The following is a 46,580-nucleotide window of genomic DNA, read 5'->3' on the forward strand; positions in this document are numbered from 1 at the left end:
GCGGCACCGCAGATCAGCTGACCCTGAAGCGGTTGAAAAAGCAGAAACTGATGCTCAAGGACAAGATCGCGATGATCGAGGATCGTTTGACCCCCGACATCATTGCCTAGCGCCTGGATGCCGCTATAGTGCGCGCTCTTTTGCAAGCAGGGGCACGCGATGGCGGATATCAAAGTGGGCATCATCATGGGCAGCCAGTCGGACTGGGCGACCATGAAACAAGCCGCCGACATTCTCGACGAACTGGGCGTCGCCTACGAGAAACGCATCGTCTCGGCGCATCGCACACCGGACCGGCTGTGGGACTATGGCAAGACGGCCGTCGATCGTGGCCTTCAGGCGATCATCGCCGGGGCCGGCGGTGCCGCGCATCTGCCGGGCATGATGGCCTCCAAGACGCGGGTTCCGGTGATCGGTGTGCCGGTCCAGACGCGGGCTTTGTCCGGGGTCGATTCGCTCTATTCCATCGTGCAGATGCCGCGCGGCTTTCCGGTTGCCACCATGGCCATAGGTGCAGCCGGCGCGGCCAATGCCGGGCTGATGGCCGCCGGCATTCTGGCGTTGCAGGACGCCGGTCTGGCGACCCGGCTGGAAGACTGGCGCGCCGCCCTGTCGGCCTCGATCCCCGAGGAACCCCAGGATGACTGAACCGCTGCCCCCCGGTGCCGTGATCGGCATTCTGGGCGGCGGCCAGTTGGGCCGCATGCTGTCGGTCGCGGCAGCCCGTCTGGGCTTTCGCAGCCATGTTTTTGAGCCCGGCGCCCATCCACCCGCTGCGCAGGTGGCCGAGCGGCTGACCACCGCCGCCTATGACGACGCCGGGGCGCTGGCCGCCTTTGCCGAGTCCGTCGATGTCATCACCTATGAATTCGAGAACATCCCGACCGCGGCGCTGGACCTGCTCGAGGCAAGGCGCCCGATCCGCCCGGGCCGCGAAGCCCTGCGAATCAGCCAGGACCGGTTGACGGAAAAGACCTTCCTGCGCGGTCTCGGGCTGCGCACCGCGCCCTTTGCCGATGTCGCGGACCCGGCTGCCCTGGCGGCCGCGATCGACGAAATCGGCACCCCGGCGATCCTCAAGACCCGGCGCTTTGGCTATGACGGCAAAGGCCAGGCACGATTGACCGGTCCCGCTGATGCTGAACGTGCGCTGGCCGATATGGCCGGCGCCCCGGCGCTGCTCGAAGGGTTTGTCGAATTCAGCCACGAGGTTTCGGTCATCGCCGCGCGCGGCCTGACCGGCGAGGTCGCCTGTTTCGATCCCGGCGAAAACGAGCACCGGGACGGTATCCTGCACACCACCACGGTACCCGCGCGCCTATCGGCGGCACAGCGCACCGATGCGGTGCTGCTGGCGGCCAACATACTGAACGCGCTGGATTATGTCGGTGTTCTAGGAGTCGAACTCTTTGTCACGCCAGGCGGGCTGGTGGTCAACGAAATCGCACCACGGGTGCATAATTCCGGCCATTGGACCCAGAATGGCTGTGCCGTGGATCAGTTTGAACAGCATATACGCGCCATCGCCGGCTGGCCGCTGGGAAACGGACAGCGATATGCGGATGTGGTGATGGAAAACCTGATCGGCGACGACATGAACCGGCTGCCCGGTCTGGCGATCCAGCCCGACACCGCGCTGCACCTCTATGGCAAGGCCCAGGTCAAACCCGGGCGCAAGATGGGCCACGTCAACCGGATCACGCGCAAGCCCTGACATCGCGCCGGCGCGATCCCGTCAGGGTCGCGCGCGCGGCGCCGACGGCTCGCCGAGCCCGAGGCGCCGCGCCCCTGCCCCGCCTTGACCATCGCGCTGGCCCAGAAAACGGGCGGCGATGTCGCCGTTCATATGGCTGATGCGCCCGCCGGACAGGGTCGCCGCGACGCGATGTGTCCGCTCGTGCAGAATCACCAGATCGGCGCGCTGCCCAGCGACCAGCATGCCGCGATCCCGCAGGCCCAGCATGCGCGCCGGTCCCGCCGAGACCAACCCCCAGGCGACGGCCAGATCGCAGACACCGCTTTGCGCCAGCATCAACGCCGCCCGGCGCGGGCTGGGATAGTGATAATCCGAGGCCAGCGCGTCGCACAATCCCATGGCGATCAGATCGATGGCGCTGGCATTGCCCTTGTGCGACCCGCCCCGCACCACGTTCGGCGCCCCCAGGATCACCCGGTCGCCACCGGCCCGGGCGGCCTCGGCCGCGGCCAGAGTTTCGGGAAACTCGGCGATGCGCACCCCGCGGCGGCGCCAGGCGGCGCGCATCTCGGGGGTGGCGTCGTCATGGCTGCCCATCCGTACCCCGGCCCGCGCCAACCGGGCGGTCAGGCGGTCCAGCGCCGCCGGCACCTGATCGCCCGCGGCATGCAGGGCCTGCAACATCTCGAGGTGCCGTTCGGGATTGCGCCCGGCTTTCAGGGCCTGCCCGGTCAGGCGCGGCGGCCGCTTTCCCGCCGCCAGACGATCATGCGGCAGATGATCGTTGAACACCACATAGGGCACGCCCCATTCGGCAATGCGCGCAGGCAGCGCGGCGTAGTCCGGCAGCATATGCGTCTCAAACCGAAGCTGCGGGATCACCTCGGTCACCAGATCGGCGCGCACGTCCCGGATCGCGGCAAAGACCTGCGCCGCGAATTCCGGCCCGCGCAATCCGCCCTCCCAGCTGTAGAACTGCGCCAGGACCGCCGTGGTGATGCCGTTGGCCGCCAGTTCCGCCTCGGCGGCAATCACCCCTTCGGTCACCTGTTTCATCGCCCCGCGCCGCGGCGCCAGGTGTCGTTCGAACCCGTCGCCATGGGGATCGACGATCCCCGGCAGCACCAGAAATCCGTCCAGATCGACCGGACGGCCCACCGGATCGGCACGGATCACCCCGTCGGACAGCGACAGGCACCGGCGTGTCAGCCCCTCGGGCAACAGCACCTGCGCCCCTCTCAGGTCCAACGCAAGGCCGCTCATCGCAGCGGCTCTTGCGGCGCGACCCCGGCGCACGCGCTGTCGATGCAGACGCTGTCGATGGTGCCGAAAACCGCGTCCAGCCATGAAATCTCGGGATCGAAACGTCCGAATTCGATGAAATGCAGCGCCTCGGCGATGACCCGGGGATTGTTCATCATGAACGTGTGCGTCGCTGGCAGCTGGATATGATCGGCCATGCCCTCGACCATGGTCGAGCGCACCGAAACCTTTCCATCATCCGGCCCGTCGATCATCGACGAGAACAGCGGGTTCAGCGTGTGAGTACCGGCGATCACCCCCAGCGGAAAATCCACGGGTGGCAAGCGCCGCGGCAGGCTGTCGGCTCCGGTTCCCAGCTGCATGCCCGCAGGACCGTGCAGCAGCCCGAACACCTCGAGATCGCCCAGCTCGTCGACCAGTTGGCTGCCCTGGTTCGGCGGCCCCAGCATCACCACACGGCCCAACAGGTCGGGACGCGCGCGGCGGAACCAATAGCGGATCAGGATACCGCCCATGGAATGAGCGACGAAATGCACCGGCTGATCGCCGCAGGCGGCCACTGCCGGTGGCAGCGTCTGTTCGGCCAGCGCCGGGATCGGCAGGTCGGTCGAGGGATAGCCGGGGCGCACAACGTCATAGCCGCGCGCCAGCAGAACCTGTTCCATGATCGCAAAGGACGCCTCGCTGCGCGCCAGCCCGTGCAAAAGCACGACGCAATCGGCCCGGGCCGGCGCCGACCAGATCAGGAACAGAAATACCACCAGTCGCATGGGCGCCGCATACGCCGGATTCGCGCGCATGAAAAGTCACTTGCGGGCGGTGCGCCCGCCGCCCCTGCGCGATGCCAGAGCGATTCCGCCCAGCACCAGCCCGCCCCCCAGCACCAGACGCAGGCTGAGCTGCTCGCCCAGCAGCGCCACGCCGGCCACCAGCGCGATGATCGGTGCCGCCAGTTGCACGATGGCGGCCATTGACGGCGTGAACCGCCCGACCACCGAATACCACAGCGCATAGCCCAGCCCCGACGTCCCGGCCCCGGACAGAACGGCAAGTCCCAACCCGGTCAGGCTGACCGACATGGCACCGCCCAGAATCAACGGCGCGACCAGGACCATCGGCAGCGCAACACAGAAATTCGCCGCGGTGCCGGCCAGTGCGTCGGGCTCGCGGCGCCCGGCCAGGGTGTAAATTGCCCAGCCCACCCCCGCGGCGACCATGAACATCACCCCGACCGGATCGGCCCGCACCGCACCGGCCGGCCACAGCACCCAGGTCAGCCCGGAAAAGGCAATCGCCGCACCCAGCGCCTGGCGCGGCAGCGGCGGCGCGCCGCGCAGCGCCGCGATCGCAAAGATCGTGACCTGCACCACGGCAAACAGCACCAGGGCCCCCAGCCCGGCATCCAGCGTCAGGTAGGCAGCGGAAAACCCGATCATGTACAGGGTCAGCGACCCCGCCCCGACAAGGCGGCGCCGGGCGCGCAACTCCAGCGTGCCGCCGCGCAGCAGCACCAGCGCCGTCAGAACCACGGCCCCGGACAGGACCCGCAGGATGGCGAAACTGGCCGGATCGATCGCGCCGCTGTCCACGGCCAACCGGTTCAGGATCGAATTGGCCGCAAAGGCGGTCATGGTGAGTGCGGTCAGAAGGAACAGGCGCATAGGACCGGCATAACGCCGATTTCAAGCCGCGAACACCGGCGATCTGCTGATGTACCGGTGCGGAACCAGAAGATCAGGCAGCCCGGTCCGGTGCCGGGCCACGCTGCAACAATTCCCGACCGGAATGCAGCAGGCCGTCGCGGATATCACCTTCGATGGCCGCGCTCAGGGCCTGGGCGTCGCGCTGCCGCAGCGCCTCCAGAATCTCCTTGTGCCGGTCGATCAGATAGAATTCCGCGACCTTCTTGATCACCTGCCGCTGGAACGGGCCCAGTTGCAACCAGACGCTCTCGATCACCGGCATCGATGCCTGATGCGCGTTGGCGGCATACAGAATACGGTGAAATTCCTGATTTCGCAGGGTCAGCGCATCCAGATCCCTGGCCTCGACCAACCGGTCCATCTCGTCATCCAGCCCGGTCAGTTCCTCGATCAGAATGTCGGAAACATAAGGTAGAGACCGTACTGCGGCATGTACCTCGAGCGTGACACGCAGCGCCACCAGTTCTTCGAATTTTCCCGGCGTCATCTCGGGGATTATCATGCGGCGGTTGCCCATGACCTCGACCGCATGTTCCGAACTGAGCCGGCGCAGCGCCTCGCGCACCGGGGTCGGGCTGAGATCGAGATGCTCGGCCAGCCCACGCATGGTCAGCGACGTGCCCGGTTCGATCGCACCCAGCATGATCGCATTGCGCAGACGCCGATAGACATGGTCCTGCGTTGTCGAACCGGATCCCGTTTCGATTTCGGGGATGTTCAGATTCAGCGTCTTGTTCATGCCCGCCCCGATACCGCCTTTGATGATTTGTGATCATACGCCAAAAAAGTATTGACTCAAGTCGATAATGCAATCACAAGAATTTAAATGATATCACATTTAGTCCAAAGATATCGGAATGGGAGTCAAGCATGCCGGATCAGAACGTCACAACCTGGTTGAACGAGCGGCCAGAGATCGAATCGATCTTTGCCTGTGTCTGCGATCTGAACGGAACCATGCGCGGCAAGCGCGTACCCGTCGAGCAGGCGGCCAAGATGGCCGATGGTGCATTGCGCATGCCGTTGTCGATCGTCAGCATGGACGTCTGGGGCGAGGATATCGAGAACAGCGAACTGGTGTTCGAGACCGGCGATTCCGACGGTCTGTGCGATTTCACCGGCCGTCCTTTGATGCCGATCACCTGGACCAGCCGGCCGACCGCGCTGGCGATGCTGTGGATGCGGCAAGAGGACGGCACGCCGTTTCAGGGCGACCCGCGCCGCGCGCTGGCCAATATCGCCGACCGGTATCAGGCCATGGGTCTGACCCCGGTGGTCGCGACCGAACTGGAATTCTATCTGTGCGATCCGACCGACGACCGCCCGCAGGCACCGCGCTCGCCGGTGACCGGCAAACGGCTGGATTCGGACGGGGCGCTGTCGCTGGACGAGTTGCAGCATTTCGACACCTTTTTGAACGATGTCTACGATGCCTGCGCCGCGCAGGGCATTCCCGCCGATTCCGCGATCTCGGAGAACGGTGCCGGACAGTTCGAGATCAACATGATGCATGTCGCCGATCCGCTGCGCGCCGCCGATGACGCGGTGCTGTTCAAGCGGCTGGTGCGCGGCATCGCCCGCAAGCACGGATTTGTCGCCACCTTCATGGCCAAACCCTATGGCGACCGCGCCGGCAGCGGCTTTCACGTGCATTTTTCGCTGATCGACGAAAATGGCGTGAACGTCTTTGACAATGGCGGCGAAGAAGGCACCGAACTGATGTTGCAGGCGGTGGCCGGGCTGTTGGCGACGATGCAGGAAAACACCCTGACCTTTGCCCCGCACGAGAATTCGTACCGGCGCATGCTGCCCGGCGCCCACGCCCCGACCAGCGTCGCCTGGGGATACGAGAACCGCACCGCCGCCATCCGCATTCCCGGCGGCAGCCCCAAGGCGCGCCGGATCGAACACCGCGTCGCCGGTGCCGATGCCAACCCCTATCTGGTCCTGACCAGCATCCTGGGCGGCGCGCTGACGGGAATCGAGGCAAAGATGCAGCCGGCCAGGCCGATCACCGGCGACGCCTATACGATGAAGCTGCCGCATCTGCCGCTGGACTGGGCCACCGCCATCGACGCCTTTCGCAACGGTGACCATGTCCAGAACGTGTTCTCAAAGCGGCTGCAGACCATGCTGGTCGAATGCAAGACGCAGGAACTGAAAAAGTTCGCGCGTCATGTCACCGATTTCGAATATCACTCTTACCTGGAGGTCGTCTGATGAACGCCATGTCACATCCATATGCGGGCGATGGAACCCATACCAAAAGCTACTATGCCGCGTCTGCGAACCCGGCCCCCGAGCGGCCCGAACTGTCCGGCAATGGCGAAATCGATGTCTGCATCATCGGGGCCGGTTACAGCGGATTGTCGACCGGCCTGCATCTGGTCGAAAAGGGCTACAAGGTCGCCATCATCGAAGGCGCCCGCGTGGGTTGGGGCGCATCGGGCCGCAATGGCGGTCAGATCGTCAACGGTCTGAATGCCAGCCTGCAGACCATCAAGAAACGCTATGGCCAGGACACCGCCACCTTTGTCGCCGGTCTGGTTCAGGAAGGCGGCGAGATCATCCGCGAGCGGGTCAAGACCTATGACATCCAGTGCGACCTGAAGGACAAGAACATCTTTACCGGTCTGACCAAGGCGCATATGCGCGAACTGGAAGAGCGGATGAACCTGTGGGCCAGCTACGGCATCAAGAACCAGGAGATGCTGGACAAGGATCAGCTGCGCGCACATATCAATTCCGATCTCTACGAGGGCGGCCTGATCGATCACAGCGGCGGTCACATGCACCCGCTGAACCTGGCTTTGGGCGAGGCCGCGGCCTTTGAAAAGCTGGGCGGCACGATCTACGAGATGTCGCCGGTCATCGATGTGGATACCGAGGCCGCGCGTCCGGTCGTCAGGACCGCCAAGGGGCAGATGACCTGCAAGACCCTGGTCCTGTGCGGCAACGCCTATCTGGGCCATGTCGTGCCGACCCTGACCTGGCGGGTGATGCCGGTTTCGACCCAGGTCATGGCCACCGAGCCGCTGGGCGAAGAGCGCGCGCATGCGCTGATCCCGCAGGATGCCTGCGTCGAGGATATCCGCTATATCCTGGACTACTATCGCCTGTCCGGCGACAAGCGTCTGCTGTTCGGCGGCGGCACCGTCTATGGCGGCGCCGACCCCAGCGACATCGAGTCCAAACTGCGCCGCAACATGGACAAGGTGTTTCCCCAGCTCAAGGGTGTCCGTGTCGACTATGCCTGGAGCGGCAATTTCGCCCTGTCCTTCAGCCGCGTGCCGCAGATGGGCCGCATCGGGGCCAACACCTATTTCGCCCATGGCTATTCCGGCCACGGCGTGACCGGCTCACACACGTTCGGGCGCATTTTGTCCGAGGCGATCGATGGCGATTTGACACGGTTCGACGTGTTCGAAAATGTGCCTTGGTATCCGTTCCCGGGCGGGCGCATGTTCCGCGTGCCCTATTCTATGGTCGGATCGTGGTGGTACGCGCTGCGTGACAAATTCGGCGTCTAGAACTGACTTAATCTCATATTTCCCAGGGAGGAACCCATGAAGAAACTCACAACCCTGTCCTCGGTACTGGCGCTGTGCGCCGGTGCCGCGGCGGCCGACGGCATCCTGAACGTTTATAACTGGTCCGACTACATCGCCGAGGACACGATCGCGAAATTCGAGGCCGAGACCGGCATCAGCGTGAATTATGACGTCTTTGACAGCAACGAGGTTCTCGAGGCCAAGATGCTGACCGGCGCCAGCGGCTATGACGTGGTCGTGCCGTCGATCGAATTCATGGCCCGCCAGGCGCAGGCCGGCGTGTTCGCCGAGATCGACAAGGCCGCGCTGTCCAATTACGGCAATCTCGATCAGGGCATCCTGGACATCATCGCGGTCAACGACCCGGGCAACACCCATGGTGTACCCTACATGATGTTCACCACCGGCATCGGTTACAACGTCAAGGACGTGGCGGCGCGGATCGACGCCGACAAGATCGGCAGCTGGGACATGATCTTTGATCCCGAAACCGTGGCCAAGCTGGCCGATTGCGGCGTGGCGGTTCTGGACAGCCCCTCCGAAATCATGGCACCGGCGCTGAACTATCTGGGGCTGGACCCGAATTCCGAAGACAAGGGCGATCTGCAAAAGGCGACCGACCTCTTGATGTCGGTGCGCGCGCATATCCGGTATTTCCATTCCTCGCAGTACATCAACGACCTGGCCAATGGCGATATCTGCGTCGCCGTCGGCTATTCCGGCGACGTTCTGCAGGCGCGCGACCGGGCCGCCGAAGCCGGACAGGGCGTCGAAGTCGCCTATGCCATCCCGAAAGAGGGCGGACAGGTCGGTTTCGACATGCTGGCCGTGCCGGATGACGCTCCCAACCCCGAGAACGCGCTGAAGTTCATCAACTTCATTCTGCAGCCGCAAATCGCGGCGGACATCACCAACTATGTCTATTACGCCAACCCCAACACCGCCGCGACCGAGTTTGTCGTGCCCGAAGTGGCCGGTGATCCGGGCATCTACCCGCCCGCAGATGTTGCAGCGAAACTGTTTTCGCTGAAACCGCATTCGCCGCGTTTTGACCGGTCGCTGACCCGGGCGTGGACGGCGATCAAGACAGGCCAATAGTCCGGTCCGGCCGGCCCCGCGCCATGGGGCCGGCTGCCGTTATTTCAGAACGACAGGTGGCGAAAATGTCAGACGACCAGACCGCAACGAACGCACAGCCTTGGAACGATCCCAACGCCGAACCGTTCCTGCAGATCAAGAGCATTACCAAGAAATTCGGCGCATTCACCGCGGTGAACAACGTCTCTCTGGATATCTACAAGGGCGAGATATTCTGCCTGCTGGGCGGATCCGGCTGCGGAAAATCAACGCTGCTGCGGATGCTGTCCGGGTTCGAAAATCCGACATCGGGGCAGATCATCATCGATGGCCAGGACCAGGCCGGCGTTGCGCCCTATGCACGCGAAACCAACATGATGTTCCAGTCCTATGCGCTGTTCCCCCACATGACGGTGGAAAAGAACATCGCCTACGGGCTCAAGCGCGACGGCATCCCCAAGGCCGAAATCGCCACCCGCGTGACCGACATGCTGTCGCTGGTTCAGCTGGACCAGTTCGCCACCCGCAAGCCGCATCAGCTGTCCGGCGGCCAGCGCCAGCGCGTCGCGCTGGCCCGGTCGCTGATCAAGAAACCCAAACTGCTGATGCTGGACGAACCTCTGGGCGCGCTGGACAAGAAGCTGCGCGAGGAAACCCAGTTCGAACTGATGAAGATCCAGGAAAGCCTGGGGGTCACCTTTGTCGTCGTGACCCACGATCAGGAAGAGGCGATGACCCTGTCCAGCCGGATCGGCGTCATGACCGCCGGCGAGATCGTGCAGGTCGGCACCCCGCACGAGATCTACGAGTTTCCGCAGAACCGTTTCGTGGCCGATTTTATCGGGTCGGTGAACATTTTCGAGGGCCGCATCAGCGAAGACGGCACCGATCACGTCGTGGTCAAATCGCAGGATACCGGAACCGACATCTATGTCCCGCACGGGATCAGCGGCGTCGAAGGCCAGAAGGTCGCCGTGGCCGTGCGCCCGGAAAAGATACTGATCAGCCGTACCCCGCAGAACGACATGCGCAATGCCGTCACCGGTGTCGTGGACGAAATCGCCTATATGGGCAATGCCACGGTCTTTCAGGTCCTTCTGGACAGTGGCAAGCGGGTGCGGGTGTCGCAATCGAACCGGACGCGTTCTGATGACGGGGCGCTGACCTGGGACGACCGGGTGCATATCGGCTGGGCCGGGGCCGCCGGAATTCTGGTGACGTCATGAGCCGCGCGTCCGACATCGACAGCAGACTGCCAGGCGGCCGCCTGATCGGATCGCTGCTGAACCGGCTGGGGCTGGGCGGTCGCGGGCTGGTGATCGCCATCCCGACCTTGTGGCTGTTCCTGTTCTTTCTCGTGCCGTTCCTGGTGGTGGCCAAGATCTCGCTATCCGAAGCCGCCATCGCCCGCCCGCCCTATCTGCCGATCTGGGAATGGGCCGACGGCATTCTCAACCTCAATCTGAATTTCGGCAACTACCTGTTCCTGCTGGACGATCCGCTATACATGTCGGCCTATGCCGAATCCGTCAAGATCGCCGGCATCGCCACGATCATCACCCTGCTGATCGGCTATCCGATGGCCTATCTGATCGCCCGTTCGCCGGCAAACCAGCGCAACATCCTGCTGATGCTGGTGGTGCTGCCGTTCTGGACCTCGTTCCTGCTGCGGGTCTATGCGTGGATCGGTTTTCTCAAGGGCAATGGTCTGATCAACAACTTTCTGCTGTCGCTGGGTCTGATTGATGAACCGCTGATCATGTTGCAGACCGATTTCGCTGTCTATATCGGCATCGTCTATACCTATCTGCCCTTCATGATCCTGCCGCTCTACGCCAATCTGGTCAAGCTGGACGAAGCCTATCTGGAAGCCTCGGCCGATCTGGGCGCCCGGCCCGCGACCACCTTTTTCACCGTGACGCTGCCGCTGTCCTATAGCGGAATCATCGCCGGCTGCATGCTGGTGTTCATTCCGGCCGTCGGTGAATTCGTGATCCCGGCACTGCTGGGCGGGCCGGACACGCTGATGATCGGCCGGGTGCTGTGGAACGAGTTCTTCTCGAACCGCGACTGGCCCATCGCATCGGCCGTGGCAATCGTGATGCTGTTCGTCCTGGTGATCCCGATCATGCTGCTGCGCAAGGCTCAGGCCGCCGAAGAAGGAGCGAACCAATGAAACGCAAGTCGCTTTTCCTGATGATCACCGGCATTCTGGGGTTCGTCTTTCTCTATGCGCCGATCGTATCGCTGGTGATCTTCAGCTTCAACGAAAGCAAGCTGGTCACCGTGTGGGGCGGGTTCTCGACCAAATGGTACGGCGAGCTTTTCCGCGATCCGCAGATTCTCGAAGCCGCCTGGGTCAGCATCAAGATCGCCTTTCTCAGCGCAACCATTGCCGTGGTGATCGGCACCGTGGGCTCCTTTGTGCTGATCCGGTTCCAGCGATTCCGGACCAAGGCGCTCTTGAGCATGATGATCACCGCACCGCTGGTCATGCCCGAGGTCATCATCGGTCTGTCGCTGCTGTTGCTGTTCGTGGCCATGGAAGGGCTGATCGGGTGGCCCGGCGGGCGCGGCATGCTGACGATCATCATCGCGCATGCGACCTTTGGCGCGGCCTATGCCGCGGTGGTGATCCAGTCCCGCCTGGTCGATCAGGATCTCTCGATCGAAGAGGCGGCACAGGATTTGGGCGCAAAACCCGTCCGGGTCTTCTTTGACGTGACCCTGCCCGCTATCGCCCCGGCGCTGGTCTCGGGATGGCTGCTGGCCTTTACCCTCAGCCTGGACGATCTGGTGATTGCCAGCTTTGTGTCAGGTCCGGGTGCCTCGACCCTGCCGATGGTGATCTTTTCCAAGGTCCGGCTGGGGGTCAGCCCCGATGTCAACGCGCTGGCCACGATCATCATCGGCATCGTGTCGCTGGGGATCATCGCGGCGGCGCTGCAGATGAACCGCCGCAAAAAGGAATATTAAGGCGCACAGTCCAAAGTAACGGAATACGGCCAAGGGCGGCGCGGCGAGACCGCGCCGCCTTTTTTGCGGGCTGCAGATGGAGGCGTGCGTGTCGTCCGGCTGCCGGGAAAGGGACCAGCGGCCGTCAGCGGCGCAGGCGCGTCGCGATCTGTCGGGAAAGGGTCAGCATCGCGGCTCCGGTGGCTTGCGCCACCGCGCCGGGTGTTGCGTCGGTCACGGGCTGCTGGATGTCGAATCGGTTGATCGACTCGCGCACGGCGCGCTCGGGCGCGGCGATGGCATACTGACCGGTCATGCGAAACTGCCCGTCCGACTGCGCCACCATGCGTTCGATCCGCACGTCGATGCGCACATCCGCCGGCCGTTCCAGCGGCCAGGGTTCGGCTGCCGCGGTAGCGGTGGTTCCGTCATCCAGGTTGCGCGCCAGCGCCAGGGTCAGGGCGCGCACCGGATCGTCCGCCCAAACCGCACCCGCCGCCGGGCGCAACGATCCGTCCGCGCCCTGCAACAGGATTTCGGAGGCCCCGGCATAGGCTGGCAGCGTTACTTCGCGGATTTCGATGGTCGACACCGCGACCCGCGCACGCTGCTCGGCAGAGGGCGCGTCCAGCAGATAGCGCGCCGAGTTGCCGCCGCACGCGGTCAGTGTCAGCGGCAGGGCCATCATCAGACAGGCACGAAAAAAGGCGGTCATGGCGTCACTTTCCGAACAGGATCGAATTGGGGTTGCGTTCCAGCGCCCGGGTCAGCGCGGCGACCGAACGGGCCGCAGTACGGATTTCGCGCAACATGGCCAGGGATTCGCTGTTGAAATCCGAGCGGTCGCCATAGGCTGCGATCAATTCCTCGCTGCGGGTCACCAGCCGGTCCAGCCGCGCCGATAGCGCCGGCAGGTCGGCCGTGGCCCGTTCCAGAGAATCCGCTGCCGCGCGGGCTGAATCCAACGCCGCATTGGCGTTTTGTGCCACCCCGCCGGCGCGCAATTCTGACACCAGTTCGCGGGTTTCGTCCAACGCCGTCGTCAGCGCTGCCGGCAGCGCCCGGGCATCGTCGGTGCCAATCAGCGCATCGGCGCTGTCCAGCAGGGCGGTGGCCGAGGCGATCAGCTCATCGGCCTTGAGATCGCGGGCCTTGGCCGCCACGGCGCGCAGATCGTCGATCAGCGCCGGAACTTCTTCCGAAGCCAAGGACAGGTTGGCCACGGCGGCATCGGCGTTTTCCAGGGTCGAGACCAGCCGCTCGACGACGCCCTGCGTGTTGATGCGCTCGACGGTGCTGCGCAGATCGGCCACTGCCTGGCGCAGCTCGCCGGGCAGCGCGCGCATGTCCGCGCTCTCGACCAGGTCGCGGCTGCGGTCCAGCAGCCCGACCAGCGCCTCGGGCGCGGCGCGGGTGTTCTGATCGGTGGCGATGGCTTCGATGCTGGCCATCAGGCTGATCGCCTGCTGGATCATTTCCTCGATCTGCAACCCGTTGACCCGCTTCATCACGCCTTCAAGCGTGGCGTTGATGTCCGGCAGATCGGACTCGACACTGGGAATCAGCGCATAGGGCGTGGCCTCGCGCTGCAGTTCGGCTGGTTTCGCGTTTTCTATTTCTACCAGTTCGACGATCAGCGACGTACCGAGCAGGTTGGCCTTGTTCAACCGCGCCCGGGTCCCGGTCCTTACCGCGGCCTCGAGAAAATCCAGCACCTCCTCCAGCGTCGCCCGGGCGGGCAGGCCGATCAGCTTGGGATCGACCAGCAGAGTGACCTGCTGATGCACCTCGGGGCTGTCCTCGTCGCCGGCCACAAAGGCCGAGATGGTTACGACCTCGCCGATCTTGATGCCGCGAAAGAACAGGCCGCTGCCGGCTGACAGGCCGGACACGCCGTCGCGGAACACGGTGGCCAGGGTGACGGTGTTGGACGAAACGCGCGAAAAAGCATTCTCGCGGGCTGTCGCTTCGTCGGCGTGCAAATCATAGACCCTGCCCGGCTTGACCGGTCTGCCGCCGGAAAAGAAGGTGTTGAACGCGACACCGCCGCTGATCAGGGCCGCGAAACTGCCGACATCCAGCTTGAGCCCGCCGGCCCCAAAGGACAGTGAAAAGCCCGACGTGTCCCAGAACCTGGTCGCCGTGGTCAGCAGCCGGTCATGCGGCGCCTCGACAAAGGCGTCGACCAGCACCACCGAACCCGTCTCGTCCAGCCGGGGTGCCTCGGTGCGCCCGACCTTGACACCGCGGTAAAACACCGGCGAGCCAGCGGCCATCACCCGACCCTCGCCCGCGCGCAGCACGATGCGCGTGCCCTTTTCGTTCAGATCGATCAAAGGGCGTTGTTCCAGCCCGGTGAAACGCTGCAGCGGCGGGCCGCGCGTGGTGTCCCAGGCACCCTCGATATAGACCCCGGATAGCACCGTCGACAGGCCCGACACGCCTTCGGCGGACACTTCGGGACGGACCACCCAGAACTGGGCGCTGGCATCCAGAAACGGCGCAATCGGCCGATCCACCCGCACCGACAACCGGACCTGTTTCAGATCGTCGGAAAAGCCGACCTTTTCCACCAATCCGATCACCACATCGCGATAGCGCACCGTGGTTTCGCCGGCCGTCACCCCGGCGGCGTTCTCGAACAGGATTTCGATCAGTACGCCGCGCTCGGAATAGCTGCGCCAAGCCACGGCCAGCGACACCGCCAGCGCCAGCACCGGCACCAGCCAGACGATCGAGATGTTGCGCCAGGGCGAGCGTCTGGGCGCTTGCACCTGCATCTCTGCCGGGGTGGCCTCCTCGGTCATGTTTGGCCTGCCTCATCCGCGTCCCAGATCATTCTGGAGTCAAAGCTTTGGGCGGAAAGCATGGTAAATGCAACCGACAAGGCGAAGGACACCGCAGCGATGCCCGGATGAATGGTCGCGACGAATTTGAACTGCACCAGCGCCGACAGGATCGCCACGACAAACACGTCGATCATCGACCAGCGGCCGATGAACTCGACGGCCTCGAACAGGTGCAGGCGGCTGTGCTGGGCCAGCGTCGACCGAGTGCGCACGCTGAGCGCCAGATAGGCGATCGCGAGGAACTTGCCGATCGGAATGACGATCGACGCCACGAAAACGATCAGCGCCACGCCATAGGCATGGTGGGCGACCAGTTCCACGACCCCCTCGATAATCGTGCTGCTGCGGTCCTGACCCAGGGTTGAAGTGCGCAGCATCGGATAGATATTGGCCGGCAGATAGCAGATCAGCCCGGCAAACCACCAGGCCCAGACACGCTGCAGGCTGCCGGCATCCCGGCTGGACAACGCCGCACCGCAGCGGACGCAATGCGGCGTCCCGCCGCGATGCACCCGCCCACAGCCGGTGCAGGCCACCAGACCGGCCTGACGGGCGGTCAGGAATTCCGGCGGGCTTCCAGCGTTTTCCATATCGTCAACTTGCACATGAACGTGTCCTTCAGAGTAGTCACCAGAACCAGGGCCACAAAGGCCCAAAAGGCCGGCCCCATCGAAATCGTCGCCAGGCCGGCGACCTTGACCAGCGCTACCGCCACGCCGACGATAAAGACCTCGGCCATCGCCCAGGGCCGCAACGCGCTGGCCAGGCGAAACGCCCGGGTCGCCTGCGGCAGCGGCGCGTGGCCGATCATCATCGGCGCGATAGTGTAGAGAAGCGCCGCCAGCCGCACCGCCGGCAGCACCACGATCAGCGCCGCCACCGCAAAGGACAGGGGCAGCAACAGACCGTCGGAAAAGGCCAGGATTGCATCAAAGACCGAGCTGCGCTGCTGAAACGTGCCGGCCCGCAATTCGAGAAACGGAAAGAACACCGCCGCCACCATCAGGATCAGCGCCGTCGCCGCCAGCATCACGATCTGCGTCATCGCCCCGGCGCGGGGCGCCATCAGAACCGCGTGACAGCGCCGGCACCGCGCCCGGGCGCCGTTGGGAATGTCGGCCTGACGGTGCAGGACATCGCAGACCGGACAGGCTATCAGCCCGGCCGGATCGGTGTCGTCGTTCCTGGTCTCAGCCGTGGTCATCTCGTTTCTGTTCCCGCGTCGCGCCGGCCCGATCGGCCCCTGCAGCCTGACCGGCCCGCGCGGACCGACCTGGCGCGCCAAGAGTGGCGGTTTCGCGCCCGTCCCGCAAGCGCTGGCATCGCCCGTCCCGGCCCGAAAACCCGGCAGGCGCCCGGGTCGACCATCCCCCTGCCCCGCCGAAAGGGCCATCGTCGCGCGCAAAATTCTGTCGCTGCCAGAATATGTGGCCCGGTCAGTTCGCATTTCCCAGCGGCCCCAGCGATGCCAGCTCTTTTACCGCCTGCATCGCGACATAGGTCGAGGTGCCGGACACATGCGGCAGGGTGGATATCTTTTCTGCCAGAACAACGCGGTACTCGGCCATCGACCGGGTCCGGATTTTCATCAGGTAGTCGAACTTTCCGGCAATCAGATGCACCTGCTCGATCTCGCCGATCCTGGCCACTGCCGCGTTAAAAGCCGCCAGCGCCGCCTCGCGCGTGTCGTTCAGGCGCACCTCGACAAAGGCCACATGGTCCAGCCCCAGCCGGATCGGATCGATCAGCGCGCGATAGCCGATGATCACACCGTCTGCCTCGAGCCGTCGCAACCGCGCCTGCGTCGGCGACTTGCTCAATCCGATGCGCCGCGCCAGATCGGCAATGCTGATCCGGCCTTCCTCAGCCAGAACGCCCAGTATCTTACGGTCGAATCCATCCAGATCGCTCCAGTCGCTTTGCATCGTACTACCTCCGATCTTCGGACCACTGTCCTGCAATTTTCATGCAATCGGGACAATCGACCGATTGAACACCTCTATACTGCGCAGACACACTGGAGGCCAGACATGACCCAATTCCAAGACCTACGCACTCGGATCGACACCCACAAGTTCGCCGACGAAGAAGCCGTCATCGCGCGCCTGATCGCAGAGTCAGAGTTGAGCGATGCGGATCGCGCCGCGATCTGCGCCTCTGGCGCGGACCTGGTGCGCAACATCCGTTCGGCCACCGCACCAGGCCTGATGGAGGTGTTCCTGGCCGAATACGGCCTGTCCACCGACGAGGGCATCGCCCTGATGTGCCTGGCCGAAGCGCTGCTGCGCGTGCCCGATGCCGACACGATCGACGCGCTGATCGAGGACAAGATCGCCCCGTCGAACTGGAGCCGCCACCTGGGCCATTCCTCCAGCCCGCTCGTCAATGCCTCGACCTGGGCGCTGATGCTGACCGGCAAGGTGCTGGACGACGAGGGCGCCAGTCCGGTGCGGGCGCTGCGCAGTGCCGTCAAGCGACTGGGCGAACCGGTGATCCGCACCGCCGTCGGCCGCGCCATGAAGGAAATGGGCCGCCAGTTCGTACTGGGCGAAACCATCACCGCGGCAATGAAACGCGCCGCCGGGATGGAGGAGAAAGGCTATACCTACAGCTATGACATGCTGGGGGAAGCCGCGCGCACCGATGCCGATGCGCGCCGGTACCACCTGTCCTATTCCCGCGCCATCAGCGCCATCGCCCAGGCCTGCACCTCGGACGACATCCGCGCCAATCCCGGCATCTCGGTCAAGCTGTCGGCGCTGCACCCGCGCTATGAAGTCGCTCAGGAGGCGCGCGTCATGGCCGATCTGGTGCCGCGCCTGCGCTCGCTGGCACTGCTGGCGAAATCCGCCGGCATGGGGCTGAACGTGGACGCCGAAGAGGCCAACCGCCTGGCCCTGTCGCTGGAGGTGATCGACACCGTCATGTCCGAACCGGCCCTGGCGGGCTGGGATGGCTTTGGCGTCGTGGTGCAGGCCTATGGCCCGCGTGCCGGCGTGGTGATCGACACGCTGTACGAGATGGCCCAGCGCAACGACCGCCGGATCATGGTGCGGCTGGTCAAGGGCGCCTATTGGGATACCGAGGTGAAACGCGCCCAGGTCGACGGCATGGACGCCTTTCCGGTCTTTACCCGCAAACCGGCCACCGACATCTCCTATATCGCCAATGCCCGCAAGCTGCTGGGCATGACCGACCGGATCTATCCGCAATTCGCCACCCACAACGCGCACACGGTCGCCGCGATCCTGCACATGGCCAGCGATGCCAGCCTCTATGAGTTCCAGCGCCTGCATGGCATGGGCGAAACCCTGCACAGCATCGTCAAGACCCAGAACAACACCCGCTGCCGCATCTATGCGCCGGTCGGCGCGCATCGCGACCTGCTGGCCTATCTGGTGCGCCGCCTGCTGGAAAACGGCGCCAACAGTTCCTTTGTGAACCAGATCGTCGACGAGTCCGTGCCGCCGGAAACCGTCGCCGCCGATCCGTTCGAGGCGGTCAAGGCCAAATCCGCGCCGCTGCCGCGGGGCACCGAGCTGTATGAGCCCGAGCGCCGCAATTCGCGCGGGTTCGACCTGACCCATGCCCCGACTCTGGCCCGGATCGAGGCCGCCCGGGCGCCGTTCAAGACCCATGCCTGGGCCGCGGCGCCGCTGCTGGCCGGCCCGGTCGCACCCGAGGCCGAGCAGCCCGTGACCAACCCCGCCGATGGCAGCCGCACCGGCACCGTCGCGCCGGCCAGTTCCGCCGACATCGAAACCGCGCTGTCGAAGGCCGCCCCCTGGTCCGCCCCCGCCACCGAGCGCGCCGCTATCCTGAACAAGGCCGCCGATCTCTACGAGGAGAATTTCGGCGAGATCTTTGCACTGCTGACCCGCGAGGCTGGCAAATCGCAGCTGGACGGTGTCGCCGAACTGCGTGAGGCAGTGGATTTCCTGCGCTATTATGCGGCCAACATTCCCGATGCCGCTCCGGCGGGCGTGTTCACCTGCATTTCGCCCTGGAACTTTCCGCTGGCGATCTTCTCGGGTCAGGTTGCCGCGGCCCTGGCCACCGGCAACGCGGTGCTGGCAAAACCCGCCGAGCAGACGCCGCTGATCGCGCATCTGGCGGTCGGCCTGCTGCACAAGGCGGGCGTGCCGGCAACGGCTCTGCAACTGCTGCCCGGCAGCGGCATGATCGGTGCGGCCCTCACCTCGGATCCGCGGGTCAACGGCGTCGCCTTTACCGGTTCGACCGCCACGGCGATGAAAATCCGCGCCGCGATGGCCGACAACCTGGACCCCGGCGCCCCGCTGATCGCAGAAACCGGCGGCCTGAACGCGATGATCGTGGACAGCACCGCGCTGCCGGAACAGGCGGTGCAGGCGATCGTCGAAAGCGCCTTTCAATCGGCGGGCCAGCGCTGTTCGGCGCTGCGCTGCCTCTATGTCCAGGAGGACGTGGCCGAAGACGTGCTGACCATGCTGATGGGCGCGATGGATGCCCTGTCGCTGGGCGATCCCTGGCTGCTGTCCACCGATTCCGGTCCGGTCATCGACGAACAGGCCCGCGCCGGCATCATGGCGCATATCGACATCGCCCGCCGCGAAGGCCGGGTGCTCAAGGAACTGCGCGCGCCCGCCGGCGGCACCTTTGTCGCCCCGACACTGATCTCGGTCAGCGGCATCGGCGATCTGGAGCGCGAGATTTTCGGCCCCGTACTGCATGTCGCCCGGTTCAAGTCGTCGCAGCTGGATGAAGTCATCGACGACATCAACGCCACTGGCTATGGTCTGACCTTTGGGTTGCACACGCGTATCGACGACCGGGTCCAGCACGTGACCGAGGCGATCCATGCCGGCAACATCTATGTCAACCGCAACCAGATCGGCGCCATCGTCGGCACCCAGCCCTTTGGCGGCGAGGGCCTGTCGGGCACCGGCCCAAAGGCGGGCGGACCGAACTACATGCCGCGGTTCTGCGCGCCCGACCGGCAGCAGGCAAACGGCGGCTGGACCGGCAAGGCCTCGTCCCTGCCGGCACCGGTGGGGGTCACGAACGGTGCGACCGCCCGCACCCTGCCCGGCCCGACCGGCGAATCCAACCGTCTGTCGGTGCTGCCCCGGCCACCGCTGCTGTGCATGGGACCGGGCGCCAGCGCTGCCAACGCCCAAGCGCAGGCGGTACAGTCCCTGGGCGGACAGGCGATCAGCGCCAACGGCCACATTGACCCAGACACGCTGACCGACATCGTCGGCATCTCGGGTGTGCTCTGGTGGGGCGATGCGACCACTGCGCGGCGGATCGAACAGGCGCTGGCGCGCCGTGACGGCCCGATCGTGCCGCTGATCCCGGGAAAACCCGATCTGGCGCGGGTGATGGGCGAACGCCATGTCTGCGTGGACACCACGGCGGCGGGCGGCAACGCGGCCCTGCTGGGCGGCATGGCCTGAAAACCGCAAACCCGCCGATCATATCCTGTGATCGGCGGGTTTGAACCCAAAGCGGACCAGGCAGAAATTCGGCCAATACGTACAAAGCAAGCGCGGTGTCGAGCGGGCTTTTCAACCCGACCTAATTGAGAACCAACCCTGCCCCGCGCGGCAAGGAAATCGGTAATCTCTGAAACCTTTGGCTTGGGGTCTTCGGCCATGTTCAGGATCGGCACATACGCCTGGCGCGGAGTACTGTCATTGCTCAGTTCGCCACGCCCGCGGACTTGCTCCTCGACGAGCTGAAGATCAGGCTGTGCTTGCCTGCGGACAGATATCGCCCGCAGCTGCTCAAGATGACGGCTGGACGGCGTCGCCCTCCGCCGGTTGCACGGCCCGCCGATAGAGATGCCATGTGGTGTGGCCAAGGATCGGCAAGGTGAAGATCAGGCCCAGAAACGCCGGAACCAGCGACAACAGCATGGTGACCGAGATGATCGCCGCCCATGTGAGCATGACCACAGGGTTTTCCGAAACGACGCGAACGGACGTCAACATGGCCGTCACGAAATCGGTGTCCCGGTCAAGCAGCATCGGCATCGCGACCACGGTCACTGTGAACAGGACAGCCGACAGAAATGCGCCAGCGCCGGTGCCGATGGCAAGAAAGGTCCACCCCTCAGGCGTGAAGAACACGATGTTCATGAACCCCTCGAAATCCGAGAAGGACGCATCCTGCAGGATGATCGCCAGCCAAAGCCGAACCTGGTAACTCCACACCCAGAAAATGAACAGGGTGACGAAGGCCATCCAGCCCATTTCGCGCTTGCGTTGATTGGCCATGACGGTCAGGATTTCAGACCAGCCGAAACTCTCTCCCTTCTGCAACCGGCGGGACATTTCATACAGCCCGGCGGCGGCGAAAGGCGCGACCAGCGGAAAGCCCACAACGGCGGGAATGATCATCCAGATCTTGCCGAGCCAGACCAGACACCAAACAAACAGAATGCCGAATACCGCATAGAACAGGCCGAAGAAGCCGCTCATGAAGGGGCGCGCCAGAAAGTCGGAAAACCCGGCCTTCAACGACGCGGTGATATCCTCGGTGGTCACCTTGTTGACCTTGGGCCTGGCCATTTGCTGCGGCGTCGGATTGTCCGGTGGTATGGAACCTGAATTCTTGCCTGAATTCTTGCCTGAATTCTTGGATGTCATGACACACTCCTCCCAAACCAAGGACCCGGGCCGGTCCGTTTGCCAACAGACCCAGCGGTGCAACAAACATCCCTCCTCCTTAGCCAAGTCTGCATCAGGTGAGGCACAAGGACAAGGGGGCGTATGGCAGCACTTTCCCGCGAAAGCGGTGATCGCCAAGAGTGCCCTGACCCGGCGAAGCCTGCCCCCTTGACCCCGCCCGGCTTTCGGCCCAGCGTCGCGCCATGTTTCCGATCCGCGATCATAACCCTTCGGGGCGCACGCCCTATGTCGTCTATGGCCTGATGGCCGCCAACATCCTGATCTTTCTGGGATATGCGGGCATCCTGAATGATGACCGCGCGCTCATGACCCTGTTTTACCAGTGGGCCATGATCCCGGCCCGGATCAGCAGCGGAGACGGTTATCCGACGCTGATCAGTTCGATGTTCCTGCATGGCGGCTGGACGCATCTGGCAGGCAACATGCTGTTCCTCTGGGTCTTTGGCGACAACCTCGAAGACGAGATGGGGCATGTTCCCTTTCTGGGCTTTTACCTGGCCAGCGGTATCGGGGCCGGGCTGATGCATGTTCTGGCCGCCCCGGGCTCGGTCGTGCCCACGGTCGGGGCCTCGGGGGCAATTGCCGGCGTGATGGGGGGGTATCTGCTGCTCTATCCGCGCGCCAAGGTCGATGTGATTCTGATCCTGATCGTGTTCTTTCGGATCTTTCCGATCCCGGCCTGGATCGTGCTGGCGGTCTGGTTCGTCCTGCAGTTCATCGGCGGGCTGGGTGCCGATCCCGATACCGGCGGCGTCGCCTATTGGGCCCATGCCGGCGGCTTTGTGATCGGGCTGGTGCTGACGATACCCTTGTGGCTGCGGCGCGGCGGACAGCGGTTCTGGCAAAGCACCCACGGCCACCCGCCGCATCCCGAGGCACAATATCGGATCAGTCCCAGCCGCATCCCCCGAATCCGGCGCAAGTGATCCGGACAGCGCCGGCGCGGGGCCGGATCAGCCCCGGATCACCTTGGCGAAGGGGTCGAACATCGCCTCGTTGGCGCAGATCACCTCGCCATCGGACAGGATGTCGCCCCTTGGGTCCAGCGGCTGGATCAACCCGCCCGCCTCGCGCACGATGACAACGCCGGCAGCCAGATCCCAAGCATGCAGACGGCGTTCCCAAAAGCCGTCATAGCGCCCGGCGGCGACATAGGCCATGTCCAGCGCCGCCGAGCCCCAGCGCCGCACCCCGGCACAGGCGGGCAACAGTCGCGCCAGATCCTGCAGGGTTGCGGGCAGATCGGCGCGCCCGCCAAAGGGCAGACCGGTGGCAAAGATGCATTCGATCATCCGGTGGCGCCCGGACACCCGCAACCGGGTGTCGTTCATCCAGGCTCCGGCGCCCTTTTCAGCAAAGAACATCTCGTCCTTGGCGGCGTCGAACACCACGCCCGCGACCACCTCGCCCTTGTGTTCCAAGGCGATGGACACCGCCCAATGGGGCAGCCCGTGCAGAAAATTCGTCGTGCCGTCCAGCGGATCGACGATCCAGCGACGGGTCGGATCCTTGCCGTCGATCGCGCCGCCCTCTTCGGCCAGCCAGCCATAGGTCGGGCGCGCGCCCAGCAATTCGTCCTTGATGATCTTTTCCGCCGCCAGATCGGCCTTGGACACAAAGTCTCCGGCCCCCTTCATTGACACCTGCAGGTTCTCGACCTCCCGGAAATCCTTGACCAGCGAACGGCCCGCCTTGCGGGCGGCCTTGATCATCACATTCAGATTTGCGCTGCCTACCATGTCACGGGCTCCTGTCGGGTCAGGCCGCGCGTATACGCCCCGGCGCTGTCCTTGCCAAGGCCCAGCCGGTCAGGCGCCGGTGTTTCACTGGGCCTGCAGCTTGCGCGCCTCGCTGCGCGCCAGTTTGATCAGGTCCTGCATGAACGGCTTGTCGCGGTCCTCGGTCCGGATCGCGGCATAAAGGCGTCGGGTGATGCCCTGTTTGGTCAGCGGACGGGTGACGTAGTCGGATGAATATTTCACCTCGCGCACCACCCAGTCGGGCAATACCGCCACGCCGCGATTGGACGCCACCAGCAGCAGGATCACCGCGGTGAGCTCGACCTGCCGGATCGCTGCCGGTTCGACCTTGGCCGGGATCAGCAACTGGCTGAACACATCCAGGCGCGTGCGTTCTACCGGATAGGTGATCAGCGTCTGACCGCGAAAATCCGCTGCCTCGACAAAGGTTTTTTCGGCCAGAGGATGCAGGGCCGAAGCCACGAAAACCGGAGCATAGTCAAACAGTTCTATGAATTCCACGCCGGGCAGTTTCTCGGGATCCGAGGACACGACCAGATCGACCTCTTCCTTTTGCAGGGCCGGCAGCGCGTCAAAGGCCAAACCGGGGCGGATATCGACATCGACGTCGTGCCAGGTCTTGCGAAAGGCTTCGAGGACCGGAAACAGCCATTCGAAACAGGCATGGCATTCGATGGCGATATGCATCCGCCCGGTCTTGCCGTCGCGCAGGTTCGAAAATTCGGCCAGCGTCGCCTCGACCTGCGGCAGCACCTGTTCGGCCAGACGCAGCAGGCGGAACCCGGCCGCCGACAGGGTCATCGGCTTGGATCGACGCACGAACAGTTCCACGCCGGCCTGATCCTCCAGCCCCTTAATCTGGTGGCTCAGCGCGCTCTGGGTGATGTTCAACTGGTCTGCGGCCCGCGCCAGCCCGCCACATTCGTGGATCGCCTTGATCGTGCGCAAGTGCCGAAATTCGATATGCAACCTATGGCCTCACTCATGTTGTTCTTGAGAATTATGAAATTGTCTCACAGCGCACAGCGTGCAACAAGAGGTGAAATCAAAGGATACCGCCATGACCGTACCGTCCGTTTCGTTCGAATTCTTCCCGCCGCAGAACCTTGAGGGATCGTTCCGCCTGTGGGACACGGTGCAGACGCTGGCACCGCTGGACCCGCGTTTCGTGTCGGTCACCTACGGCGCGGGCGGCACCACACGCGACCTGACCCGCGAGGCGGTGGCGACGCTGCACAAATCCTCGGGGCTGAAAGTGGCGGCGCACCTGACCTGCGTCAACGCCACCAAGTCCGAGACCCTGGCGATTGCCGACGGTTTTGCCGAGTCGGGCGTCACCGACATCGTGGCGCTGCGCGGCGATCCGCCCAAGGGCAGCGGCGCGTTTCAGGCGCATCCCGAGGGCTTCGCCAATTCGATCGAACTGATCGCCGCGCTGGCCGACAGCGGCCGGTTCGACATCCGCGTCGGCGCCTATCCGGACAAGCACCCCGAAGCCGCCGACATGCAGGCGGATATCGACTGGCTCAAGGCCAAGATCGACGCCGGCGCGACCGAGGCGCTGACCCAGTTCTTTTTCGAGGCCGAGACCTTTCTGCGCTTTCGCGATGCCTGCGCTGCCGCTGGCATCGATGCGCCGATCACGCCCGGCATCCTGCCGATCGAGAACTGGAAAGGTACACGCAACTTTGCCAAACGCTGCGGCGCGACGGTTCCGGCCTGGCTGGAGGATGCGTTCGAAAAGGCGCTGCGCGACGGGCGCGAGGATTTGCTGGCGACGGCGCTGTGCACCGAATTGTGCAGCGATCTGATTGACGAGGGGGTCGAGCAGCTGCATTTTTACACGCTGAACCGCCCGGAACTGACCCGCGACGTGTGCCACGCCCTGGGCGTCACGCCCAAGGTCCAGCTGCAGAACGTCGCCTGATCGACCTATCCCGGGCGGCCCGCGCCTTGCGGTCAAAACCGTCCTTTTTCTGAAATCCGTGGGCTGGCCCGATCCGCAGGCCAGCCGACCCGAAACCGCATCCCGGTCAGCCGGGATGCCCGCCCGCGCCCTTTGAGCGAAACGGGGTCAGGGCCATGCCGCCTTGCGGCACCACCCCGGGACGCACGGTTTCGTGGATGCGCTCGGACCGGTCGCTGCCGATCACACGCCCGCGGCGCAGCAGGAATATCTTGCCCCAGCCGCTCCAGGTGCCGACCGAGGGGGCGTTGGGATCGGTGAAAAACCGGGCGCGCCAGGTCTTGGGCAGAGCCAGACCGCAGGATTCGGCCTGTTCCAGCATCCAGACCAGCGAGATATTGGCCAGCGGACGCGCGGCTTCGACACCGCCCAACTGACCGCCGATATCGCCATGGGTGCCGCGGAACCAGACCTGTTCGATACGGCCCGGAAAGTCCGGCGGACAGGTCCATAATTCCGGCTCATAGACCTGGCGGGTCTCGTCCAGAGCCAGCGCATGAAATCCGTTGCGGATGCTGGGGCCCAGCTGGTGGTTGTGAAAGGCATGCTGCGCCTCGGCGCGCCGCCACAACAGCGGCAGACGCAGGCCCAGCGCCTTGACCGTGTCCCAGACCCCGACCATCTCGATCGGAACCTCGACATGGCAAAAGGCCTGGCGAAAGGCCGCCGCATGCGGACCATAGGGATGATTCTCGTAGTGGCGATAGGCGGTTCGGATGTTGCGCACCGTGGCGTGTTCGGGCTTGAGCAGACCCACCATGTCGATCACGCCGGCCAGCGAGCGCACCGCAAAGGCGCCGCGCGAATAGCCGAACAGGAACACCCGGTCGCCCGGGCGATAGCGCGAGGCCAGATAGCCATAGGTGCGGCGAATCTGCCGGTTGATGCCGCGTCCCATCAGCACGTCGATCGTGCCGCGCCAGTTGGTCCACTGCACGCCGGCCTCGTAATAGACCGACACCCCTGCGCCCATTTCCCGGCACAGGCGGTAGGTCACGCCGGCATGGGTCTCGAACCCCGGCTCCAGCGATGACAACGTGCCGTCCAGAATGATCACATGGGTCAGCGGTCCGCGCGGCTTGACCTCGGCGGAATGCTCGGACCGAAGGGGTCGGCCAAGCCATCCGAAGACCTTGTTTGTCAGCCGCGTCAGGTTCATGTGTCTACAAACCCCTTACCATCGACCGGCACCCCGAAACGGCGCACGGCCTGCCTGTATTGGACCGGATCGATCCCCGATCCCGAGCATATCCGGTGCCGCCCTCATCAGGACAGGCCCGGTGGCACGGACCCGAGCCGCGCCAAGCCGGTGCAATGCTTGGCAGATTTCCGATTGCAGTCCGGACAGACCCCGCGTGACAGATTTTTCTTGCATGCGGCAACGTCCCGTTGCCCGTTTCCATATCTGTCGACACCAATGCACACCGTGCCATCCTCGTGAAATGCGATCCAGGCGCTCGTGTCAGGATCGCCCATAATACTTTCAATATAGTAACGCGGCCCTGGTACGGCCAGCAGACGACACGCCGCAGCCGCCCCAAGGACTCACGGAGCGGCTGCAGTCATGTCGCCTCAGAGGTCTGGCCCGACGCTCTGCCCGGCCGTGCCCGCCAAATCAAAAAGAGAGGCTGAAGGGTCGCGACGATCACGCGCGGTCGGGTTTTTGTCCTGTCAGGTCGGACACGGTCACCACATCGCAGATGCCATAGCCGTTGAACGCGGTGCCCATCGCCACCGAATAGGCGCCCATGCCGGAAAACAGCACGTAATCGCCAATTTCGCTGGCGGCCGGCAACTGCAACCCGTCGGGCAGCCGGTCCAGGCTATCGCAGGTCGGGCCATAGACCACGCGCGGCACCATCGCCCCAACGCGCGCGCGTCCGGCGGCACTGACCACGGCAACCCGCCGGGTCAGGCCCATATCGCGCAGATCGGCCAGCCGGCCATAGATGCCGTCATTCAGAAAGACGGTGCCGCCACCGTTGCGCAGCCCCTTGATGCGGGTTGCCAGGGTAAAGGCCTCGGCGACCATCGCCCGACCCGGCTCGCAGATCAGACGCGGCGCATCGGCACCAAAGGCCGACAATGTCGCACCGTGGATCACCGCAAAGACCGCCTCGAGATCGGGCGCGACACCGGCGCGGTTGGCGGCGAATCCGCCGCCGACATTCAGGCGCGCGATACGGACGCCGGCACGCTGCGCGATCCGGGCGGCCTCGGCAATATAGCTGCCCCAGGCCTGGGCATCCTCGCATTGGGTTCCGGGGTGAAAGCACAGCGCCGGCACCCGGCCACTTTGCGCGATTACACGCAACAGCTGCGCCGCGGCCTCGGGCGTGGCGCCGAACTTGTCACCGAAATCATAGGCCGCCCCGGAAATCGGTAGCTTGAAGCGGACGGCGATTTCGGTTCCGCGCGGAACCTGCGCCAGTTTTTCCAGTTCGCCAGCGTCATCAACCGACCAACTGGCCACGCCCATGGCGATGCCCGCGGCAATCTCGGCCTGCGAGCGCACAGGGTTGTTATAATGCAGAACCGCCTTGGGACAGGCGGCGCGCACGGCCTGCATCTCGGCCGGCGAGGCCACGTCAAAGGTGGTGATCCCGGCGGCCACCAGGTTTTGCAGCACTTCGGCACGATCATTGGCCTTGACCGCATAGGTCACCAGACCGTCAAAACCCCGCTGGAACCGGCGCGCGGTGTCCTGCAGGACCAGCGGCGACAGGTACAGAACGGGATGATCCGGCGCCGTGCGGCGCAGGTGGGTAACGGGATCGGGCCACAGGGCGGATTGGTTTTGCATGACAAGCACCTTGAAGTTTCTTCTATCTTGCGCCGCTTTCCCGTCGATTTCATGCGGCACTTAGACTATAGTGACGGCAATTTTCGTCGATCCGCCGAGAAGCCCATGCAATTAGACGAAACCGATCAAAAACTGCTGACATTGCTGCGGGACAATGCCCGTGCGCCGGTGGCCCAGCTGGCCCGCCGCCTGGGGCTGGCCCGCACCACGGTCCAGGCCCGGATCGAACGTCTGGAAAATACCGGCGCCATCGTCGGCTATACCTTGCGCACGGGCGCGGCAACGCGGGCGCCACTGCGCGCCACGGTGCTGATCTCGATTGAGCCGCGCAGCGGACCGGTTGTGCTGGGACGCCTGAAATCGCTGCCCGGGGTCGAAACCGTGCACACCACATCGGGTCGATTCGACCTGCTGGTCCAGGTCACAGCCGCCACCACCAGCGAGTTGGACGACACGCTGGACCATATCGGAGAGGCCCGCGGCGTGCGCAGCTCGGAAAGCCTGATTCACCTAGCCACCAAGATCGACCGCACCCGATAGGCGCCGCCGCATCCAAAGCCGCCGCCATCGACGGCGGCACGGCGCGGCAAAGAAAACCGGGCCAGCCGCCTTTCCCTTGCGCGCCGGTTTGGTTAGATGAAACCCGACCAAAAAGGGATCATTTCGATGGCGATGGAAAAGACCTTCAACGCAGCCGAGGCCGAGGACCGCCTGTACAAGGCCTGGGAGGAGTCCGGCTGTTTCACCGCCGGGGCCAATGCCTCGCGCGCCGAAACCTATTGCATCATGATTCCGCCGCCCAACGTGACCGGCAGCCTGCATATGGGGCACGCGTTCAACAACACGCTGCAGGACATCCTGATCCGCTGGCACCGCATGCGCGGCTTTGACACGCTGTGGCAGCCCGGCCAGGATCATGCCGGCATCGCCACGCAGATGGTGGTCGAGCGCAAACTGGCCGCCGAACAGCAGCCCTCGCGCCGGGAACTGGGCCGCGATGCGTTTCTGGACAAGGTCTGGGAATGGAAGGCCGAAAGCGGCGACACCATCGTCAATCAGCTGAAACGGCTGGGCGCGTCCTGCGACTGGTCGCGCAACGCCTTTACCATGTCCGGCGCTCCGGGATCGCCCGAGGGCGAAGAGGGCAATTTCCACGACGCGGTGATCAAGGTCTTTGTGGACATGCACAAGAAGGGCCTGATCTATCGCGGCAAGCGGTTGGTCAACTGGGACCCGCATTTCGAGACCGCGATTTCCGATCTCGAGGTCGAGAATATCGAGGTCGCGGGCCATATGTGGCATTTCAAATACCCGCTGGCCGGCGGCGAAACCTATGAATATGTCGAAAAGGATGCCGACGGCAACGTCACCCTGCGCGAGACACGGGACTATATTGCCATTGCCACAACCCGCCCCGAAACCATGCTGGGCGACGGTGCGGTCGCGGTTCACCCGTCGGATGAGCGTTACGCGCCAATTGTCGGCAAACTCTGCGAAATTCCGGTCGGTCCGAAAGAACACCGGCGGATGATCCCGATCATCACCGACGCCTATCCGGATCCGGATTTCGGCTCGGGCGCGGTCAAGATCACCGGCGCGCATGATTTCAACGACAACGGTGTCGCGCTGCGCAACAACATCCCGCTTTACAGCCTGATGGACACCAAGGGCGCGATGCGCAGCGACGGGCTGCCCTATGAGCAGGCCGCCAGCCGGGCGCAGTCGATCGCCGAAGGCGCGGAACCGCCGGCGGATGTCACCGAGATCAACCTGGTGCCCGAGGAATATCGCGGGCTCGACCGGTTCGAGGCGCGCAAAAAGGTCATCGAGGACATCAACGCCGAGGGGCTGGCCGTCATGGTGCCGGGCGAAGACGGCCCGGTGCCGCTGGTCGAGAACAAGCCGGTGATGCAGCCCTTTGGCGACCGCTCCAAGGTGGTGATCGAGCCGATGCTGACCAACCAGTGGTTCGTGGACACCGCCAAGATCGTCGGCCCGGCCATCGACGCGGTCCGCAACGGCGACACACAGATCCTGCCCGAGCGCGATGCCAAGGTCTATTTCCACTGGCTGGAAAACATCGAGCCCTGGTGTATCAGTCGCCAGCTGTGGTGGGGCCACCAGATCCCGGTCTGGTACGGGCTGAACCTGGGCTATCACGAGGCGATCGGCGCGGATGGCGAGCTGGATTATGTCGAACTGCACAAGCTGCTGATGCGCGGCGGCATGGTGCATGCGGGCGACATGTCCCATTGCGCGCCCGATTTCGCGGCCGTGCAGGACGCGTTCCGCGACGACATCGCCGACACGCCGGTGCCGATCAACCATGCCGCCATCGTCGAGGTGGCCGACAAGCACGAGGCCATTCATCAATTGGCGGAATGCCTGGCGCAATACGCGCTGGATCAGGACCCGACCAAGCTGATCTATCCGGTGTGGCGCGACCCCGACGTTTTGGACACCTGGTTCTCGTCCGGCCTGTGGCCGATCGGCACCCTGGGCTGGCCCGAGGAAACGCCGGAACTGAAAAAGTATTTCCCTACCAATACCTTGGTGACCGGTTTTGACATCATTTTCTTCTGGGTCGCCCGGATGATGATGATGCAATATGCCGTGGTCGGGCAAAAGCCCTTTGACACCGTCTATGTGCATGCGCTGGTGCGCGACGAAAAGGGCAAGAAGATGTCCAAGTCGCTGGGCAACGTTCTGGACCCGCTCGAGCTGATCGACGAATACGGTGCCGATGCGGTGCGGTTCACCCTGACGGCGATGGCCGCCATGGGGCGCGACCTGAAATTGTCGACGCAACGCATTGCCGGATATCGGAATTTCGGCACCAAGCTGTGGAACGCCATGCGCTTTGCCGAGATGAACGAGGTGTTCACGGCGCCCGAAACCGGCCTGCCGCAACCCGAGCAGACGCTGAACAAGTGGATCATTGGCGAGACCGCCAAGGTGCGTGTCGAGGTCGACGAGGCGCTTGAGAATTTCCGGTTCAACGACGCCGCCAACGCGCTGTATGCCTTTGTCTGGGGCAAGGTCTGCGACTGGTATGTCGAGTTTTCCAAACCGCTGCTGCAAGAGGACAATCCGGCGCGCGCCGAGACCCGGGCCACGATGAAATGGGTGCTGGACCAGTGCCTGATCCTGCTGCACCCGATCATGCCGTTCATCACCGAGGAACTGTGGCAGACATCGGGCACCCGGCCCAAGATGCTGGTTCATGGCGACTGGCCGACCTATGGCACCGATCTGGTGGACGCGCAGGCGGATCACGAGATGAACTGGGTCATCGGTCTGATCGAAGCCGTGCGCTCGGCCCGGGCGCAGATGCATGTGCCCGCCGGCCTGCATGTGCCGATGCTGGTCACCCGTATCGACGCCCGCGGCCGCGCGGCCTGGCAGCGCAACGAGGCGCTGATCCGGCGGCTGGCCCGCATCGAAAGCCTGACCGAGACCGACAGCCTGCCCAAAGGCACCGTATCGATCCACGCCGAGGGCGCCAGTTTCGGTCTGCCGCTGGCCGGCATCATCGACATCGATCAGGAAAAGGCGCGGCTGGAAAAGACGCTGGGCAAGCTGGCCAAGGAACTGGGCGGACTGCGCGGCCGGCTGAAGAACCCGAAATTCGCCGCCAGCGCGCCGGCCGAGGTGGTCGAAGAGACCCGCGCCAACCTGGCCGCCCGCGAGGAAGAGGAAGCCAAGATCAAGGACGCCCTGGCGCGGCTGGCCGAACTGGCCTGACACGCCGGGCGCGCCCCTCGCCCTGGCGGCGGTTCTGCGCGATCCTGCCGGTATGATGACACCGCTGCGCAACCTGATCGAACGTCAGATCCTCAAGGCCCGCGCCGAGGGCAGGCTGACGGGCCTGCAGGGCGAGGGCCAGCCCTTGCCCGACCGTCCCGAGGCGGCGCTGGTCGATCCCGGTGTTGCGGTCGGCATGCGGATCATGGCCGAGGCAGGCGTCAGACCCGAAGAGTTCCGCCTGAAAGAAGAATTGCAGGCCGCCCGCGCCGCTTTGGCCGCGATGGAAAGCACCGCAGATCGCAAGGCCGCGATGCGCCGGATCGCCGATCTGGAAATGCGCTACAACAGGACCCGCGACGCCCGCCGCGCCTTTTTCCGCTGACACGCGGGCGCACGACTGCCCCTGCCCACGTCACGTCCTAGTCGAATTTCGGGGCCCGCCCCTGCATTTGCGCAGCGATCACTTCCATTTGCTCGGGCTTGCCGATCAACCCGACGGATTCGCGGGATTCCGCCATCAACACGTCGGCGCGGCCCTTGGATTCCGCCACCTCGATCAGCCGCTTGGCGGCACGGATCGCTGACGGGCTCTTGCGGACGATCTCGGCGGCCAGATCCTGCGCCGCCAGCACCGCATCGTCGGCCAGAGAGGTCACCAGCCCCCAGCGTTCGGCCTGTTCCGCCGACACTGGCCGCGCCGTATAGGTCAGCTGCCGCAGCACGTCCGAGCGCACCAGATCCGGCAACAGCGCCATGCCGCCCATATCGGGCACCAACCCCCATTTCAGTTCCATCAGGGCCAACTGGGTATCCGGGGCGGCAATCCGAATATCGGCCCCCAATGCCACCTGCAACCCGCCGCCATAGACCGAGCCATGCAGCGCGGCGATCACCGGCACCGGCACCCGGCGCCAGCACATGGCGCATTCCTGCAGACTGTTGGTCTCGCCATGGCTGCGTTCCATCAGCCAGGCCTCGGGATCGATCTGACCCATCTTGGCAAAGCTGGCCAGATCCAGACCGGCGCAGAAACTCTTGCCCTCGCCCGACAGGATGACCGCGCGCGCTTCCGAGGCGGCCACCTCCTGACCGGCATTGACGATGGCCTCGATCATGGCATCGTCCAGCGCGTTCATCTTGTCGCCCCGGGTCAGGGTGACCCGGGCAATGTGATCCTTGTACTCGACGGAAACGCGCGCCATTTCGACCTCCAGTGCTGTGCCGGGCCATCTGACCGCATTCCCCGGCGCAATGCCAGCCGGACGTGGGGGCATTTGGTTCGTCGGGTGCCGCCGCATTTACAATGTGCCGATCTGGCGGCATGCTTGTCCGACCGTGAACAGGCCCGCCATGACCGAGACCGATCCCGCCCCGACCACCACTGCCGCCCATGGCGGCAAGGGCGCGCCGATGCGCCGGCTGATGTGGAATATCCTGGGCTGCGCGGCGCTGGCCCTGGGCCTGATCGGCGTGGTGCTGCCGGTCCTGCCGACGACGCCTTTCGTGATCCTGGCAGCCTTTGCCTTTTCCAACGGGTCACCCCGACTGCGAAACTGGCTGACCTCGCATCGGGTGTTTGGCCCGCTGATTGCCGAGTGGGAGGCCTATGGCGCCATTCCCCGCCCGGTCAAGCGCCTGGCCTGCGCGGTCATGGCGCTGGCCTTCGGCGCCAGCCTGCTGGCCGGGCTTCCGACGGTTGTTCTGATCGTACAGGCGCTGGCGCTGGGGGCGGCGGCGACCTATGTGCTGACCCGGCCCGACGGACCGCGCTGAGCCGGACTTGCAGGGCGGTCGGCGCTGCGGTTAACTGCGCCCATGACATCCCCGCGATATACCCCGCTGGCCCAATCCCTGCCCGCCACCGTGCCCTTTGTCGGCCCGGAAACCCAGGAGCGGCAACGCGGCGCGCCATTTCTGGCCCGGCTGGGCGCCAACGAAAACGGCTTTGGCCCCTCGCCCCGCGCCATCGCCGCCATGCGCGCCGCGGCCGCGGATATCTGGATGTATGGCGATCCCGAGAACCACGACCTGCGCCACGCACTGGCGGCGTTTCACAACGTGACACCGGCCCATGTCGTCGTCGGCGAGGGGATCGACGGGTTGCTGGGCTATCTGGTGCGGCTGATCGTCGGACCCGGTGACGCGGTGGTGACCTCGGATGGGGCCTATCCGACGTTCAACTATCATGTGGCCGGGTTTGGCGGCGTGCTGCACAAGGTGCCCTATGTCGCGGACCGCGAAGACCCCGCCAGTCTGTTCGCCAAGGCCGCCGAGGTGGATGCAAAGCTGGTCTATCTGGCCAATCCCGACAACCCCATGGGCAGTTGGCACAAGGGTGCGGACATCGTCGCGGCGATGCGCGACCTGCCGGCGGGCTGCCTGCTGGTGCTGGACGAGGCCTATGCCGAATGCGCGCCGGCCGGCACCGCCGTGTCCATCGCGCCCGACGATGCCCGCCTGATCCGCATGCGCACCTTTTCCAAGGCTTATGGCATGGCCGGGGCCCGTGTCGGCTATGCCTTGGGTGCCCCGGACCTGATTGCCGCGTTTGACAAGGTGCGCAACCATTTCGGCATGAACCGTGCTGCACAGGCCGGGGCGCTGGCCGCGCTGGCCGATACCGGCTGGCTGACGCATGTCCGACAGGAAATCGACACGGCCCGCGCCCGCATCGCCGGGATCGCCCGCGAAAACGGTCTGACACCGCTGCCTTCGGCGGCGAATTTCGTCGCCATCGATTGCGGCCGGGACGCGGCCTTTGCGCAGTCGGTTCTGCAGCACCTCACCACTCTGGGGATCTTCGTGCGCATGCCGTTTGCCGCCCCGCAGAACCGCTGTATCCGCGTCAGTTGCGGCGCGTCTGCCGATCTGGATGCCTTTGCCGCGGCGCTGCCACAGGCGCTGGCAAACGCGCGGGGTTGATCAATGTCTGGTCAGCCCTGTTTCGGTTTCGGCGGACCAACCAGGGGCGGGCCACGTCCGAAACGCCGCACCGGCGGCGCGACGTTCAGGCGGGTTGCGCCAATTTCCCCAGTCGCTTAAATGGCAGGATCACCTGTCTCACGGGTCCGCGGGGCCCTTCCACGAACGGATCAGTCCCTTATGCGCAGCCGACCCAAATCGACGCGTGAATTGCTGGGATGGCTGTGGCGCGGATATCTGCGTCAGCACACGGGCATCATGGCCGTGGCCATGGTGTTCATGCTGATAGAGGGCAGCATGGTCGGCGCAATCAGCTACATGATGCAGCCGATGTTCGACGAGGTGTTCGTTCAGGGCAATACCGGCGCACTGACCTGGGTCAGTCTGGTATTCCTGTTGATATTCAGCGTCCGCGGCGGCTCGGGTGTCGTGCAAAAGGTGCTGCTGGCGCGGGTGTCGCAGATGACCGCCGCAAGCCTGCGCATCGATCTGTTGAAACGGATGATCGGCCAGGATACGGCGTTTCACCAGGTCCATCCGCCGGGCTTTCTGATCCAGCGGGTTCAGAGCGACGTCAATGCGGTCAACGACGTCTGGCGCGGCATCATCACCGGTGCCGGACGCGATGCGGTGTCGCTGGTCATCCTGATCGGCGTCGCCATCAACGTCGACTGGGTCTGGACCGCGATCATGCTGATCGGCGTGCCGCTGATGTTTCTGCCGATCGGCGCCGGGCAGCGTTATGTGCGCAAAAAAGCCGCTCAGGCGCGCGATCTGGGGGCGACTCTGGCCACGCGGCTGGACGAGGTGTTTCACGGCATCGTCCCGATCAAACTGAACAGTCTGGAATCCTATCAGGTCAAACGCTTTTCCGATCACACCGACTCGTTCGTACGGTCCGAGATCCGCGCGGTTTTCGGAACGGCCTCGATCACCGGACTGATCGATCTTATGGCCGGGATCGGCTTTATGGGCGTGCTCTTGTACGGCGGCAGCGAAATCATCTCGGGCGAAAAGACGGTCGGCCAGTTCATGAGCTTTTTTACCGCCATCGGACTGGCCTTTGACCCGATGCGCCGTCTGGCCTCGCTGAGCGGCGCCTGGCAGGCGGCCGCCGCCGCACTGGAACGCCTCAAGGAACTGATGGATGCGCCGATCCTTCTGACCTCGCCGGCCAAGCCGGTGCCGGCGCCGACCGGGCTGCCTGATATCCACCTTCAGGGCGTCTCGCTGAGTTACGGCGAGGCGGAAGTCCTGAAGTCGCTGGACCTGACGGCCGCAGCCGGCAAGACCACCGCCCTGGTCGGCGCTTCGGGGGCCGGCAAGTCGACCGTCTTCAACCTGCTGACCCGGTTGGTTGACCCAAAGGCCGGAACGGTCATGGTCGGCGGCGTCGATGTGCGCACCATTGCCTTGCCGGAACTGCGCGGGCTGTTTTCGGTGGTCAGCCAAGAGGCGCTGCTATTTGACGAAACCCTGCGCGAAAACATCCTGCTGGGCCGGCGCGACATCAGCGACGCCGATCTGAAACCGGTGCTGGATGCAGCCCATGTATCCGACTATCTGCCGCAGCTGCCGCAGGGGCTGGACACACCGGTGGGGCCGCGCGGCTCGGCCCTGTCCGGCGGTCAGCGGCAACGGGTGGTGATCGCCCGCGCGCTGTTGCGCGACACCCCGGTTCTGCTGCTGGACGAGGCCACCAGCGCACTGGACGCGCAATCGGAAAAAGTCGTGCAGCGCGCGCTGGACCGTTTGTCAGGGGGGCGTACCACTCTGGTGATCGCGCACCGGCTGTCGACCATCGTCAATGCCGACAAGANACTGGACGCGCAATCGGAAAAAGTCGTGCAGCGCGCGCTGGACCGTTTGTCAGGGGGGCGTACCACTCTGGTGATCGCGCACCGGCTGTCGACCATCGTCAATGCCGACAAGATCGTCGTGATGGACAGTGGCAAGGTTGTCGATCAGGGCACCCACGAGGAATTGATGGCCCGCGGCGGCATCTATTCCGATCTCTATCATTTGCAGTTCAAGGGCGGAAAAACCGTGATCGACCCGAAAGGGACGGCCGCCTTGCAACCGCAGGAACCGGCCCTGCCGGCGCCAAAGCCCACATGGCTGCGACGGTTGCGACAGCGACTGCTCGGGTAGCGCTCAGCGCCGGTAAGACGCTGCCAGCCTTTGCGGATCGACCCCGGCGAAATAGCGCGCCAAGGTCCAGAGATTGCGCAGACCGCGCCGCAGCCACCCGGTCCGGCGGTATTTTTCGGCGCTGGTAAAAGCCCGCGCCGACAAGACCACCGGCGCGCTGTCCAGCGCCTGCACCAGCGCCACGTCCTCCATCAGCGGCTGATCGGGATAGCCGCCGGCGCGTTCATAGACATCGCGGCGCAGCAGCAGCCCCTGATCGCCAAAGGGCAAACCGAACAGTCGCGCCCGCAGATTGGCCCAGCCGGCAACCCAGACCGGCATCAGCCCGCGCGCCCGGAACGCCAGCCGGAAATATGCCGCCTGCCCCTGGCCGGACTGCAGGTGCTGCGCCACGGCCGCCGCCCATCCCGGTTCCAGGGTGGTATCGGCATGCAGAACCAGCAACCACCGTCCGCGCGCCAGGGCCACGCCGCGCCGCAGTTGACCGCCGCGCGAGGCATCGCCGGTCACGATCACAGCGCCGGCAGCATCGGCGATGCGGCGGCTATCGTCGCGGCTGCCGCCATCGGTAACGATCAGTTCGCGGATCAGCCCGGCGGACAGCCCCTCGATCAGGGCGGCCAGACAATCGGGCAGCTGTTCGGCGGCGTCCAGCGTCGGTACGATGACAGAGATTTCAGCGGGCACGGGAACTCCTCTGTTCAATGGCCCAGCCATACCTGTATGACGGGACGAAGAAAACCAGGAGAACGCCCATGCTTTCGCGCCGCATCCTCAGATTGTCCGGCCGGGACACGCTCAGCTTTCTACAGGGGCTGGTCAGCAACGACGTCGCGCGCCTGAAGGACGGGCTGGTCTATGCTGCCCTTCTGACGCCGCAGGGCAAGTATATTGCCGATTTCTTTCTGCTGCAGGATGGCGAGGACGTGCTGCTGGACGTGGCCGAACCGCTGGCCGACAGTCTGGCAAAGCGGCTGGCCATGTACAAGCTGCGCGCCGATGTCGAGATTGCCGCAAGCGGGCTGAACCTGCAGCGCGGCCGTGGGCCCGCCCCCGCCGGCGCCTGGCCCGACCCGCGCCACCCCGATCTGGGCTGGCGCGCCTATACCGTGGCGCCGTCCAGCGATGACGGCAGCGACTGGGACGCGATCCGCGTCGCGCACTGCATCCCGGAAAGCACGATCGAACTGACACCGGACACCTTTGTCCTTGAGGCCGGGTTGGACCGGCTGAACGGTATCGATTTCCGCAAGGGCTGTTATGTCGGCCAAGAGGTCACCGCCCGGATGAAACACAAGACCGAGCTGCGCAAGGGCCTGCGCCGGGTGACCATCACCGGCCGCGCCGCCTGCGGCACCCCGATCACCGCCGATGGCAAGGCCGCGGGCACGCTGTATACCCGGTCAGGCGATCACGCGCTGGCTTATCTGCGCTTTGACAGGGCGCAGGGCGACATGCAGGCTGGCGAGGCCACCCTGTCCCTGGCGTGAAACATCCCGGACCCGATCGCGGGTCCGTCCCCCGCAACATGCGCAGAAATGACGGAGGCACCGGCCCGTGTGGGAGATGTACAAGGCGATCTGGCGCGTCAGCAGCGGGCGGCAGCTGGTTCTGATCCTGCTGTCCTTGGCGATCGCGGCCCTGGCAGCTGCGCCCCTGAGCTTTCAAAAGCAGATCGTCAATGAACTGACCGATGGCGATCTGGATTTCGCCGCCCTCTATTGGCTGGGTGCCGGCATGATGGCCGTCATCCTGCTGAGCCTGGCGCTGAAATGGCTGGTCTCGTATCGCTCTGGCGTTCTGGGCGAAGACATCATCCGCCTGCTGCGCCAGCGGGTCTATGAGCGCGCCATCGCCTGGCAGCAGGACGCGGATCGCGAAACCGCGCCCAAGGGTACGTTGACCACCGCGGTCTCGGCGGAATCCGAGGAATTGGGCAAGTTCACCGGCGGTGCCTTTTCCGATCCGGTGGTGCAGATCGGCACGCTGGTTTCAGTGATCGGATATATCGCCGCGACCCAGCCGGTGCTGGGAATGATCGCGATGGCGGTGATCACGCCGCAGGTGGTGCTGGTCCTGGTAACGCAGAAACAGGTGAACGCGTTGGTGGCGGCGCGCGTACATGTGTTGCGCCGGGCAACCAATCAGATGATCCACAGCCAGGCCGACGAGATGCAACAGGCGGTTCTGGACGATTTCGACGTGATCTTTGATACCCGCCGCCGCATGTTCATCTGGAAACTGTCGACAAAATTTGCCGTCAGCGCCCTGAATGCCGCTGGCTCGGTCGGCGTGTTGATGCTGGGGGGCTGGCTGGTGCTGCAGGGGCGCACCGATGTCGGCACCGTCGTGGCCGCCACGATCGGGCTGAGCCGACTGCAGGCGCCCACCGCCTTTCTGATCACGTTTTACCGTCAGGTCAGCGCCACGCGGGTCAAATTCGAGTTGCTGCGCGAGGTTCTGCAGACCCGGCCCGGCCCGCCCGCGTAAGTTTGCCGCAGCCTGCCGCGGCCCGGACGTCAGGCGCGTTCGGAATATTCCATGGTTTCGGTGTTCACCACGATCATCTCGTCCTGCCCGACAAAGGGCGGCACCATCACCTTGAGTCCGTTTTCCAGAACCGCGGGCTTGAAGGAGTTCGCCGCCGTCTGACCTTTGACCACCGGTTCGGTCTCGACGATCTTGCAGGTCACCTTCTGCGGCAGCGAGGCGCTCAGGGCCTCGGCTTCGTGGAACTCGACCACGACGGTCATGCCATCCTGCAGGAACGGCCGGCGGTCTCCCAGAATCTCGGACGGCAGTTCGACCTGCTCATATGTCTCGGTGTCCATGAAAACCAGCATACCATCGTTTTCATAGAGAAATTGCTGGTCCTTCTGTTCCAGCCGCACCTTCTCGACCTTGTCGGCGCTGCGGAAGCGTTCGTTCAGTTTGGAGCCGTTGCGCAGGTTTCGCAGTTCGACCTGGGCAAAGGCGCCGCCCTTGCCGGGTTTGACATGCTCGACTTTGACCGCCGCCCACAAGCCGTCATTGTGTTCGAGAATATTGCCGGGGCGGATTTCGTTGCCGTTGATCTTGGCCATGGGAATTCCCTTAACGCGCGGTTGATAGCTGGTCTGCGGCACCTATATATGGCGGGCCGGGGGCTGGCAAGACAACGATATCTCGTGCTGCAGACGCAGAAAGCTATGCAAAATTTGCATATATGCTATGCAATCCCGGGGTATCCGAATCGATTGCAATCGGTCATAACGAGCGTCACGCCGAGGATTGCAAGAGCAAGAATAATAAGGAAAACGAGATGAAAGATTTCGTTGACGGCACCGCCTTTAACAACGAGCAAGGCAACCGTGCACGTAAACTCTTTGCGGCCGTAGTGTTGGCAGCGCTGGACGATGCCATCGCCGACGACAAGAAATACGGCAACGGGCCAGAGCAGATCGCCCGTTGGGCGCGCTCGCGCGACGGGCGCGAGGTGCTGTCCTGCGCAGGTATCGACCCGAACGAGCGGGTGGTTAACGGGCTGATGGAATTCGTCGGTCGCGGGGTACGCACATCGGTGGCACTTTCGCGCGAGGAAAGCGAACGGCGCAACGCAGCGCAACAGGCCGAAGCGGCCTGATCAGGGCAACACTCTGCAAATCCAATCTAAAAATGTCTGGTCACGCAACTGCGGTCGGGTGGTTTGGCCTGCATACGGGTCTGCCCGTTGCGGGCGGCGTTGCAGCAGAGATGACGCCCGAACCGCCGTCCGGCTGATCGGCGTTGGCCGAGGGGCCGCAACCAACCTCTGAAACGTCCGACCACTCCGCCCATGGTGCGGGTTTCGCACCGGACTGGCCTGCGCCGGCCCGGTGTTGATAAAGGCGGTGCCCGGTCGGTCAGGCGGTCACAAACTCACTCCCATTCCCGCCCGGCCAAGGCGCGATTGATCTCCCGCCGCACCAGTTTTCGGACGTTTCGGGTGATCCGTTCGCCCAGCGCGCCATGCAATTCCTCGCGCACAACATCGGCAACCATGTCGCGCAGAGCTTCGTCATCCAGCGCAAACCCGTCATCAACGGACATGTCCCCCAGATCCACGACATCGCTGTGTCCACGGCCTGCCTCGGTCTGCGTCGGTGCATCCGCTGACGCCGCGGGGGGGGCCGTCACCTCGTCGGGCATGGCAACAGACACCTCCAGAGATGACCGCGCTTGTGGTTCGTCATCCTTTGCGCCCGATTCAGTGCGCGCGACTGCGTCAGACGTTTCCGCCTTTGCGCATGGCAGGTCGCTGGCTTGCAACACCGCATCTGTCGCATCGTCTGCTGCCGCTGCGGGGTCCTCGCCGTCAGTGTCCAGTGCATTGTCCGGTGCAGGTTCGACATGCTCGGGTTCCGGCGCTGGTCCCGCATCCATCGGGGCATCATCTAACGCCGAAAATGCCCGTCGAGCATCCGCCTCTGGATCACAGTCCTGCGGGTCGTCCATTTCCTCCAGCGCATCCGCTGGCGGATCCTCGGACGCCTGGGTTTCCATCGCCGGCTCGTGCGCTGGCTCAAACCTGCCCGATCCGAGGCCCATTGGCTGCGCATCGGCCGTCGGCTCCTGATCCATCGGGGCAACCGCCACGGGCTCTGCCGGCGCCCCTGACGCCGATTCCGCGGTGGCCTCGATTGCCGGCTGTGTCATCGGCCGGGATTCGGGGGCCGGTTCTGCGGGCGCTTGGCGTGAATTTCCAAAGGAAACACGTTCACGCCAGGCGTCCTTGGCTGGCTCCGCATTTCGGGGACCCTGAGCGACTGGCTCCGAAGTCATGCCCGGGTCGTGGGGCACACCGCCACTTTCATCGGTCAGACCGATTTGGGCGGGCTGGTCCGGCTCGACCTCTGCGGATTTCCCGGACATGTCCGCCGCATCCGCCCTGCGGTCGATCTGATCGCCGGACGTGACATCGGGTTCCGGAGTATCCCCCAGCGCCAAGTCCGGCTCATGCTTGGGTGGCAGTTCGCCTGTCGGGGCACCGACGACCGGCGTGCATTCGGCATTCCGGGCCTGAGCGGCAAGCTGCGCGGCCTTCATCAAAAAGGATTCCGGGTCGCTCCAAGGGGGTTGTTTGACAAACCCTTCGCCCCCCGATGACGAGGGTATTTCAGCCGGGGCAACGGTGTTTTCAGCAAGGTCCGGGACCGGGTCCTGCCTGTCAGCCGCAAGCGACGGAGCGTCGTCCGGGTCCTGCGTGCGGTCCCTGCCGAAATCGCCTGCCATATCCTGATCCATATCCTCGGACATGTACCAGGGCCGGTCGGCGGCACCGGTGCCCCGGGTTCGATCCTGGCACTGCGCCGCGTCGGGCTGGGTCCGCGGTTCCTTGCAGGGCATGTCGTCCCGGCGCAACCCGCGCCCGGCAGGAGCGCCTGCGTCTCGTGCAGCTTTGGGCGATTTATCAGCATCGATGTGCCCGGCATCGGACAGGTCGGCTTTCGCCGCACGGGCGCGGGGCATCCAAGGGGCCTCGCGCGCTGTGGCAAGGCAGGCTTCGGTATCCGGATCGGTATCGGTCTCGGGCACCGGTTCGCCTGACAGGCCCTGCGCCTGCTCGCCTGGCGGTCTGTCGCTCAGCCCGTCCTCTGTCATCTTCGGTTCCGAGATGTCCGCCTTGGCAAAATCCGGCTGTGAAATACCATCCCCGTAATCCCGCGCGGCGCCGGGTACGCGCAGACTGGGGGTCAAAACCAGTCGCCGGGGCGATCCATCGACACGCGGGGCTGGCGCATCTGTTTCGGCGGGTTTTTCATCGACGACCAGTCGGCGGATCGAGGACAGGACATCCTCGACCGGAACATTCGTAACGGGATCTGACATTTGACACCTACACTCTCGCCCCGGGAAAGAGGTTAGTCGGCGTCAGATGGTCCCGCAACAGATAGAAAAAATTGTCACTGTTTTCCAAGCGCTTTCAGAACGCGGTCCAGATCCCTGGACTGTTTGGAATGGGTCGCGGGCGCGTTCTTGGCCAGATTGTAGTAGATCGTCGGGTCATAGATCTGCACCGCCAGGCCCAGCCGTTCCGCCGTCAGCAGCCCCTGCGAGGCCAGCAGTTGGTACGAGGCGATCGCCTCTTCGGAGCGGGCCGAAATTTGCGCTGTCAGCGCATCCAGCAATTCCTGTTCCGCGGCCAGCACGTCCAGGGTCGTCCGCGCGCCCAGCGTGGCCTCTTCGCGGATACCGTCAAAGGCGACCTGAGCCGCCCGCACGCGCTCGCGTGTCGCGACCAGGCTGGCACGCGCCACTTCGAGGCGGACAAAGGCGTTGTTCACGCCCTGCACCGTGTTGCGCTGGACGTTCAGCAGATTGCCGCGGGCGGCATCGCGGTTGGCCATTACCCGGCGGATCGACGATTGCAGCGCGCCGCCCGAATAGATCTGCTGCCGCAGTTCCAGGGAAACCGAACTGTCATAGCCGTCATTGCTGTTGTTCCAGTCTTCCGAGACGCCGGCCGCGACGCGGCCCGAGACCGTCGGCCCCAGCCGCTTGGTGGCCTGCCGGATCAGCAACTCCTGATTGGCGACCTGCCGTTGGGCTTCGAGGATATCCGGGTGGATACGCACCGCCACGGCCTGCGCGGCCTCGATGCTTTTAGGACGCTGCGGCAGGCTGCGCGGGGCGATAAGTCTGCCGGGTTTGCGCCCGACCGCGTTGGTGTATTCGGCCTTGGCATTCACCAACAACCCACGTGCAGCGGCCAGGTTGCTGCGCGCCGCGGCCAGCCGCGATTGCGCCAGCGCCACGTCGGTGCGGGTCACTTCGCCGACATCGAACCGGTCCTGCGTGGCGCGCAGTTCCTCGCCCAGAACCCGCACGTTGTTTTCACGCAACGAGACGTTCTCGGTCTGCAGGATCACATCCATAAAGGCTGTCACGGCCCGCAGCAGCACCCGCTGTTCAAAGGACAACAACCGCTGGCGGGTGGCCAGGACGACTTCCTTGACCGCCTGCACGCCCAGTTCGCGGGCCCCGTTGTCAAACAAAACCAGCGTCGCTTCGATGCCGGCCGTCAATCTGGATTGCAGGGTTTCGTTCAGCGTACCCCCCGGCGTCAGCCGGTTGCTGCTGGCGGTGGCCCGGGCGACAAAGGCAACCACCGGCCGCAACAGGGCGACCGCACCGGCGACATCCTCGTCCGCAGCCCGCAAAAGGGCCCGGTTCTGCTCGAGCAGACCGCTGGTGTTATAGGCACCGATCATCGCATCGGTCAGGTTTTCGGCTCGCGCCGCGGCGGGCGCGCCCGCCATCAGCGTCACGCCAATGGCCAATACCGCGGCCTTGCGCCAGCCTGCCTTCTGTTTTCTGCCCATCTCTGCCTCCTGAGCGCCGGGATCGACCGGGTTTGCCCCGTTTTTTGCCCGGCGGATGTTATGACCGCCCCGTGCCTGACCTAGAGCGCGAAAGCCGCCTGTTTTTCGAACCCCGGCAATACCGGCGCGGCAGCGTTAAAGCCGAACCGCCAGCTCAGGGTGTCGCCGGTCTTGTGCCCCAGCCGGACCACACCCAGCGGGCCCTCCATGAACATGCAGGCGATGCGCCCGCCATCCTTGAGCTGCGCCACGATGCCCTCGGGCAATTCGTTGATTCCGCCCTCGATCAGAATGACGTCATAGGGGCCGTGTTCAGCCGCGCCCGCGGCCAGCGCACCGGTATGTACGACCACCGTATCCGCGCCGGCGGATGCCAACATCGCCTGGGCCTCTTCGGCCATCGCTTCATCCTGTTCGACGGCCACGACCGCCTGCGCCATACGCGCCAGAACCGCGGCGCAATAGCCATAGTTGCAGCCGACGTTCAGCACCAGTTCGTCATTCGAGATGTCCAGCGCGTCCAGCATCTTGGCCAGTGTGCGTGGCTCCAGCAGCACCCGACCCTCGCCCAGATCGACATTCTCGTCGGCATAGGCGGCTTCGCGGCGGGAGTCGGGCAGGAAAGCCTCGCGCGGCACGCTCAGCATGGCGTCGATGATCGGGAACTTGGTGACGTCCGACGGTCGAACCTGCGTATCGACCATCATCCGACGGCGGGTAGCGAAATCTATCATTGCAATTCTCTTCTGGCCAGTCAGTCTCCGTGGTTTTGCCACATTGCGCAGGTTCGGGCAACGTCCAGTACAGCTATTTCCCCAGCTGTGGCACTTGCAGCGCAGCGACATATCCGCTAGACGGCGAAACGCACCATGCGGCGGCGAGTTGGCGGAGTGGTGACGCAGCGGATTGCAAATCCGTGTACACCGGTTCGATTCCGGTACTCGCCTCCAAAATTTCTTAGCGAAAACATGCTTTTATATGACACGGACGATCAGGCGCCTCGTTCAGGAACAGTATAGACACAGTATAGACACTGTATTTGAGCGAAGTATTTGAGCGAAACACCGCTCGGAGCGGCGTGTTGTCCGGCCAAGGCAAGGCCCAGAGGATCGGGTATTCGCAAACGACCGTAGGCGCAGTAGCCTGCGGGTGGTGTTCGGGCGCGGTCGGAGATCCCCAACCCGCGCAAATAAACCCATTCAGGCCAAGCCATTACAGGGTGGCATTGTTCGTGCGGAGGACCCCACTTTGGTCTCACAGCTTCAGAGAGTGTCGAGTGTAGACCTGTACTACATCTGCCAGATGGTAGACGGCGTCACGAGGGAGCCTGGGGCATACCTCCGAAACGTGGAGGACATATTCGGCGACATGTCTTCATCTAGTCTGGCGCGGAAGTTCCCGAAGTGGACCTGTTTTCACGTATTCGTGGAAGAGCTTATCTCCAGTGTGATCTTCGAAGACGCGGACGGCTCAAAGAACAGCCATGGCAAATACTGGGTGGACTATCTCCTTCGGTCGAACGGCATTGGCCACTTGGCGGTACGCAGCTCGGAATTTGCCCGGGGAGATGGATACGAGTATCTGGAGGCACTCCAAGAGCAAGACCTGATCTCAGAACTGTGCGAGCTGATTTCCAAACAAGTCTTTCACGTCTTGTTCTCAAATCGCGGCACGATGTCTGCGTTCGGACACATGGTTTCTGGCTACGTCCTTCACACGTCCCCATCATTCGTGCCCGATGCATTTGACAACTCCGCGCATTTGTCGCGCGCATCAATACCCTCTTGGGCCAAGGACGCAGTTTTCCACCGAGATAAGGGGCGGTGCGTTCTGTGTCACACCGATCTGACGCGGCTCTACAGTCGCAAGCAACAACCCACTTCGACCACATCGTACCTCTGGCTCGTGGAGGTATGAACTGCGTAACCAACCTTCAGCTCACCTGCTCTGAATGTAATCAGGACAAGGGAGCCCGTTCGGCTGCCACTTCGCGCGAATACGAGGCTTGGTATGACTACTGAACTCTGGGCTGTGACTGATAACACGCAGTCCCGCAGTCGAGCCGAAACCAATGGACAAAATATGGTGGCACGCATTAGATACAACGTAAGCGTCCGGTCTGA

Annotated in this window: 42 protein-coding genes, 1 tRNA gene and 2 pseudogenes (1 of these 45 running past the window's edge); 25 read left to right on the forward strand and 20 right to left on the reverse strand. The window is 64.3% G+C overall.

Annotation, left to right across the window (positions count from 1 at the left end; genetic code table 11):
• The 3 genes in view from ACFMPD_RS08125 to ACFMPD_RS08135 are tightly spaced (at most 49 nt apart) and all read left to right on the forward strand, a layout consistent with a single transcriptional unit that may run on beyond the window.
• Nucleotides 1-110, forward strand: partial view of a YdcH family protein gene (locus ACFMPD_RS08125; protein ID WP_380993300.1) — the final stretch only. The gene continues 115 nt to the left of window position 1, outside the view; only the last 110 of its 225 coding nucleotides appear in the window; its start codon lies off the left edge, out of view; the stop codon is at nt 108-110.
• 49 nt (nt 111-159) lie between these two features.
• The gene (purE, locus tag ACFMPD_RS08130; RefSeq protein ID WP_380993301.1) at nt 160-648 is read left to right on the forward strand and encodes a 5-(carboxyamino)imidazole ribonucleotide mutase; all 489 of its coding nucleotides are present in this window, start codon (nt 160-162) and stop codon (nt 646-648) included.
• Nucleotides 641-1,714, forward strand: a complete 1,074-nt coding sequence (locus tag ACFMPD_RS08135) for a 5-(carboxyamino)imidazole ribonucleotide synthase (RefSeq protein ID WP_380993302.1) — start codon at nt 641-643, stop codon at nt 1,712-1,714. Before purE ends, ACFMPD_RS08135 begins: the two co-directional genes overlap by 8 nt.
• A gap of 21 nt (nt 1,715-1,735) precedes the next feature.
• Here the strand turns inward: ACFMPD_RS08135 and ACFMPD_RS08140 are convergent, their stop codons facing one another.
• The 4 genes from ACFMPD_RS08140 to ACFMPD_RS08155 all read right to left on the reverse strand — a co-directional run bounded on the left by ACFMPD_RS08140 (nt 1,736) and on the right by ACFMPD_RS08155 (nt 5,401).
• Nucleotides 1,736-2,959 (reverse strand): alpha-D-ribose 1-methylphosphonate 5-triphosphate diphosphatase, encoded by a 1,224-nt coding sequence (locus ACFMPD_RS08140; protein WP_380993303.1) that lies wholly within the window; start codon nt 2,957-2,959, stop codon nt 1,736-1,738.
• Nucleotides 2,956-3,729 carry an alpha/beta fold hydrolase gene (locus ACFMPD_RS08145; RefSeq protein ID WP_380993304.1) on the reverse strand — a complete coding sequence of 258 codons (774 nt, stop codon included), beginning with the start codon at nt 3,727-3,729 and terminating at the stop codon, nt 2,956-2,958. The genes ACFMPD_RS08140 and ACFMPD_RS08145 overlap by 4 nt, the downstream gene beginning before the upstream one ends.
• Before the next feature lie 36 nt (nt 3,730-3,765).
• Entirely contained in the window at nt 3,766-4,620 is an 855-nt protein-coding gene (locus ACFMPD_RS08150) for a DMT family transporter (RefSeq protein WP_380993305.1), read from the reverse strand.
• 73 nt (nt 4,621-4,693) lie between these two features.
• Nucleotides 4,694-5,401, reverse strand: a complete 708-nt coding sequence (locus tag ACFMPD_RS08155) for a GntR family transcriptional regulator (protein ID WP_380993306.1) — start codon at nt 5,399-5,401, stop codon at nt 4,694-4,696.
• 131 nt (nt 5,402-5,532) lie between these two features.
• Between ACFMPD_RS08155 and ACFMPD_RS08160 the strand changes: the two genes are divergently transcribed.
• From ACFMPD_RS08160 to ACFMPD_RS08185, 6 genes are all read left to right on the forward strand, one after another.
• Nucleotides 5,533-6,882, forward strand: coding sequence for a glutamine synthetase family protein (locus ACFMPD_RS08160; protein ID WP_380993307.1), 1,350 nt, complete (start codon nt 5,533-5,535; stop codon nt 6,880-6,882).
• A complete protein-coding gene (locus ACFMPD_RS08165; RefSeq protein ID WP_380993308.1) occupies nt 6,882-8,192 on the forward strand; it encodes an NAD(P)/FAD-dependent oxidoreductase in 1,311 nt (436 codons plus the stop codon). The genes ACFMPD_RS08160 and ACFMPD_RS08165 overlap by 1 nt, the downstream gene beginning before the upstream one ends.
• A 36-nt stretch (nt 8,193-8,228) precedes the next feature.
• Nucleotides 8,229-9,311 carry a polyamine ABC transporter substrate-binding protein gene (locus ACFMPD_RS08170; protein WP_380993309.1) on the forward strand — a complete coding sequence of 361 codons (1,083 nt, stop codon included), beginning with the start codon at nt 8,229-8,231 and terminating at the stop codon, nt 9,309-9,311.
• Between the two features lie 65 nt (nt 9,312-9,376).
• Complete coding sequence (locus tag ACFMPD_RS08175; RefSeq protein WP_380993310.1) at nt 9,377-10,516, forward strand: ABC transporter ATP-binding protein; 1,140 nt, start codon at nt 9,377-9,379, stop codon at nt 10,514-10,516.
• Nucleotides 10,513-11,466, forward strand: a complete 954-nt coding sequence (locus ACFMPD_RS08180; RefSeq protein ID WP_380993311.1) for an ABC transporter permease subunit — start codon at nt 10,513-10,515, stop codon at nt 11,464-11,466. The genes ACFMPD_RS08175 and ACFMPD_RS08180 overlap by 4 nt, the downstream gene beginning before the upstream one ends.
• Nucleotides 11,463-12,266, forward strand: a complete 804-nt coding sequence (locus ACFMPD_RS08185; protein WP_380993312.1) for an ABC transporter permease subunit — start codon at nt 11,463-11,465, stop codon at nt 12,264-12,266. The genes ACFMPD_RS08180 and ACFMPD_RS08185 overlap by 4 nt, the downstream gene beginning before the upstream one ends.
• Before the next feature lie 124 nt (nt 12,267-12,390).
• Here the strand turns inward: ACFMPD_RS08185 and ACFMPD_RS08190 are convergent, their stop codons facing one another.
• The 5 genes from ACFMPD_RS08190 to ACFMPD_RS08210 all read right to left on the reverse strand — a co-directional run bounded on the left by ACFMPD_RS08190 (nt 12,391) and on the right by ACFMPD_RS08210 (nt 17,019).
• Nucleotides 12,391-12,960 (reverse strand): PqiC family protein, encoded by a 570-nt coding sequence (locus ACFMPD_RS08190; protein WP_380993313.1) that lies wholly within the window; start codon nt 12,958-12,960, stop codon nt 12,391-12,393.
• Nucleotides 12,961-12,964: 4 nt separating this feature from the next.
• Nucleotides 12,965-15,052 carry an MlaD family protein gene (locus tag ACFMPD_RS08195; protein ID WP_380993314.1) on the reverse strand — a complete coding sequence of 696 codons (2,088 nt, stop codon included), beginning with the start codon at nt 15,050-15,052 and terminating at the stop codon, nt 12,965-12,967.
• The gene (locus ACFMPD_RS08200; protein ID WP_380993342.1) at nt 15,049-15,684 is read right to left on the reverse strand and encodes a paraquat-inducible protein A; all 636 of its coding nucleotides are present in this window, start codon (nt 15,682-15,684) and stop codon (nt 15,049-15,051) included. Before ACFMPD_RS08200 ends, ACFMPD_RS08195 begins: the two co-directional genes overlap by 4 nt.
• On the reverse strand, nt 15,651-16,298 hold the full coding sequence (locus tag ACFMPD_RS08205) for a paraquat-inducible protein A (protein ID WP_380993315.1): 648 nt from the start codon (nt 16,296-16,298) through the stop codon (nt 15,651-15,653). The genes ACFMPD_RS08200 and ACFMPD_RS08205 overlap by 34 nt, the downstream gene beginning before the upstream one ends.
• A 232-nt stretch (nt 16,299-16,530) precedes the next feature.
• Nucleotides 16,531-17,019, reverse strand: a complete 489-nt coding sequence (locus ACFMPD_RS08210; RefSeq protein WP_380993316.1) for an Lrp/AsnC family transcriptional regulator — start codon at nt 17,017-17,019, stop codon at nt 16,531-16,533.
• Between the two features lie 105 nt (nt 17,020-17,124).
• Here ACFMPD_RS08210 and putA point away from each other — a divergent pair, with 105 nt between their 5' ends.
• A complete protein-coding gene (putA, locus tag ACFMPD_RS08215; protein ID WP_380993317.1) occupies nt 17,125-20,532 on the forward strand; it encodes a bifunctional proline dehydrogenase/L-glutamate gamma-semialdehyde dehydrogenase PutA in 3,408 nt (1,135 codons plus the stop codon).
• A gap of 330 nt (nt 20,533-20,862) precedes the next feature.
• Here the strand turns inward: putA and ACFMPD_RS08220 are convergent, their stop codons facing one another.
• Entirely contained in the window at nt 20,863-21,885 is a 1,023-nt protein-coding gene (locus tag ACFMPD_RS08220; RefSeq protein WP_380993318.1) for a DUF2189 domain-containing protein, read from the reverse strand.
• A 65-nt stretch (nt 21,886-21,950) separates the two neighbouring features.
• Here ACFMPD_RS08220 and ACFMPD_RS08225 point away from each other — a divergent pair, with 65 nt between their 5' ends.
• The gene (locus ACFMPD_RS08225) at nt 21,951-22,694 is read left to right on the forward strand and encodes a rhomboid family intramembrane serine protease (RefSeq protein WP_380993319.1); all 744 of its coding nucleotides are present in this window, start codon (nt 21,951-21,953) and stop codon (nt 22,692-22,694) included.
• A gap of 27 nt (nt 22,695-22,721) precedes the next feature.
• Here ACFMPD_RS08225 and ACFMPD_RS08230 read toward each other — a convergent pair whose 3' ends face one another.
• Entirely contained in the window at nt 22,722-23,507 is a 786-nt protein-coding gene (locus tag ACFMPD_RS08230; protein WP_380993320.1) for an inositol monophosphatase family protein, read from the reverse strand.
• A gap of 84 nt (nt 23,508-23,591) precedes the next feature.
• The gene (locus ACFMPD_RS08235) at nt 23,592-24,497 is read right to left on the reverse strand and encodes a LysR family transcriptional regulator (protein WP_380993321.1); all 906 of its coding nucleotides are present in this window, start codon (nt 24,495-24,497) and stop codon (nt 23,592-23,594) included.
• A 91-nt stretch (nt 24,498-24,588) separates the two neighbouring features.
• On the opposite strand from ACFMPD_RS08235, the gene metF reads away from it, so the two are divergent.
• Nucleotides 24,589-25,455 carry a methylenetetrahydrofolate reductase [NAD(P)H] gene (gene metF / locus ACFMPD_RS08240; RefSeq protein ID WP_380993322.1) on the forward strand — a complete coding sequence of 289 codons (867 nt, stop codon included), beginning with the start codon at nt 24,589-24,591 and terminating at the stop codon, nt 25,453-25,455.
• Between the two features lie 106 nt (nt 25,456-25,561).
• Here the strand turns inward: metF and ACFMPD_RS08245 are convergent, their stop codons facing one another.
• The gene (locus ACFMPD_RS08245; protein ID WP_380993323.1) at nt 25,562-26,653 is read right to left on the reverse strand and encodes a DUF2235 domain-containing protein; all 1,092 of its coding nucleotides are present in this window, start codon (nt 26,651-26,653) and stop codon (nt 25,562-25,564) included.
• A 486-nt stretch (nt 26,654-27,139) separates the two neighbouring features.
• Nucleotides 27,140-28,297, reverse strand: coding sequence for a type III PLP-dependent enzyme (locus tag ACFMPD_RS08250; protein ID WP_380993324.1), 1,158 nt, complete (start codon nt 28,295-28,297; stop codon nt 27,140-27,142).
• 105 nt (nt 28,298-28,402) lie between these two features.
• Between ACFMPD_RS08250 and ACFMPD_RS08255 the strand changes: the two genes are divergently transcribed.
• The 3 genes from ACFMPD_RS08255 to ACFMPD_RS08265 all read left to right on the forward strand — a co-directional run bounded on the left by ACFMPD_RS08255 (nt 28,403) and on the right by ACFMPD_RS08265 (nt 32,426).
• Nucleotides 28,403-28,837 (forward strand): Lrp/AsnC family transcriptional regulator, encoded by a 435-nt coding sequence (locus ACFMPD_RS08255; RefSeq protein WP_380993325.1) that lies wholly within the window; start codon nt 28,403-28,405, stop codon nt 28,835-28,837.
• Nucleotides 28,838-28,963: 126 nt separating this feature from the next.
• Nucleotides 28,964-32,041, forward strand: coding sequence for a valine--tRNA ligase (locus ACFMPD_RS08260; protein ID WP_380993343.1), 3,078 nt, complete (start codon nt 28,964-28,966; stop codon nt 32,039-32,041).
• Nucleotides 32,042-32,093: 52 nt separating this feature from the next.
• Nucleotides 32,094-32,426, forward strand: coding sequence for a DnaJ family domain-containing protein (locus ACFMPD_RS08265; RefSeq protein ID WP_380993326.1), 333 nt, complete (start codon nt 32,094-32,096; stop codon nt 32,424-32,426).
• A gap of 37 nt (nt 32,427-32,463) precedes the next feature.
• Here the strand turns inward: ACFMPD_RS08265 and ACFMPD_RS08270 are convergent, their stop codons facing one another.
• Nucleotides 32,464-33,246: a crotonase/enoyl-CoA hydratase family protein gene (locus tag ACFMPD_RS08270; RefSeq protein WP_380993327.1), complete on the reverse strand. Its 783-nt coding sequence runs from the start codon at nt 33,244-33,246 to the stop codon at nt 32,464-32,466.
• Between the two features lie 148 nt (nt 33,247-33,394).
• Here ACFMPD_RS08270 and ACFMPD_RS08275 point away from each other — a divergent pair, with 148 nt between their 5' ends.
• From ACFMPD_RS08275 to ACFMPD_RS17595, 4 genes and pseudogenes are all read left to right on the forward strand, one after another.
• Nucleotides 33,395-33,817: a YbaN family protein gene (locus ACFMPD_RS08275; RefSeq protein WP_380993328.1), complete on the forward strand. Its 423-nt coding sequence runs from the start codon at nt 33,395-33,397 to the stop codon at nt 33,815-33,817.
• A 42-nt stretch (nt 33,818-33,859) separates the two neighbouring features.
• Nucleotides 33,860-34,966, forward strand: a complete 1,107-nt coding sequence (locus tag ACFMPD_RS08280) for a pyridoxal phosphate-dependent aminotransferase (protein ID WP_380993329.1) — start codon at nt 33,860-33,862, stop codon at nt 34,964-34,966.
• 180 nt (nt 34,967-35,146) lie between these two features.
• Nucleotides 35,147-36,772 (forward strand): annotated as a pseudogene (locus ACFMPD_RS08285) (ABC transporter ATP-binding protein); the annotation flags it as partial.
• A 99-nt stretch (nt 36,773-36,871) separates the two neighbouring features.
• Nucleotides 36,872-37,117: pseudogene (locus tag ACFMPD_RS17595) on the forward strand (ABC transporter ATP-binding protein); the annotation flags it as partial.
• A gap of 3 nt (nt 37,118-37,120) precedes the next feature.
• On the opposite strand, the gene ACFMPD_RS08290 reads toward ACFMPD_RS17595, so the two are convergent.
• Nucleotides 37,121-37,804 (reverse strand): TIGR04283 family arsenosugar biosynthesis glycosyltransferase, encoded by a 684-nt coding sequence (locus tag ACFMPD_RS08290; RefSeq protein WP_380993331.1) that lies wholly within the window; start codon nt 37,802-37,804, stop codon nt 37,121-37,123.
• Between the two features lie 68 nt (nt 37,805-37,872).
• On the opposite strand from ACFMPD_RS08290, the gene ygfZ reads away from it, so the two are divergent.
• Both ygfZ and ACFMPD_RS08300 read left to right on the forward strand, forming a co-directional pair.
• On the forward strand, nt 37,873-38,607 hold the full coding sequence (ygfZ, locus tag ACFMPD_RS08295) for a CAF17-like 4Fe-4S cluster assembly/insertion protein YgfZ (RefSeq protein WP_380993332.1): 735 nt from the start codon (nt 37,873-37,875) through the stop codon (nt 38,605-38,607).
• 76 nt (nt 38,608-38,683) lie between these two features.
• The gene (locus ACFMPD_RS08300) at nt 38,684-39,607 is read left to right on the forward strand and encodes an ABC transporter transmembrane domain-containing protein (RefSeq protein ID WP_380993333.1); all 924 of its coding nucleotides are present in this window, start codon (nt 38,684-38,686) and stop codon (nt 39,605-39,607) included.
• A 29-nt stretch (nt 39,608-39,636) separates the two neighbouring features.
• On the opposite strand, the gene efp is transcribed toward ACFMPD_RS08300, so the two are convergent.
• A complete protein-coding gene (efp, locus tag ACFMPD_RS08305; protein WP_380993334.1) occupies nt 39,637-40,200 on the reverse strand; it encodes an elongation factor P in 564 nt (187 codons plus the stop codon).
• A 218-nt stretch (nt 40,201-40,418) separates the two neighbouring features.
• Between efp and ACFMPD_RS08310 the strand changes: the two genes are divergently transcribed.
• Nucleotides 40,419-40,739, forward strand: coding sequence for a DUF6280 family protein (locus ACFMPD_RS08310; protein ID WP_027261742.1), 321 nt, complete (start codon nt 40,419-40,421; stop codon nt 40,737-40,739).
• A gap of 275 nt (nt 40,740-41,014) precedes the next feature.
• Here ACFMPD_RS08310 and ACFMPD_RS08315 read toward each other — a convergent pair whose 3' ends face one another.
• The 3 genes from ACFMPD_RS08315 to ACFMPD_RS08325 form a co-directional block, all read right to left on the reverse strand.
• Nucleotides 41,015-42,964: a hypothetical protein gene (locus ACFMPD_RS08315; protein WP_380993335.1), complete on the reverse strand. Its 1,950-nt coding sequence runs from the start codon at nt 42,962-42,964 to the stop codon at nt 41,015-41,017.
• Nucleotides 42,965-43,038: 74 nt separating this feature from the next.
• Entirely contained in the window at nt 43,039-44,457 is a 1,419-nt protein-coding gene (locus ACFMPD_RS08320) for a TolC family outer membrane protein (protein WP_380993336.1), read from the reverse strand.
• Between the two features lie 80 nt (nt 44,458-44,537).
• Complete coding sequence (locus tag ACFMPD_RS08325) at nt 44,538-45,191, reverse strand: protein-L-isoaspartate O-methyltransferase family protein (RefSeq protein ID WP_380993337.1); 654 nt, start codon at nt 45,189-45,191, stop codon at nt 44,538-44,540.
• Between the two features lie 142 nt (nt 45,192-45,333).
• Between ACFMPD_RS08325 and ACFMPD_RS08330 the strand changes: the two genes are divergently transcribed.
• The 3 genes from ACFMPD_RS08330 to ACFMPD_RS08340 all read left to right on the forward strand — a co-directional run bounded on the left by ACFMPD_RS08330 (nt 45,334) and on the right by ACFMPD_RS08340 (nt 46,478).
• Nucleotides 45,334-45,407, forward strand: a tRNA-Cys gene (locus ACFMPD_RS08330).
• Nucleotides 45,408-45,882: 475 nt separating this feature from the next.
• Nucleotides 45,883-46,374: a hypothetical protein gene (locus ACFMPD_RS08335; RefSeq protein ID WP_380993338.1), complete on the forward strand. Its 492-nt coding sequence runs from the start codon at nt 45,883-45,885 to the stop codon at nt 46,372-46,374.
• Nucleotides 46,371-46,478: a hypothetical protein gene (locus ACFMPD_RS08340; protein ID WP_380993339.1), complete on the forward strand. Its 108-nt coding sequence runs from the start codon at nt 46,371-46,373 to the stop codon at nt 46,476-46,478. The genes ACFMPD_RS08335 and ACFMPD_RS08340 overlap by 4 nt, the downstream gene beginning before the upstream one ends.
• Nucleotides 46,479-46,580 lie beyond the last annotated feature (102 nt).

The organism is Sedimentitalea sediminis, from assembly GCF_042687825.1.
Classification (GTDB): Bacteria; Pseudomonadota; Alphaproteobacteria; order Rhodobacterales; family Rhodobacteraceae; genus Sedimentitalea.

What these genes read in the sequence shown, in the direction of transcription:
- ACFMPD_RS08300 (WP_380993333.1), top strand. Translation starts at nt 38,684, where the DNA reads ATGTACAAGGCGATCTGGCGCGTCAGCAGCGGGCGGCAGCTGGTTCTG.
- ACFMPD_RS08145 (WP_380993304.1), bottom strand. Translation starts at nt 3,729, where the DNA reads ATGCGACTGGTGGTATTTCTGTTCCTGATCTGGTCGGCGCCGGCCCGG.
- ACFMPD_RS08315 (WP_380993335.1), bottom strand. Translation starts at nt 42,964, where the DNA reads ATGTCAGATCCCGTTACGAATGTTCCGGTCGAGGATGTCCTGTCCTCG.
- ACFMPD_RS08195 (WP_380993314.1), bottom strand. Translation starts at nt 15,052, where the DNA reads ATGACCGAGGAGGCCACCCCGGCAGAGATGCAGGTGCAAGCGCCCAGA.
- ACFMPD_RS08230 (WP_380993320.1), bottom strand. Translation starts at nt 23,507, where the DNA reads ATGGTAGGCAGCGCAAATCTGAATGTGATGATCAAGGCCGCCCGCAAG.
- ACFMPD_RS08275 (WP_380993328.1), top strand. Translation starts at nt 33,395, where the DNA reads ATGACCGAGACCGATCCCGCCCCGACCACCACTGCCGCCCATGGCGGC.
- putA (WP_380993317.1), top strand. Translation starts at nt 17,125, where the DNA reads ATGACCCAATTCCAAGACCTACGCACTCGGATCGACACCCACAAGTTC.
- ACFMPD_RS08255 (WP_380993325.1), top strand. Translation starts at nt 28,403, where the DNA reads ATGCAATTAGACGAAACCGATCAAAAACTGCTGACATTGCTGCGGGAC.
- ACFMPD_RS08225 (WP_380993319.1), top strand. Translation starts at nt 21,951, where the DNA reads ATGTTTCCGATCCGCGATCATAACCCTTCGGGGCGCACGCCCTATGTC.
- ACFMPD_RS08270 (WP_380993327.1), bottom strand. Translation starts at nt 33,246, where the DNA reads ATGGCGCGCGTTTCCGTCGAGTACAAGGATCACATTGCCCGGGTCACC.
- ACFMPD_RS08250 (WP_380993324.1), bottom strand. Translation starts at nt 28,297, where the DNA reads ATGCAAAACCAATCCGCCCTGTGGCCCGATCCCGTTACCCACCTGCGC.
- ACFMPD_RS08165 (WP_380993308.1), top strand. Translation starts at nt 6,882, where the DNA reads ATGAACGCCATGTCACATCCATATGCGGGCGATGGAACCCATACCAAA.
- ACFMPD_RS08160 (WP_380993307.1), top strand. Translation starts at nt 5,533, where the DNA reads ATGCCGGATCAGAACGTCACAACCTGGTTGAACGAGCGGCCAGAGATC.
- ACFMPD_RS08210 (WP_380993316.1), bottom strand. Translation starts at nt 17,019, where the DNA reads ATGCAAAGCGACTGGAGCGATCTGGATGGATTCGACCGTAAGATACTG.
- ACFMPD_RS08245 (WP_380993323.1), bottom strand. Translation starts at nt 26,653, where the DNA reads ATGAACCTGACGCGGCTGACAAACAAGGTCTTCGGATGGCTTGGCCGA.
- ACFMPD_RS08265 (WP_380993326.1), top strand. Translation starts at nt 32,094, where the DNA reads ATGATGACACCGCTGCGCAACCTGATCGAACGTCAGATCCTCAAGGCC.
- ACFMPD_RS08180 (WP_380993311.1), top strand. Translation starts at nt 10,513, where the DNA reads ATGAGCCGCGCGTCCGACATCGACAGCAGACTGCCAGGCGGCCGCCTG.
- ACFMPD_RS08280 (WP_380993329.1), top strand. Translation starts at nt 33,860, where the DNA reads ATGACATCCCCGCGATATACCCCGCTGGCCCAATCCCTGCCCGCCACC.
- ACFMPD_RS08340 (WP_380993339.1), top strand. Translation starts at nt 46,371, where the DNA reads ATGAACTGCGTAACCAACCTTCAGCTCACCTGCTCTGAATGTAATCAG.
- ACFMPD_RS08140 (WP_380993303.1), bottom strand. Translation starts at nt 2,959, where the DNA reads ATGAGCGGCCTTGCGTTGGACCTGAGAGGGGCGCAGGTGCTGTTGCCC.
- ACFMPD_RS08190 (WP_380993313.1), bottom strand. Translation starts at nt 12,960, where the DNA reads ATGACCGCCTTTTTTCGTGCCTGTCTGATGATGGCCCTGCCGCTGACA.
- purE (WP_380993301.1), top strand. Translation starts at nt 160, where the DNA reads ATGGCGGATATCAAAGTGGGCATCATCATGGGCAGCCAGTCGGACTGG.
- ACFMPD_RS08320 (WP_380993336.1), bottom strand. Translation starts at nt 44,457, where the DNA reads ATGGGCAGAAAACAGAAGGCAGGCTGGCGCAAGGCCGCGGTATTGGCC.
- efp (WP_380993334.1), bottom strand. Translation starts at nt 40,200, where the DNA reads ATGGCCAAGATCAACGGCAACGAAATCCGCCCCGGCAATATTCTCGAA.
- ACFMPD_RS08200 (WP_380993342.1), bottom strand. Translation starts at nt 15,684, where the DNA reads ATGGAAAACGCTGGAAGCCCGCCGGAATTCCTGACCGCCCGTCAGGCC.
- ygfZ (WP_380993332.1), top strand. Translation starts at nt 37,873, where the DNA reads ATGCTTTCGCGCCGCATCCTCAGATTGTCCGGCCGGGACACGCTCAGC.
- ACFMPD_RS08170 (WP_380993309.1), top strand. Translation starts at nt 8,229, where the DNA reads ATGAAGAAACTCACAACCCTGTCCTCGGTACTGGCGCTGTGCGCCGGT.
- ACFMPD_RS08325 (WP_380993337.1), bottom strand. Translation starts at nt 45,191, where the DNA reads ATGATAGATTTCGCTACCCGCCGTCGGATGATGGTCGATACGCAGGTT.
- ACFMPD_RS08205 (WP_380993315.1), bottom strand. Translation starts at nt 16,298, where the DNA reads ATGACCACGGCTGAGACCAGGAACGACGACACCGATCCGGCCGGGCTG.
- metF (WP_380993322.1), top strand. Translation starts at nt 24,589, where the DNA reads ATGACCGTACCGTCCGTTTCGTTCGAATTCTTCCCGCCGCAGAACCTT.
- ACFMPD_RS08150 (WP_380993305.1), bottom strand. Translation starts at nt 4,620, where the DNA reads ATGCGCCTGTTCCTTCTGACCGCACTCACCATGACCGCCTTTGCGGCC.
- ACFMPD_RS08155 (WP_380993306.1), bottom strand. Translation starts at nt 5,401, where the DNA reads ATGAACAAGACGCTGAATCTGAACATCCCCGAAATCGAAACGGGATCC.
- ACFMPD_RS08310 (WP_027261742.1), top strand. Translation starts at nt 40,419, where the DNA reads ATGAAAGATTTCGTTGACGGCACCGCCTTTAACAACGAGCAAGGCAAC.
- ACFMPD_RS08260 (WP_380993343.1), top strand. Translation starts at nt 28,964, where the DNA reads ATGGCGATGGAAAAGACCTTCAACGCAGCCGAGGCCGAGGACCGCCTG.
- ACFMPD_RS08185 (WP_380993312.1), top strand. Translation starts at nt 11,463, where the DNA reads ATGAAACGCAAGTCGCTTTTCCTGATGATCACCGGCATTCTGGGGTTC.
- ACFMPD_RS08175 (WP_380993310.1), top strand. Translation starts at nt 9,377, where the DNA reads ATGTCAGACGACCAGACCGCAACGAACGCACAGCCTTGGAACGATCCC.
- ACFMPD_RS08135 (WP_380993302.1), top strand. Translation starts at nt 641, where the DNA reads ATGACTGAACCGCTGCCCCCCGGTGCCGTGATCGGCATTCTGGGCGGC.